Origin of the sequence: Aliiroseovarius sp. M344 (genome assembly GCF_025140835.1) — a bacterium.
GTDB lineage: Bacteria > Pseudomonadota > Alphaproteobacteria > Rhodobacterales > Rhodobacteraceae > Aliiroseovarius.
On sequence record NZ_CP081153.1, the window covers coordinates 2,791,527 to 2,846,635 of the forward strand.

At 57.4% G+C, this 55,109-nt stretch carries 62 protein-coding genes and 1 tRNA gene (1 of these 63 only partly in view); 26 read left to right on the plus strand and 37 right to left on the minus strand.

Translation table 11 applies throughout. The features are described from left to right. Positions 1-82 precede the first annotated feature (82 nt). From K3556_RS13710 to K3556_RS13720, 3 genes are all read right to left on the minus strand, one after another. On the minus strand, positions 83-274 hold the full coding sequence (locus tag K3556_RS13710) for a DUF2892 domain-containing protein (protein WP_260517331.1): 192 nt from the start codon (positions 272-274) through the stop codon (positions 83-85). Between the two features lie 236 nt (positions 275-510). Continuing rightward, positions 511-1,827: an ammonium transporter gene (gene amt, locus K3556_RS13715; protein WP_409557756.1), complete on the minus strand. Its 1,317-nt coding sequence runs from the start codon at positions 1,825-1,827 to the stop codon at positions 511-513. A 17-nt stretch (positions 1,828-1,844) separates the two neighbouring features. Continuing rightward, on the minus strand, positions 1,845-2,183 hold the full coding sequence (locus tag K3556_RS13720) for a P-II family nitrogen regulator (protein WP_260517333.1): 339 nt from the start codon (positions 2,181-2,183) through the stop codon (positions 1,845-1,847). A 269-nt stretch (positions 2,184-2,452) separates the two neighbouring features. Here K3556_RS13720 and K3556_RS13725 point away from each other — a divergent pair, with 269 nt between their 5' ends. Further along, positions 2,453-4,651 carry a transglycosylase domain-containing protein gene (locus K3556_RS13725; protein WP_260517334.1) on the plus strand — a complete coding sequence of 733 codons (2,199 nt, stop codon included), beginning with the start codon at positions 2,453-2,455 and terminating at the stop codon, positions 4,649-4,651. 22 nt (positions 4,652-4,673) lie between these two features. Here the strand turns inward: K3556_RS13725 and K3556_RS13730 are convergent, their stop codons facing one another. The 3 genes from K3556_RS13730 to K3556_RS13740 all read right to left on the minus strand — a co-directional run bounded on the left by K3556_RS13730 (position 4,674) and on the right by K3556_RS13740 (position 6,633). Then, positions 4,674-5,111, minus strand: coding sequence for a MarR family winged helix-turn-helix transcriptional regulator (locus K3556_RS13730; protein WP_260519265.1), 438 nt, complete (start codon positions 5,109-5,111; stop codon positions 4,674-4,676). Between the two features lie 180 nt (positions 5,112-5,291). Then, positions 5,292-5,909, minus strand: a complete 618-nt coding sequence (locus K3556_RS13735; RefSeq protein ID WP_260517335.1) for a phospholipid-binding protein MlaC — start codon at positions 5,907-5,909, stop codon at positions 5,292-5,294. Further along, on the minus strand, positions 5,890-6,633 hold the full coding sequence (locus tag K3556_RS13740) for a VacJ family lipoprotein (protein ID WP_260517336.1): 744 nt from the start codon (positions 6,631-6,633) through the stop codon (positions 5,890-5,892). Before K3556_RS13740 ends, K3556_RS13735 begins: the two co-directional genes overlap by 20 nt. Positions 6,634-7,144: 511 nt before the next feature. Between K3556_RS13740 and K3556_RS13745 the strand changes: the two genes are divergently transcribed. The 3 genes from K3556_RS13745 to K3556_RS13755 are packed head-to-tail and all read left to right on the plus strand — an operon-like array spanning position 7,145 to position 9,589. Further along, positions 7,145-7,606, plus strand: a complete 462-nt coding sequence (locus tag K3556_RS13745) for a RidA family protein (RefSeq protein ID WP_260517337.1) — start codon at positions 7,145-7,147, stop codon at positions 7,604-7,606. After that, the gene (locus tag K3556_RS13750; RefSeq protein ID WP_260517338.1) at positions 7,603-8,370 is read left to right on the plus strand and encodes a glycerophosphodiester phosphodiesterase family protein; all 768 of its coding nucleotides are present in this window, start codon (positions 7,603-7,605) and stop codon (positions 8,368-8,370) included. Before K3556_RS13745 ends, K3556_RS13750 begins: the two co-directional genes overlap by 4 nt. Before the next feature lie 31 nt (positions 8,371-8,401). Further along, positions 8,402-9,589 carry a GNAT family N-acetyltransferase gene (locus tag K3556_RS13755; protein ID WP_260517339.1) on the plus strand — a complete coding sequence of 396 codons (1,188 nt, stop codon included), beginning with the start codon at positions 8,402-8,404 and terminating at the stop codon, positions 9,587-9,589. Between the two features lie 109 nt (positions 9,590-9,698). Here K3556_RS13755 and K3556_RS13760 read toward each other — a convergent pair whose 3' ends face one another. Further along, the gene (locus tag K3556_RS13760; protein ID WP_260517340.1) at positions 9,699-10,193 is read right to left on the minus strand and encodes a peroxiredoxin; all 495 of its coding nucleotides are present in this window, start codon (positions 10,191-10,193) and stop codon (positions 9,699-9,701) included. Positions 10,194-10,274: 81 nt separating this feature from the next. Between K3556_RS13760 and K3556_RS13765 the strand changes: the two genes are divergently transcribed. Together K3556_RS13765 and rsmD are read left to right on the plus strand one after the other, a co-directional pair. Then, a complete protein-coding gene (locus tag K3556_RS13765; protein WP_260517341.1) occupies positions 10,275-11,483 on the plus strand; it encodes an NAD(P)/FAD-dependent oxidoreductase in 1,209 nt (402 codons plus the stop codon). Next, positions 11,480-12,034, plus strand: a complete 555-nt coding sequence (gene rsmD, locus K3556_RS13770) for a 16S rRNA (guanine(966)-N(2))-methyltransferase RsmD (RefSeq protein ID WP_260517342.1) — start codon at positions 11,480-11,482, stop codon at positions 12,032-12,034. Before K3556_RS13765 ends, rsmD begins: the two co-directional genes overlap by 4 nt. Before the next feature lie 57 nt (positions 12,035-12,091). On the opposite strand, the gene K3556_RS13775 is transcribed toward rsmD, so the two are convergent. The 3 genes from K3556_RS13775 to sfsA form a co-directional block, all read right to left on the minus strand. Beyond that, positions 12,092-13,150 carry a TRAP transporter substrate-binding protein gene (locus tag K3556_RS13775; protein WP_260517343.1) on the minus strand — a complete coding sequence of 353 codons (1,059 nt, stop codon included), beginning with the start codon at positions 13,148-13,150 and terminating at the stop codon, positions 12,092-12,094. Positions 13,151-13,383: 233 nt separating this feature from the next. Continuing rightward, entirely contained in the window at positions 13,384-14,232 is an 849-nt protein-coding gene (map, locus tag K3556_RS13780) for a type I methionyl aminopeptidase (protein WP_260517344.1), read from the minus strand. Between the two features lie 35 nt (positions 14,233-14,267). After that, the gene (gene sfsA, locus K3556_RS13785) at positions 14,268-14,966 is read right to left on the minus strand and encodes a DNA/RNA nuclease SfsA (RefSeq protein ID WP_260517345.1); all 699 of its coding nucleotides are present in this window, start codon (positions 14,964-14,966) and stop codon (positions 14,268-14,270) included. A gap of 38 nt (positions 14,967-15,004) precedes the next feature. Between sfsA and K3556_RS13790 the strand changes: the two genes are divergently transcribed. From K3556_RS13790 to K3556_RS13805, 4 genes are read left to right on the plus strand one after another with little or no spacing between them, the layout of a single operon-like run. Continuing rightward, positions 15,005-15,733 (plus strand): competence/damage-inducible protein A, encoded by a 729-nt coding sequence (locus tag K3556_RS13790; protein ID WP_260517346.1) that lies wholly within the window; start codon positions 15,005-15,007, stop codon positions 15,731-15,733. Further along, on the plus strand, positions 15,730-16,461 hold the full coding sequence (locus K3556_RS13795) for a GNAT family N-acetyltransferase (RefSeq protein WP_260517347.1): 732 nt from the start codon (positions 15,730-15,732) through the stop codon (positions 16,459-16,461). The genes K3556_RS13790 and K3556_RS13795 overlap by 4 nt, the downstream gene beginning before the upstream one ends. A 57-nt stretch (positions 16,462-16,518) precedes the next feature. Further along, positions 16,519-17,052, plus strand: a complete 534-nt coding sequence (locus tag K3556_RS13800; protein ID WP_260519266.1) for a peroxidase-related enzyme — start codon at positions 16,519-16,521, stop codon at positions 17,050-17,052. 5 nt (positions 17,053-17,057) lie between these two features. Continuing rightward, positions 17,058-17,990 (plus strand): OmpA family protein, encoded by a 933-nt coding sequence (locus K3556_RS13805; RefSeq protein ID WP_260517348.1) that lies wholly within the window; start codon positions 17,058-17,060, stop codon positions 17,988-17,990. Between the two features lie 12 nt (positions 17,991-18,002). Here K3556_RS13805 and K3556_RS13810 read toward each other — a convergent pair whose 3' ends face one another. The 7 genes from K3556_RS13810 to K3556_RS13840 all read right to left on the minus strand — a co-directional run bounded on the left by K3556_RS13810 (position 18,003) and on the right by K3556_RS13840 (position 24,605). Further along, the gene (locus tag K3556_RS13810; RefSeq protein WP_260517349.1) at positions 18,003-18,908 is read right to left on the minus strand and encodes a LysR family transcriptional regulator; all 906 of its coding nucleotides are present in this window, start codon (positions 18,906-18,908) and stop codon (positions 18,003-18,005) included. 132 nt (positions 18,909-19,040) lie between these two features. Further along, the gene (locus K3556_RS13815) at positions 19,041-19,961 is read right to left on the minus strand and encodes an AEC family transporter (RefSeq protein WP_260517350.1); all 921 of its coding nucleotides are present in this window, start codon (positions 19,959-19,961) and stop codon (positions 19,041-19,043) included. A gap of 32 nt (positions 19,962-19,993) precedes the next feature. Continuing rightward, positions 19,994-22,021: an NADPH-dependent 2,4-dienoyl-CoA reductase gene (locus K3556_RS13820; protein ID WP_260517351.1), complete on the minus strand. Its 2,028-nt coding sequence runs from the start codon at positions 22,019-22,021 to the stop codon at positions 19,994-19,996. An 82-nt stretch (positions 22,022-22,103) separates the two neighbouring features. Further along, a complete protein-coding gene (locus K3556_RS13825; protein ID WP_260517352.1) occupies positions 22,104-22,589 on the minus strand; it encodes a DUF523 domain-containing protein in 486 nt (161 codons plus the stop codon). Positions 22,590-22,592: 3 nt separating this feature from the next. Next, positions 22,593-22,973: a hypothetical protein gene (locus K3556_RS13830; RefSeq protein ID WP_260517353.1), complete on the minus strand. Its 381-nt coding sequence runs from the start codon at positions 22,971-22,973 to the stop codon at positions 22,593-22,595. A gap of 29 nt (positions 22,974-23,002) precedes the next feature. Further along, positions 23,003-23,776, minus strand: coding sequence for a DUF6478 family protein (locus K3556_RS13835; protein WP_260517354.1), 774 nt, complete (start codon positions 23,774-23,776; stop codon positions 23,003-23,005). 64 nt (positions 23,777-23,840) lie between these two features. Further along, entirely contained in the window at positions 23,841-24,605 is a 765-nt protein-coding gene (locus K3556_RS13840; protein ID WP_260517355.1) for a hypothetical protein, read from the minus strand. Between the two features lie 131 nt (positions 24,606-24,736). Between K3556_RS13840 and K3556_RS13845 the strand changes: the two genes are divergently transcribed. Genes K3556_RS13845 through K3556_RS13855 form a run of 3 tightly spaced genes read left to right on the plus strand, consistent with a single transcriptional unit; the run spans position 24,737 to position 27,963 of the window. Continuing rightward, the gene (locus tag K3556_RS13845) at positions 24,737-25,690 is read left to right on the plus strand and encodes a CPBP family intramembrane glutamic endopeptidase (RefSeq protein ID WP_260517356.1); all 954 of its coding nucleotides are present in this window, start codon (positions 24,737-24,739) and stop codon (positions 25,688-25,690) included. A gap of 30 nt (positions 25,691-25,720) precedes the next feature. Beyond that, a complete protein-coding gene (accD, locus tag K3556_RS13850; protein ID WP_260517357.1) occupies positions 25,721-26,692 on the plus strand; it encodes an acetyl-CoA carboxylase, carboxyltransferase subunit beta in 972 nt (323 codons plus the stop codon). Continuing rightward, positions 26,689-27,963: a bifunctional folylpolyglutamate synthase/dihydrofolate synthase gene (locus K3556_RS13855; RefSeq protein ID WP_260517358.1), complete on the plus strand. Its 1,275-nt coding sequence runs from the start codon at positions 26,689-26,691 to the stop codon at positions 27,961-27,963. Before accD ends, K3556_RS13855 begins: the two co-directional genes overlap by 4 nt. A gap of 500 nt (positions 27,964-28,463) precedes the next feature. On the opposite strand, the gene zapE is transcribed toward K3556_RS13855, so the two are convergent. Beyond that, entirely contained in the window at positions 28,464-29,546 is a 1,083-nt protein-coding gene (gene zapE / locus K3556_RS13860) for a cell division protein ZapE (RefSeq protein WP_260517359.1), read from the minus strand. A 98-nt stretch (positions 29,547-29,644) separates the two neighbouring features. On the opposite strand from zapE, the gene K3556_RS13865 reads away from it, so the two are divergent. Further along, positions 29,645-30,886: an MFS transporter gene (locus K3556_RS13865; RefSeq protein WP_260517360.1), complete on the plus strand. Its 1,242-nt coding sequence runs from the start codon at positions 29,645-29,647 to the stop codon at positions 30,884-30,886. On the opposite strand, the gene K3556_RS13870 is transcribed toward K3556_RS13865, so the two are convergent. Then, on the minus strand, positions 30,883-31,341 hold the full coding sequence (locus tag K3556_RS13870) for an Lrp/AsnC family transcriptional regulator (RefSeq protein ID WP_260517361.1): 459 nt from the start codon (positions 31,339-31,341) through the stop codon (positions 30,883-30,885). The two genes, K3556_RS13865 and K3556_RS13870, sit on opposite strands and share 4 nt — an antisense overlap. A gap of 159 nt (positions 31,342-31,500) precedes the next feature. Between K3556_RS13870 and ald the strand changes: the two genes are divergently transcribed. Together ald and K3556_RS13880 are read left to right on the plus strand one after the other, a co-directional pair. Next, on the plus strand, positions 31,501-32,619 hold the full coding sequence (ald, locus tag K3556_RS13875; RefSeq protein ID WP_260517362.1) for an alanine dehydrogenase: 1,119 nt from the start codon (positions 31,501-31,503) through the stop codon (positions 32,617-32,619). An 85-nt stretch (positions 32,620-32,704) separates the two neighbouring features. Beyond that, the gene (locus tag K3556_RS13880) at positions 32,705-33,127 is read left to right on the plus strand and encodes a DUF1801 domain-containing protein (protein ID WP_260517363.1); all 423 of its coding nucleotides are present in this window, start codon (positions 32,705-32,707) and stop codon (positions 33,125-33,127) included. 55 nt (positions 33,128-33,182) lie between these two features. Here the strand turns inward: K3556_RS13880 and K3556_RS13885 are convergent. The 9 genes from K3556_RS13885 to K3556_RS13925 form a co-directional block, all read right to left on the minus strand. Beyond that, a tRNA-Met gene (locus tag K3556_RS13885) sits at positions 33,183-33,259 on the minus strand. A gap of 141 nt (positions 33,260-33,400) precedes the next feature. Then, positions 33,401-33,829 carry a large conductance mechanosensitive channel protein MscL gene (mscL, locus tag K3556_RS13890; RefSeq protein ID WP_260517364.1) on the minus strand — a complete coding sequence of 143 codons (429 nt, stop codon included), beginning with the start codon at positions 33,827-33,829 and terminating at the stop codon, positions 33,401-33,403. 130 nt (positions 33,830-33,959) lie between these two features. Next, a complete protein-coding gene (locus tag K3556_RS13895) occupies positions 33,960-34,409 on the minus strand; it encodes a YtoQ family protein (protein WP_260517365.1) in 450 nt (149 codons plus the stop codon). A 47-nt stretch (positions 34,410-34,456) separates the two neighbouring features. Further along, positions 34,457-36,853: a phenylalanine--tRNA ligase subunit beta gene (gene pheT / locus K3556_RS13900; protein ID WP_260517366.1), complete on the minus strand. Its 2,397-nt coding sequence runs from the start codon at positions 36,851-36,853 to the stop codon at positions 34,457-34,459. Beyond that, positions 36,850-37,296, minus strand: coding sequence for an ASCH domain-containing protein (locus tag K3556_RS13905; RefSeq protein WP_260517367.1), 447 nt, complete (start codon positions 37,294-37,296; stop codon positions 36,850-36,852). Before K3556_RS13905 ends, pheT begins: the two co-directional genes overlap by 4 nt. Positions 37,297-37,387: 91 nt before the next feature. Further along, the gene (locus tag K3556_RS13910; protein WP_260517368.1) at positions 37,388-37,828 is read right to left on the minus strand and encodes a hypothetical protein; all 441 of its coding nucleotides are present in this window, start codon (positions 37,826-37,828) and stop codon (positions 37,388-37,390) included. Next, positions 37,825-38,898, minus strand: a complete 1,074-nt coding sequence (pheS, locus tag K3556_RS13915) for a phenylalanine--tRNA ligase subunit alpha (RefSeq protein ID WP_260517369.1) — start codon at positions 38,896-38,898, stop codon at positions 37,825-37,827. Before pheS ends, K3556_RS13910 begins: the two co-directional genes overlap by 4 nt. A gap of 80 nt (positions 38,899-38,978) precedes the next feature. After that, positions 38,979-40,226: an RNA polymerase sigma factor gene (locus tag K3556_RS13920; protein WP_260517370.1), complete on the minus strand. Its 1,248-nt coding sequence runs from the start codon at positions 40,224-40,226 to the stop codon at positions 38,979-38,981. Positions 40,227-40,232: 6 nt separating this feature from the next. Next, complete coding sequence (locus K3556_RS13925) at positions 40,233-40,598, minus strand: YciI family protein (protein ID WP_260517371.1); 366 nt, start codon at positions 40,596-40,598, stop codon at positions 40,233-40,235. 444 nt (positions 40,599-41,042) lie between these two features. On the opposite strand from K3556_RS13925, the gene K3556_RS13930 reads away from it, so the two are divergent. Beyond that, the gene (locus K3556_RS13930; RefSeq protein ID WP_260517372.1) at positions 41,043-42,014 is read left to right on the plus strand and encodes an NAD(P)-dependent alcohol dehydrogenase; all 972 of its coding nucleotides are present in this window, start codon (positions 41,043-41,045) and stop codon (positions 42,012-42,014) included. Positions 42,015-42,036: 22 nt separating this feature from the next. Here the strand turns inward: K3556_RS13930 and K3556_RS13935 are convergent, their stop codons facing one another. The 5 genes from K3556_RS13935 to pyk form a co-directional block, all read right to left on the minus strand. Further along, the gene (locus tag K3556_RS13935; RefSeq protein WP_260517373.1) at positions 42,037-42,990 is read right to left on the minus strand and encodes an NAD(P)-dependent alcohol dehydrogenase; all 954 of its coding nucleotides are present in this window, start codon (positions 42,988-42,990) and stop codon (positions 42,037-42,039) included. A gap of 316 nt (positions 42,991-43,306) precedes the next feature. Then, positions 43,307-43,672 carry a 50S ribosomal protein L20 gene (rplT, locus tag K3556_RS13940; protein ID WP_260517374.1) on the minus strand — a complete coding sequence of 122 codons (366 nt, stop codon included), beginning with the start codon at positions 43,670-43,672 and terminating at the stop codon, positions 43,307-43,309. A 14-nt stretch (positions 43,673-43,686) separates the two neighbouring features. After that, positions 43,687-43,887: a 50S ribosomal protein L35 gene (rpmI, locus tag K3556_RS13945; RefSeq protein WP_260517375.1), complete on the minus strand. Its 201-nt coding sequence runs from the start codon at positions 43,885-43,887 to the stop codon at positions 43,687-43,689. A gap of 135 nt (positions 43,888-44,022) precedes the next feature. Then, entirely contained in the window at positions 44,023-44,259 is a 237-nt protein-coding gene (locus K3556_RS13950; protein WP_260517376.1) for a hypothetical protein, read from the minus strand. A 43-nt stretch (positions 44,260-44,302) separates the two neighbouring features. Continuing rightward, positions 44,303-45,751, minus strand: coding sequence for a pyruvate kinase (pyk, locus tag K3556_RS13955; RefSeq protein WP_260517377.1), 1,449 nt, complete (start codon positions 45,749-45,751; stop codon positions 44,303-44,305). Between the two features lie 130 nt (positions 45,752-45,881). Here pyk and K3556_RS13960 point away from each other — a divergent pair, with 130 nt between their 5' ends. The 4 genes from K3556_RS13960 to K3556_RS13975 all read left to right on the plus strand — a co-directional run bounded on the left by K3556_RS13960 (position 45,882) and on the right by K3556_RS13975 (position 48,057). Next, positions 45,882-46,622: an N-formylglutamate amidohydrolase gene (locus tag K3556_RS13960; RefSeq protein WP_260517378.1), complete on the plus strand. Its 741-nt coding sequence runs from the start codon at positions 45,882-45,884 to the stop codon at positions 46,620-46,622. A gap of 94 nt (positions 46,623-46,716) precedes the next feature. Continuing rightward, positions 46,717-47,034, plus strand: a complete 318-nt coding sequence (locus tag K3556_RS13965) for a DUF1244 domain-containing protein (RefSeq protein ID WP_260517379.1) — start codon at positions 46,717-46,719, stop codon at positions 47,032-47,034. Between the two features lie 41 nt (positions 47,035-47,075). Next, on the plus strand, positions 47,076-47,672 hold the full coding sequence (locus K3556_RS13970; protein ID WP_260517380.1) for a DUF5671 domain-containing protein: 597 nt from the start codon (positions 47,076-47,078) through the stop codon (positions 47,670-47,672). Next, positions 47,662-48,057, plus strand: a complete 396-nt coding sequence (locus K3556_RS13975) for a hypothetical protein (protein ID WP_260517381.1) — start codon at positions 47,662-47,664, stop codon at positions 48,055-48,057. The genes K3556_RS13970 and K3556_RS13975 overlap by 11 nt, the downstream gene beginning before the upstream one ends. Before the next feature lie 47 nt (positions 48,058-48,104). On the opposite strand, the gene K3556_RS13980 is transcribed toward K3556_RS13975, so the two are convergent. Then, entirely contained in the window at positions 48,105-48,959 is an 855-nt protein-coding gene (locus tag K3556_RS13980; protein ID WP_260517382.1) for a D-amino-acid transaminase, read from the minus strand. A gap of 106 nt (positions 48,960-49,065) precedes the next feature. On the opposite strand from K3556_RS13980, the gene K3556_RS13985 reads away from it, so the two are divergent. After that, positions 49,066-49,515, plus strand: a complete 450-nt coding sequence (locus K3556_RS13985; protein WP_260517383.1) for a DMT family transporter — start codon at positions 49,066-49,068, stop codon at positions 49,513-49,515. A 4-nt stretch (positions 49,516-49,519) separates the two neighbouring features. On the opposite strand, the gene dgcA is transcribed toward K3556_RS13985, so the two are convergent. Continuing rightward, complete coding sequence (gene dgcA, locus K3556_RS13990; RefSeq protein ID WP_260517384.1) at positions 49,520-50,485, minus strand: N-acetyl-D-Glu racemase DgcA; 966 nt, start codon at positions 50,483-50,485, stop codon at positions 49,520-49,522. Positions 50,486-50,527: 42 nt separating this feature from the next. After that, positions 50,528-51,529, minus strand: coding sequence for an N-acetyltransferase DgcN (gene dgcN, locus K3556_RS13995; RefSeq protein WP_260517385.1), 1,002 nt, complete (start codon positions 51,527-51,529; stop codon positions 50,528-50,530). Positions 51,530-51,810: 281 nt separating this feature from the next. Between dgcN and K3556_RS14000 the strand changes: the two genes are divergently transcribed. The 4 genes from K3556_RS14000 (at position 51,811) to K3556_RS14015 (ending at position 54,979) form a co-directional block, all read left to right on the plus strand. Further along, entirely contained in the window at positions 51,811-52,770 is a 960-nt protein-coding gene (locus K3556_RS14000) for an L-malyl-CoA/beta-methylmalyl-CoA lyase (protein ID WP_260517386.1), read from the plus strand. A gap of 168 nt (positions 52,771-52,938) precedes the next feature. Beyond that, the gene (locus K3556_RS14005) at positions 52,939-53,361 is read left to right on the plus strand and encodes a hypothetical protein (RefSeq protein WP_260517387.1); all 423 of its coding nucleotides are present in this window, start codon (positions 52,939-52,941) and stop codon (positions 53,359-53,361) included. 212 nt (positions 53,362-53,573) lie between these two features. Continuing rightward, complete coding sequence (locus K3556_RS14010; protein WP_260517388.1) at positions 53,574-54,539, plus strand: acetyl-CoA carboxylase carboxyltransferase subunit alpha; 966 nt, start codon at positions 53,574-53,576, stop codon at positions 54,537-54,539. A gap of 101 nt (positions 54,540-54,640) precedes the next feature. Continuing rightward, on the plus strand, positions 54,641-54,979 hold the full coding sequence (locus tag K3556_RS14015; RefSeq protein ID WP_260517389.1) for a carboxymuconolactone decarboxylase family protein: 339 nt from the start codon (positions 54,641-54,643) through the stop codon (positions 54,977-54,979). Between the two features lie 21 nt (positions 54,980-55,000). On the opposite strand, the gene K3556_RS14020 is transcribed toward K3556_RS14015, so the two are convergent. Then, positions 55,001-55,109 carry the 3' end of a pyridoxamine 5'-phosphate oxidase family protein gene (locus tag K3556_RS14020; RefSeq protein ID WP_260517390.1) on the minus strand. It continues 497 nt past the right edge of the window, so only the last 109 of its 606 coding nucleotides appear in the window; its start codon lies beyond the right edge, outside the window; the stop codon is at positions 55,001-55,003.

The window sequence follows — 55,109 nt, forward strand, 5'->3', positions numbered from 1 at the left end:
AAAAGGGGCCACTCAGGCCCCTCTAAATTCAACATCCAGTAGACTCTGCCGTTAGGACGACCGAAAACCCGTGCCCCGCGTATTACGTGGCAGGTCTCAACCCAAGCTTCACGAGAATCTTTGTCAGAGGACAAAAGCCTGTCAGTCCGGCTTGAAACAGATTCAGGCCAACGAAAGCCGTGAACCAAAGCCAGCTCACCGAGGTGATATCGATCTGCCCATTGGCTTGGGCCAGTCCAAGGCTGATCAGAACGAACAGTCCTGCGATGGACATTGTTGCGCGTTGTGCATTCATTTTCGCTATCCAGTATCTTTGTGACCGAGGAGTACCCTCTATCACATATAATTTTCTGAATGTGAAGACTTACCATTGTCGCAGCGTGGGCAGTGGAACGGCAAGGGATAACGCAAAAAGAAAAGGGGACCTTCCAGTCCCCTTTTCCACCCTGTTGGCCTTGGCATTTGCGCGGCCAGCGTGTGCCGGGGGTTAATCCCCCGGCGTTTATTGTCTTACCCGTTGGTGAACTCCGGGTAGGCTTCCATGCCCAGTTCGGACATGTCCAGCCCGTTCACTTCTTCCTCTTCGCTGACCCGCAGACCCATGGTGGCCTTGATGATCGAGAAGAAGATGAAGCTGACGACGAAGACGAAGATGCCGATTGCCAGAAAGCCCATGATCTGGGTGCCAAAGCTGGCGTCCGTGTTGGTCCAAGCCACGATGAAGGTGCCCCAGAAGCCCGCCACAAGGTGAACCGGGATGGCGCCAACCACGTCGTCAATCTTCAGCTTGTCCAGAAGCGGCACCACGAAGATCACGATCGCACCACCGATGCCACCGATGATCAGCGACTGGAACAGCGAGGGGGCCAGAGGCTCGGCGGTGATCGACACCAGACCAGCCAGCGCGCCGTTCAGGGTCATCGTCAGGTCGACCTTCTTGAACATCACTTGCGTCATGATCATCGCGACAATCGCACCGGCAGCTGCGGCCATGTTGGTGTTGGCGAAGATACGTGCCACGTCCGAGACATCCGAAATCGTGCCCATCGCCAGCTGAGAGCCACCATTAAAGCCGAACCAACCCAGCCACAGGATGAACGTCCCCAGCGTTGCCAGCGGCAGGTTCGAACCCGGCATCGGGATCGTGCGGCCGTCTTTATACTTGCCGATACGCGGTCCCAAGATCAGGGCCCCAGCCAGTGCCGCAAAGCCGCCTGCCGCATGCACCAGAGTTGAACCAGCAAAGTCCGAGAAGCCAGCTTCCGACAACCAGCCGCCGCCCCACTGCCAGCTTGCTTCGATCGGATAGATAAAGCCTGTCAGCACGACCACGAAGGCAAGGAAGGGCCACAGCTTGACGCGTTCTGCCAGTGTGCCTGAAACGATCGAGGCCGTGGTGGCACAGAACATCAGCTGGAAGAAGAAGTCCGATGCGCCCGAGGCATAGCCGACGTCTACAGCCTCCGCGGCAACGCCAACTGGATCAAGCGAGGTCACGGCGAAGAACGGGCCCAGCCAGCCTTCGATCAGCCAATCGCCGGGATACATGATGCCGTAGCCCGCCAGCCAGTACATGATCGCCGCGATGGAAAAGAGCGCGATGTTCTTGGTCAGCTGCATGGTGACGTTTTTGGAGCGGACCAACCCAGCTTCGAGCATGGCGAACCCGGCCGCCATCCAGAAGACCAGCACACCGCCCAAAAGGAACAGCACAGAAGTCAGGATGAATTGCGTGTGGGCTGCGGCCTCGCCGTTGGCCTCTTGCGCGATGGCAAGTCCGGGCAGAACCGCCAGAACAGCCGTTGAAATCAATAAATTGCGTGTCATTTTCATTCCTTTCACGCTTACACGGCGTCCATGCCGGTTTCGCCGGTGCGCACACGCATGGCGTCTGCAACATCAAGGGTGAATATCTTGCCATCCCCGATCTTGCCGGTATGGGCTGCCTTCGCGATGGTCTCGACGACGTCTGGCGCCAGATCATCGGCGACGACGACCTCGATTTTGACCTTTGGAAGGAAGTTCACGGCGTATTCCGCGCCGCGGTAAATTTCAGTGTGGCCTGACTGTGTGCCGAAGCCTTTGATTTCGGAAACCATCATACCGGTCACCCCGACCGAGGTGAGCGCTTCGCGCACCTCTTCCAGCTTGAACGGTTTGATCGCTGCAATGATCAGTTTCACGATCTTGTCCTTTCTGTCCCACGTCCCCGACACGCACGGAATGGCGTGCCCTATGGGTGTATTGAGGGCGAAAGAGAGCGGTGAATGACAGGGTTGGCAGAGCTTCGCCGATGCCGAAAACGGGCATTGCGCAAAAAATGCTGCGGCTGCACAATGGTCTGCCTAATTTATAGACAGTGCGAAAAGTCGCAGGACCCGCGCGAACGGGCTACACTCTTGGAAAACGATTCGCTAATTTGGATCGATCGAGCAGACGCGGAACCAGTATTATGAGCCCAACCGGCCCAAAGCGCCCCAAGTTGGTGGCAGACAAACGCTATTCAAGTAAAAAGCCCGCGGCCAAACAGCCCGCGCGGCGCAAGACACGTAAACCTTCGGCCAAACGCACGCGTCGGACTCAACGGCCAAAGGGTATCCTTGGCTGGCCGATTTTCTTGGTCACATGGGTTCTGCGGCTGATCTGGCGACTGACTTGGAAAAGCGCGGCGGTTGTTGCGTTGATCATCGGTCTTGCGGTGTTTTATTTCGCATCGACCCTTCCTGATTTGAATGCGCTGCTGGATGGGCGCGCCAAAGGGTCGGTGACCATTTTGGATCGCTATGGCGCGGTCTATGCATGGCGCGGCGACCAGCGCGGCAGCACGATCACAACACAGACGGTCAGCCCCTATCTGCGCGACGCCATCGTCGCCAGCGAGGATAAACGCTTTTATGGCCATCTGGGACTGAGCCCGCGCGGCATTGCCAGTGCCGTACGCATCAACCTCAGCGAGGGGCGCGGACCGTTGTCCGGACATGGCGGCTCGACCCTAACCCAGCAGGTCGCAAAACTGCTGTGCCTTGGTGTGCCATTTGACCCCGATCAGTGGAAAACCGAGGCTGCCTATGAGGCAGACTGCCGTCAGGGTTCGCTTCGGCGCAAGATCAAAGAAGCGATCTATGCTATGGCGCTGGAAGCCAAGTTCTCAAAAGATGAGATCCTGACAATCTATTTGAACCGTGCTTATCTTGGCGCAGGATCACACGGGTTTGACGCAGCCGCCCAGCGCTATTTCGCGATTCCAGCGTCTGACCTGAACCCGGCTCAAGCCGCAATGCTGGCAGGGATGTTGCCCAAGCCATCTGTCTACGCGCCAACCTCCAACCTGAAGCGGTCACAAGACCGCGCGGCGACGGTGCTGCGCCTGATGAACGAACAGGGGTATCTGAGCAACGAGCAGACTGCCAAATTCCAAAACAACCCGGCAACGCTGTCCACAGCTGCCAAAGCGCAGGCTGGCGGGTATTTTGCCGACTGGATTATGGGCGACCTGCCCGCCTTTCTGACGCGCAAGACGACGGAAGACGTGATCATCAAGACAACACTTGATCCGCGCATTCAGACCGCCGCGGAACAGGCGATGGCCGAAATTTTTGCAACCAAGGTTTCGTCTGACTCCAAAGCAGAAGCGGCGATTGTGGTAATGAGCTCGGACGGCGCCGTGCGCGGCATGGTCGGTGGGCGTGAAACCAAAGTGACAGGGGCTTTTAACCGAGCCACACAAGCCAAACGCCAGACCGGGTCTGCCTTTAAACCATTCGTTTACGCGGCCGCGTTGGACATGGGCTATCGTTGGGATGATTTCATCCTGGATGAGCCCTATTGTTTGAACGTCCCCGGTTCGGGCCAGTGGTGCCCAAAAAACTATACCCGCCAACACTACGGGAATGTCAGCCTGACCGAGGCATTGGCCCGCTCGCTGAATGTTCCTGCTGTAAAGGTGGCGGAAGATGTTGGGCTGGAAGCGGTGCGCAGTGTCGCCTCTATGTTTGGCATCGAAAGCGATCTGGCTGCCGGACCAGCCTTGGCGTTGGGTGCTTCTGAAAGCACATTGCTTGAAACAACCGGTGCCTTTGCGGGTATCCTGAACGGCGGATCCGCGGTGATCCCCTATGGCCTGACAGAGCTTAGCCTTGTAGCTGACAAAGAACCGTTGATGACGCAAACTGGCGGGATCGGCGAAAGGGTTATTTCACAACAAGCCGCCCAGCAACTGGTCTATATGATGAGCCGCGTGGTCGAGGCGGGCACGGGTAGCCGTGCCAAGATCGACGGGCTTGAAATCGCCGGCAAGACTGGCACCACAAACTCGGCCCGCGATGCATGGTTCATCGGGTTTACTGCCGAATACGTGATGGGCGTTTGGATGGGCTATGATGACAACACACCACTGAAAGGTGTGACCGGCGGTGGGCTTCCCGCCGAGATGTGGCACGAGGCGATGGTGCGCATTCAGTCGGAGCTCGTCCCTACCCCACTTCCGATGATCCGCCCGAACAATGCCCCGCGCTTTGACGGGCAGGTGAATGGTTCTGAAGGCCTGTTTGGGGACAGCCAGAACAGCCGCCCGCAGGGGGGTCAGAATGTCGGAAAAGCGGTCGAAGATGCACTGATCGGCGTGTTGCGTTCAATCTTCGGTAAGAACTAAGCGCGCGAGAAACATCGGTTTATTACGCCTCTGTCGACAGCAGGACTTTCTGCAGCATCGCGACGAGTGCTGTGCGCTCATCTTTGCTGAGCGCACCAAGAAATGCGTCATTCAACGTGTTGATCAACGGCGGCAGTTTCTGGGCTAGCGCATGCCCTTTCTTGGTCAGAAACACCTGCGTTGTCCGTCGACTGGTTGGGCTGGTCCGTCGTTCGATCAGACCGTCCTTGGCCATTGCATCAAGGTTCCGACTGACCTGATATTCAGGCAGGTTAAGCTTACCGCAAAGCTCGCGTTGATTTTGACCATCCTGGACAAGAAGCTGCATCAAGGTCATGAAAAAGCGGAAATCGAGATTGAGTGTCGCCAGCCTCGTTTTCATTTCGTTTTCCACCCGGCGGGCCAATACCTGCGACAAGAAGCCAAAGCTTTCCTCGCGAGTTCCTTTGGGCCAATGCACGTCTGCCAACCTGCTGCTCCTTCGTCGCTGCTCCTTTTTAAATACTTGCGTATGCAACCTTTTGCAAGCTGGGCCCAGGCATGGCTGCCATATCCCGAACAGCATTCAGAAAGCAGAACAGAAAACGCCCCGGCGCTTTCTGTGCCGAGGCGTTCATAGTTGTTAACCAAGTCCGATGGGTCAGCCTGCTTGCAGATCCGCGATCAACTGGTTCAGATCACCCTTGCGACGGTCAAGCATCGCGCCGATTTCCTTGCGCTCTGACTTAACGATCGAAATCCCTTCGACCTGCATATCGATGAATTTTCCATTCTTGGATGACACCACGAAAACAACGTCAAAAGGCGATTTGCCTTTCAATTGCGTTTTGGTCAGCACTTCATAACGGCTTTTGACCTCTTTCGAGCTAACAACATTGATGGTGCCACCCTGGAATTCGCGGAAACGGCTGCCGTAACGACGCGCGATGTAGCTGCGGAATGCTTTGATAAAGGCACTTTTCTGCGACGAGCTCGCCGAACGGGCGTCAGGGCCAAGGGCAGACAAGGCAATGAAATCCACATCTGCATATTTGGCAAACACGCCTTCAAATTTCTTGATCATCGCCGCTTCGGACGCGCCGGAATTGATAATTCCATTAATATCGCTGACGACTTTACCGATCAGGCTTTCCGCCTTTTCCGCGGAAATGGCTGCCAAGGCGCGGCCCGGCAAAAGTGCAAGAACACCCAGTCCAGCTATTCCACCCAGAACAGCACGGCGAGTTAGAGAGGTTTCGTTACCCATCATACGCATCATAAATATCCTCAAGTTCATTGTCGTCGACTTCGATGCCAAGTTCATAACGGCGCGAGTCGAGATAGTAGAGCTGCATCAGATCATACCCGTCTTCACTATTGTAGAATTCGTCGATCGTGTCGCCAAACGTGTAGCGGTCGCCAAACTTTGCCAAAACCCAAGTGGCTTTGGGAAGATGTTTTACTTCGGTCGGCAGAACCAAGCTCAGTGGGTTCAAAACGAAGTCGACAAGAATGCCGAAACCATCGCGTTCGGTAGACGGGCCGAAGAACGGTAAGACCACATAATCTCCTTCAGGCGCGCCCCAGACGTGCAATGTCTCGCCAAAATCGCTGTCACGCTCTTCAAGACCAATATCGGTTGCCACATCGAATAGACCAAGCAGCCCGAAGGTCGAGTTGAACAGGAAACGCACCGAGTTGTGGACGGCGTTTTCGACGTTACCTTGGAGAATGTTGTTCGCCACAACGCCCGGCAAGCCGGCATTGTCCGAAAACACAGAAATTGTATCGCGAACACCGCGTGGTAGCACTTCACCATAAACGTTCGACGCCGGCGAAACGAGCGCACGATCAAGCTTGATATTGGCTTCATGCGTGCGACGGTTTTTCACTTCATGCGGATCGTCATAGCCAGAAGGGACCGGTGCTTTCGCACAGGCTCCGAGTGCCACGAGCACCAGTCCAGCCATCGCCGGGGAAAACTTGCTAATCAGATTGGTCAATTTGAATTCTTTGTTTGGCAGCGGTTTAGTTGTTCACGATACACATAGTGCGCGGCAGAATAAAGCAAAGGCGTTAAAGGTTCTGCGGCTCTGTATGTGTTTATTTGGCGACAGTTTACAAGTTGTATCCCGCCCAACTTCGCGTGATTTGAGTAATCTCCTACTGCGGCACCATTCGCCCGGTTAGGCCAGCTACGAAACTAAGAAATTGAAATTGAACAGGAAAGCCCGCGCAAGAGATACTGCGGGACGCGCAGACCCTTGACTGGCGCAGTGGTGGGGTCATTTTCAATCCATTTGCCGCTGACCACATCATTTCATGTCGCAGATTTCAATTTGTGTTTGGACCTTCCGCCCACATTCTTTCGACACGGTCCCGCGCTAGTATTAAGCCGCAAAAGGCGAATGTTTGCCCTTGTTAAAGCGCTTTCACCCTTTTCAGCCAACTGATGGCAAGTTAGCGTCCGAAAAGACCCGCGAGGCGGGCAGGATCAGCTGAGAAGGACGCGAGATGAGCAAATATGAGACCCGGCTGGCGGAGCTCGGTGTAACTTTACCCGACGCCCCCGCCCCCGCTGCCAACTATGTTCCTTATGTGCAGGTCGGCAACCTTGTGCATGTTTCAGGCCAGATCTCGACGAAGGACGGAAAGTTTCTAATTGGTAAGTTGGGTGAAAACATGACCGCCGAAGACGGCGCCCAGGCGGCGCGTAATTGTGCGATCAGCCTGCTTGCGCAGGTCAAGGCAGCGTGTGGTGGTGATCTGGATCGACTTCAGCGGGTGGTAAAACTGGTTGGCTTTGTCAACTCGACCAGTGACTTTGGGGATCAACCTAAAGTGATCAACGGGGCCTCGGACTTCATGGTTGAAGCGCTTGGTGACGCAGGGCGACATGCACGCTCTGCCGTGTCAGCCGCCAGCTTGCCCTTTGGCGTCGCGGTCGAGATTGAAGGCATTTTTGAGATTAAATGACCATCCTGCCAATCTCACTGCCCGAAAGTTTTTTGAAGCGCCCGATTGCCCATCGTGCGCTTCACGATGTGACAGCAGGCCGCCCGGAAAACTCGCGCGCTGCCATCCACGCGGCAATCTCTGCCGGATACGGGATCGAGATTGACTTGCAGCTGTCCAAGGATGCCGAAGCTATGGTCTTTCACGACTATGACCTTCGGCGTCTGATTGGCGAAACTGGACCAATCCAACAACGTTCATCAGTCGAATTGGGGAACATGACGCTGAAACATGGCGACGAGGGCGTTCCCACCTTTGCCGAGGTTTTAAAAATCGTCGCTGGACGTGTTCCGGTGCTGGTCGAAATGAAAGACCAAGACGGCGCGATGGGTCCCCGCACTGGCGCACTTGAGAAGGCGACAGCCGAAGCGCTCGCCGGGTATGACGGTGACGTGGCGGTGATGTCTTTCAACCCACACTCGGTGGCAGCCTTTGCGGCCCACGACAGCGGGCGTGCACTGGGTTTGACGACAGAGGCGTTCTTGCAAGAAGACAACCCCCTCATCCCGGCAGCGACGCGTAGATACCTCAGAAATATCCCTGATTTCGAGCGCGTCGGCGCTAGTTTTATCAGCCACGACGCCAGCGACCTTCACAACCCGGCTGTAGCGCGCCTGAAGGCACAGGGTGTTCCAATTCTGTGTTGGACCGTCAAATCAAAAGAAGATGAAATCGAAGCGCGCAAGATTGCCGACAATATCACCTTCGAAGGGTATCCGGCTTGACCGTGCCGCTCGTGTTAGGTCCAATGCTCCGGTGACGGACACTCAGATCGCTATCCATACGCACCACACCCTTGCCAACATAGCGCCCGGGGATTGGGACGCGTGCGCCTGCCCCGAGGCATCCGACGGTGGCCGACCCATCGACCCGTTCACGACGCATCGGTTTTTGCTGGCGCTGGAAAATTCGGCCAGCGTTGGCGAACGCACCGGGTGGCAGCCACATTACCTGACCTTGCAAGCCGACGGGCAGATAGTTGCCGTCGCACCGGTATATGGAAAATCTCACAGTCAGGGCGAATATGTTTTCGATCACAGTTGGGCGGACGCCTATGAACGAGCGGGCGGGCGGTACTATCCCAAATTGCAGCTTGCTGTCCCGTTTACGCCGGTCACCGGTCGGCGCCTTCTAACGAAGCCGGGTTATGAGACCATCGGTCGCGCCGGACTTGTGCAAGGGATGGTACAAATCGCAGCCGAGAACGGCCTCAGCTCGGCACATGTCACGTTCTGCACCGAAGAAGAAGCACATGCAGGCGTGCAGATGGGTCTGCTTCACCGGATCGGCCAACAGTTTCACTGGGCGAACCAAGGCTACGACAATTTCGACAGTTTTCTTGATCACTTGAGTTCGCGAAAGCGCAAGCAGATACGACGGGAACGCAAGCAAGCACAGGGGTTTGGTGGTGAAATCCTGACCCTGACTGGTGACGACATCCGACCGGGCCACTGGGACATGTTCTGGGAGTTTTATCAGGACACCGGGGCACGCAAATGGGGGCGCCCCTATCTGAGCCGCGCGTTCTTTGACGAAATCCATGACACGATGCGTGATGATTTGTTGCTTGTCCTTGCCGTGCGTGACGATCATCCGGTCGCCGGCGCACTAAATGTCATCGGGCGCGAGACTTTGTTCGGACGCTATTGGGGGGCGCTAGAGCACCACCCCTGCCTGCATTTCGAGCTTTGTTATTATCAGGCAATCGACTTCGCGATTGCAAACGGTCTGCAAGGGGTCGAAGCGGGCGCGCAGGGCGAACACAAACTTGCCCGTGGATATCTGCCCGTCACTACGCATTCACTGCACTGGATTGCGGAACCGGGATTTCGCGATGCGGTCGAACAATTCCTGACCGCCGAAAAAGAGGCCGTCGAGGGGGATATCAATATCCTCACCTCCTACGGCCCCTTTCGTAAAACGATCATCGAAGAAGGCGATTAAAGCGTTTCGAATTAAACCTGCGACAGGGATCATTCGAAACGCCGTTCAACATTTCAGCGTTTCGCGCGCTTCGCCAAAAACCGGTGTCGCAGGTTTTTCTCGAAACGCTTTAGGCAGACATATCTGCCAGCAACGCCTCGCCACCCGATGTTTCACACACGCCCGGGCTTTCCTCTGCGTTAAGAACTTTAACCACGCCATCTTCGGCATAGAGCGCATAACGGCGCGAACGGTTGATCAATCCAGCAGGGGGGGCGTTAAACGCCATACCAACGGCATTGGTAAACGCGCCTTCGGCGTCTCCCAGCATCGTAATACCGGCCGCTGCGGCACCTGTGCTTTCGCCCCATGCCTGCATAACAAAGGGGTCATTGACTGACAAGCAAATGATTTCATCCACGCCCTTTTTGTCAAACTCAGGTTTGGTGCGCATGAAGCTTGGTACATGGGCGGTTGTGCAAGTGCCGGTATAGGCACCGGGCAGTGCGAAAATCACGACTTTGCGCCCATCGGTCAGTGTCGAAAGCTCGACAGTTTCTGGCCCATTGGCACCCATCCTTAACACCGTCGCGCCCGGCAGTTTATCTCCAACTGAAATACTCATTTTAGACATCCTGATTGTGTTTCTCCTAGCACTAGTCATAGTCTGCAAACCGCGTCAGGTCAGTAGGAATGGAAACCCAACATGTCTCACATTGTTGTCATCGGTGCCGGACAAGCCGGTTCATCTTTGGTCGCCAAACTTCGCAACTCGGGTTTCGAGGGCGAGATCACGCTGATTGGCGCCGAAATCGCTCCGCCATATCAACGCCCCCCGCTGTCAAAAGCTTATCTGCTGGGCGATATGGCGCTGGAGCGTCTGTATCTGCGCCCGGAAAGCTTCTACGCGGAAAATGACATCACCTTGCGCCTTGGCACCCATGTGGACGCGATCGATCCCGCAAACCGTCAGGTGGAGATCGGCGACGAACGCATTTCTTACGATCAACTGGCGCTGACCACCGGGTCCGTACCCCGCCGCCTGCCCGCTGCAATCGGAGGCACACTGAACGGCGTGCATGTTGTTCGCACGCTTGAAGATATCGACCAAATGGCGACCGAGTTTTCACAAGGTCGCCGTGTGTTGATCATCGGCGGCGGCTATATCGGGCTGGAGGCCGCTGCCGTCGCTGCAAAGAAGGGTCTGCACGTCACTTTGGTCGAGATGGCCGACCGCATTCTACAGCGTGTGGCGGCACCCGAAACCTCGGACTATTTCCGCGCTCTGCACGCGGCCCATGGCGTCGAAATTCGTGAAGGCGTTGGGCTGGATCGTCTGACCGGCGACGGGCACGTGACTGGGGCCATCCTGTCTGACGGCACCACGCTTGAAGTGGATTTCGCCATTGTCGGCGTTGGCATCGCGCCGGGCACCGCTTTGGCAGAAGCCGCCGGGCTTGAGTTCGACAACGGGATCAAAACCGACGCACACGGCCGCACGTCCGATCCCGCGATCTGGGCGGCAGGGGATTGCGCATCCTTCCCCTATCGCGGCACCCGCATTCGTCTTGAAAGCGTCCCAAATGCCATTGATCAGGCCGAAGTGGTGGCCCGCAACATGATGGGCGAAAACATCAATTACGTCGCCACGCCGTGGTTCTGGTCAGACCAGTATGACGTAAAACTGCAAATCGCTGGGCTGAACACAGGTTATGATAATGTGGTAACGCGTCGTGGTGATAAAGAAGGCAGCAGGAGTTTTTGGTACTATCAGGGCGACACTTTGCTGGCGGTCGACGCGATGAACGATCCGCGCGCCTACATGATCGGCAAACGCCTGATCGAAGGCGGCAAATCACCTGACAAGGCGATTATCGCGGACGCTGACGCCGATCTTAAGCCGCTGCTGAAATGAGGATCATCGCCGGACGATTTCGTGGACTGGCGCTGGCCAGTGTCGGCAAAGGTGACGCTGGTGCGCATCTTCGACCCACAACGGATCGCGTGCGCGAAAGTCTGTTTTCTATGCTGTCCGGTGGACGGTTTGGCGACCCGATTGAGGGCGCGCGCGTTCTGGACCTGTTTGCCGGAACTGGCGCGCTGGGGTTGGAGGCCCTGTCGCGCGGCGCCGATCACGTCACGTTTGTCGATGATGGGCGCAAGGCCATGTCATTAATCCGCGCGAATGTCGCGAAATGCCGGTGCGTTGATGAGGTGACCGTGGTGAAGCGTGATGCGACCCGACTTCCCGAAGGCCAACCCCATAACCTGGTGTTTCTGGACCCTCCTTACGGCAAGGGCTTGGGAGAGAAGGCGCTGGACGCCGCCATCAAAGGCGGCTGGATCGCCCCGGATGCGCTGGTCGTCTGGGAGGACAGTGCACCGATCACTCTGCCAGATGGGTTCGAGCTGCTCGATACGCGGCGATATGGGGATACGGTCATATCAATCCTGAAACACGGGTGACCCGCAAATCAAAAAGGGCCACCCCTAGGGGCGGCCCTTCGTGTGATCTTTACGAGCTTACTGTGCCCGTGTAACTGCAACCGCCGCGCGTGCATCTTCGACCATTGCAGCGCCATTCAGACCTTTGCCGTTCATATCCTCGACCCACTCGGCGATAACTTCGTCACCCAGAACGCGGATCTTGGCGGTCTCATCTTCCGACAGCTCAGCGATGACATTGCCATCTGCCGCCATCTTCTCGCGGCCCACCACGTCACCGGTGTCGTGCGCGCGGCCAGCCAGGGCCGAGGCATAGAACCCCGAGTTCGCGTCAATCACAGCCTTCAGGTCGTCCGGCAGCCCCTCGTACACATCCTTGTTCATCGCCCAGATGAAATAGAGGTTATAAAGTGACTTATCGCCCGCGACATCAGTGTGGCTGTCCGTTAGTTCGTTCAGTTTTAAGGAAGGCGACATTTCCCAAGTGATCACCCCTCCGTCGACCACACCCTTTGCCAGAGCCTCGGGAAAGGCGGGCACGGGCATGCCAACTGGCGAGGCGCCAAGCTTATCCAGAAGAAGGGTCGACGTGCGCGATGGGCCACGCAATTTCAGGCCATCAAAGTCCTCGACCGTCGCGATCGGACCGCCTTTCTTGTGAACGATCCCGCGCCCGTGCATATGGGCGGCGATCACCTTCACGTCCGCAAAGTCATCCATCAGGTATTTCTGAGTATAAACCCACGCGGCTTTCGACGCTTCTTCACCCGACTTGGTGACCATGAAGGGAAGCTCCATCGCTTCAGCTTCGGGGAAACGACCGGGTTGATAGCCGGGGATGACCCAGCCGCCGTCAATCGCTCCATCGCGGATCAGGTCATATTGGCTGGTGGCTTTACCACCCAACTGCATGGCCGGATATAGTTCGACCTTGATGCGACCTCCTGAATCCTTCTCGATCTTATCGGCCCACGGGGCCATGAAGTAGGTTGGGTTCGCAGACAAAGGCGAAACAAAATGCTGGAAGCGAAGGGTCACTTCTTCAGCGGCCGCCGTGCTGGCAGAAATCGCAAGGGCCGCGGCTGCGGTCAGCGATGTGATGATAGATTTCGGGGTGAAAGTGCGGAAGTGGGTCATTGGACACCCTCCGTTGTTCCTTGCAGTCCGCCGCGCATGAGTGTCGCGGAAGCCGACCCACCTCTTGTGGGGCAGCAAGGAGAACCTATGCACGGCTTTCTGCAAGTGCAACATCCAAAGGCTGCAATTACTGAGCTAGGGAAATCGGTGGCGAAAAAGCCCTGAATTCAAAAGGATATTTCCCGGACAAGGGGGAGAAACGTCAAAAGTTTCCCCTAAGTCAACCAGCGCGATCAAACCCAGGTTGGGTGGAACTTTCCAGCTGGCGAAAGGGTGAAAATATCGCAGCCGTCTGACGTGACACCAACCGAATGTTCAAATTGCGCCGACAACGACTTGTCACGGGTGATCGCGGTCCAGTCATCCGCCAGTATCTTGGTTTCAGGGCGGCCCAGATTGACCATTGGCTCGATCGTGAAGAACATCCCTTCTTCCAACACCGGACCTGATCCGGGACGACCATAATGCAGGACATTGGGCGGGGCGTGGAACACCTGACCCAGACCGTGCCCACAGAAATCGCGCACAACAGACATGCGTTGGCTTTCCACATGGGCCTGAATTGCGTGGCCGATATCCCCGAAAGTATTGCCGGGGCGGACGGCCTCGATCCCTTTCATCAGGGCGTCATGGGTCACTTGAATCAAGCGCTCAGCAAAAGGTTTAAGCGTGCCGACCTTATACATCCGGCTTGTATCACCATACCAACCATCGACAATCACCGTCACATCAACATTCAGAATGTCACCGTCGATCAGCTCGTCATGTTGGCGTAAAGACTTCTCGTTCTTGCCCTTCGGTGTTTTTGAACCGGGAATGCCGTGACACACAACATGGTTCAGCGAAATACAGGACGCATGTTTGTAACCTTTGTAGCCGATGGTCGCGGATACTGCGCCCGCTTCATCCACCATCGCCTCGATGGCCGCGTCAAGTTGCGCGGTTGTGGCCCCCGGTTGCACCATCGGTGCGATCCGGTCCAAAATGTCAGCCGCCAATCGGCCAGCCGCATGCATCCCTGCAAAGTCGGAAGTATCGTATAGGCGGATGCCTTCTTTGGTCACGCGCATGGTGTCGTCCATGGTTTGGTCCTCTTCTTCGCCCCTAGATAGGGTGTTCAGACCAAAGACTCCAGAGGGGCCGCGACTTCGATGCCGTCTGGGCTGATCCGGGTGCCCAATACGATGGCTTCAACCCCGGCTTCGCGCGCGGCGCTGAAAGCGGCGGCGTATGTCGGGTCGATATCTCGTGCGAGGTCGAACCGGTCACAATCCGTGCGCTGCACAAGGTATAACATCACCGCGCGATGCCCTTGCCCGACCATGTCGGCAAGCTCGCCCAGATGCTTGGTGCCACGGGCCGTTATACTGTCTGGAAACTCGGCCAAGCCAGTTTGACGGCAAAGGGTTACTGACTTCACCTCGACATAGGTCAGCCCGGAACCTTCAAGCAGGAAGTCGATACGGCTGTTCTCGCCGTATCGAACCTCGGGCTGGACGGTGTGATAGTCCCCCAAACCGCCGATCAGACGACCTTCGAGGGCTGCGCGCAACGCGCGGTTCGGAACCGAGGTATCGACCCCGGTGAAATGCCCATTTTCATGGTCAACCAATCGCCACCCGAATTTCAGCTTCTTTTTGGGATCGTCATTGGGCTCTAACCAGATCTTTGTGCCCGGCTGCGCCAACCCCATCATGGAACCGGGATTGGCACAATGCGCTGTCACTTCGCGACCGTCATCCAACAGGCAATCCGCCAGAAAACGTTTATAGCGGCGAATGAGCGTTGCGGGCACAAGAGGGCTGGGAAATTCCATAATGCGGGCCTATACCGGAAGAAGGAAAGGAGCAAGTTATGCCCAACCCGACAGCAGCCATGTTGGTCATCGGAGACGAGATTTTGTCTGGCCGGACAAGGGATGCGAACATGCATCACCTCGCGGGCAAGCTTACCGAATGCGGGATCGATCTGAAGGAAGTGCGCGTCGTATCGGACGATGCCCCGGCGATTGAAACTGCTGTCAAAGACCTTTCCTCGGCCTATGATCATGTTTTCACCTCGGGCGGTATCGGCCCAACCCACGATGACATCACCGCCGATTGCATCGCACGCGCCTTCGATGACCACATCGATATTCGCGACGATGCGCGTGACCTGCTGGCCACCCATTACGCGAAACAAGGTCATGATTTTAACGAAGCGCGCCAACGGATGGCCCGTATCCCGGACCGCGCAACGCTGATTGACAACCCTGTGTCGATCGCGCCGGGCTTTACGTTGGAAAACGTCCACGTGATGGCGGGCGTTCCGTCTGTTTTCAAGGCAATGGTCGACAGTGTTCTGGCTGGTCTGACCGGAGGCGCTCCGTTGCAATCTGTTTCTGTGCGCATCGAGCGTGGCGAAGGCGATATTGCTGGCCCGCTTGGCAAGCTGGCAAACGCCCATGCCGACCTCAGTTTCGGGTCTTACCCGTTTATCCAAAACGGCGTGTTTGGCGCCAACATCGTCATTCGAGGGACGAACGCCGACCAGCTTGATGCTGCGGCCCAAACCCTTGCCCAGCTTTTTCCGGAGGACACATGAAAAAAGACCTTCCCAGTGGAGACCAGATCATCGAGGCCTGTGAAGCGACTTGGCCGCCAGCCGAAACAAAGCGCATCGGCGCATGGGTCATCCGCGATGGCGCGGGTGGTGGCAACCGCGTCTCGGCCGCAACCGAGAACTGGCCAACCACCGAAGCCGATTTGCCGGTCGCCGAAAAAGCGATGCGCGAACTGGGCATGGACCCGCTGTTTCAAATCCGGCATGGCGACGAACATTTGGACGATATGCTGGAAAAGCACGGCTATCACATCATCGACCCGGTGAACTTCTGGGTCATCGGCGTTGACGAACTGACCAAAAACGCCCCGCCACCCGTTTCGGCATTCTCGATCTGGCCGACATTGTCGATCATGCACGAATTGTGGGATGCAGGCGGTATCGGTGATGCGCGCCGCGCCGTGATGGAGCGTGCGAATTGCCCGAAAACCGGGCTTCTGGCCCGCACCGATGATACCCCGGCGGGCGTAGGCTTTGTGGGCCTGCATGACGAGATTGCCATGGTTCACGCCTTGCATGTCGACAAGGAACTGCGTCGCCAAGGCACCGGTGTGAACCTTCTAAAACAAGCCGCTGTGTGGGCAAAAGCGCAGGGCGCGAAATATGTGGCCCTGATCGTGACCCAGGGCAACCACGCTGCCAATCCGCTTTATGCCAATATTGGGATGCACCTTGTCGGGCACTACCATTATCGCACCAAGCCGCAGTAAGGGGGGAAACCGAAATTGAAGCACGAAGATAAAAGCGTGACCGCGCTTGACCTGCCGATGGTCGACCCGCTGCCCGAAGACATTCAGACCTATTTTGATATCTGCGACGAGAAGTTGGGAATGGTGCCCAACGTGTTGAAGGCCTACGCGTTCGACATGGAAAAACTGCGCGCTTTTTCAGCCATGTATAATGATCTTATGCTTGGCGACAGCGGCTTGTCGAAGCTGGAGCGCGAGATGATCGCGGTTGTGGTCAGTTCGATCAATCGGTGTTGGTATTGTCAGGTGGCGCATGGCGCAGCTGTGCGCGCTTTGTCCGGCAACCCGATGCTGGGCGAGGCGATGGTGATGAATTGGCGCATGGCAGATCTGGATGCCCGCCAGCACGCCATGTTGACCTTTGCCGAGAAGGTCACAAAAGCGTCCGCTGAAACAGCGGAAGTCGATCGAGACGCGCTGCGGCAGGCAGGTTTCTCAGACAAGGATATCTGGGACATCGCCGCCACGGTCGGCTTCTTCTCGATGTCCAATCGCATGGCCTCGGCTGTCGGCATGAAACCCAATGACGCGTATCACGCTCAACATCGGTGATCCGAATGGTTCGTATTTTCCGACCGGCGATCCTGGCAGCATCCTTTGCAAGCGCTCCGCTGATTGCTGGCGCGCTTGATCTGCCAGCTGGCGCAAAACTGCGTGCCGATGATACGCAATCAACAGGTCGCGCAACCCTCGCTATCGCGCGTTTCGATGGCGACAGCGTGCCCACCATTGCCGCCGAAGGGCAGGTCCTTCGGCAAGCCTGGAAAGTGGACGGCACCAGTCAAACCAGTTTTCAGGTTCTTGTTAGCTTGCGCGATCAGATGATTACGGACGGTTTTGACATTTTGTTGCAGTGCCAATCCGTGTCCTGCGGGGGTTACGATTTCCGCTTCGAGGTTGGGTATTTTAACGCGCCGGATATGTATGTGGATCTAGGCGACTACCACTACCTAAGCGCGCGCAAAGGCGACGAGTTCGCAAGCTTCTTGGTTAGTCGATCGAAAGAGGCTGCATTCATTGAGTTACTGCAGGTCAGCCCGGCGGGCAGTTCTGCGACGAATGCTGCAGTCCCGCGGGCGCGACCCACCGTGACAGAACGCGCTGTGCCATCTGGTCCTTTGGGCACGCAATTGGAGACCAACGGGCGCACGGTCCTCAGCGGGTTACGTTTCGCAACCGGATCGTCGCAACTGACCGAAGAAGATGTCCCCATTCTGGCTGAGTTGGCAAAGTATCTGGCACAGAACCCGGATCGGCAGATTATTTTGGTGGGCCACACGGATGCCGAGGGCAGCCTTGACGGAAACGTAGCACTGTCACGCAAACGGGCGGCGTCTGTGAAGGACAGCCTGATCAAGCTTTACGGCGTAAACCCTGCACAGCTTGCCGCGCAGGGCGTGGGCTATTTGATGCCACTTGCCGCGAACCTAACCCCAGAGGGTCGCGAGTTAAACCGACGAGTCGAAGCCGTCTTAACCAGCACCAATTAGGCGCAGGTTAAGTTACCAGTTATCTGGCCCTTTATCCGCAAAGGCATGGACCAAAAAGTCAATGAACGCCCGCACTTTAGGCTGAGTGAACCGACCTGGCGGATAGACGGCATAAATGCCTTCAACATCCTGTGGCAGGTCAGGGATCGCGTCGATCACCAAGCCTTGCTCCAACGCATCAGCGTAAAGGAAGCTTGGCAGATAGGCGATCCCAAGGCCGGAAATGGCGGCATTCAACAAGGATTGCCCATCATTCACGCTTAGCCACCCGGCCGAGCGGACCTGACGCACCTCGCCCGACGGGGCGGGTACTTTCCAGACATTGCCCGAGCTTTGGTTCGAGTAATGTAAAAGCTTGTGTTCGTTCAGATCGTCAATGCGGGTGGGGCGTCCATACTGCTCGAAATATTCGGGGCTGCCGACCATTCTGCGCGTGGTCGTCGAAATCTTGCGTGCGCGCAGCGAGCTGTCTTCAAGCTCACCTACACGGATCGCCATGTCGAATCCTTCTGAGATCAACTCTACATAACGGTTGGCCAGATCCATGTTCACATGCACGTCGGGGAAATCATGCAGAAACTCACCCAAAACCGGACTCAGGTGGTTCACGCCAAAATCAGTCGCGACCGAAATTCGCAGAATTCCAGACGGTGCAGATTGCATCGATGTGACTAGGGCATCTGCCTCGCCCGCGTCGTTCAAGACACGGCGTGCGCGGTCGTAATAGGCAAGGCCGATTTCGGTCGGGCTGACCCGCCGCGTTGTACGGTTCAGAAGTCGCGCACCAAGCCGTGCCTCTAGGCTGGACACATGTTTGGACACCGCGGATTTCGAGATTCCCATTTTCTTGGCAGCATCTGTGAAACCTCCTTGATCCACAACGGTGGCGAAGGCTTCCATTTCGGTCAGTCGATCCATGTCACTCTTTCCAACAAGTTCACCCCAGTGCCTTCCTATATCCGTGTGAATTGGGGCAAGACTGTGATCAACAGCCGACAATACGGGGGTAATTGTGGGGATCGTTTAGCGTCTGGAAACGGCGACCGCCTGCTATCGTGTTGAAAAGATTAACTCTGCGATACTAATCCAAATTGGCAATGTGACAGCGGCCAACAAAGTTGTCTGCGCGATCAGTGTTGCGACCAGATTTCGGTTCGCCCCGAATGCGGATGCCAACACATGTGCCGCAGACGCCGTCGGAAGTGCCGCAAACACAACCAGCACGGATGCAATGGCTGGATCAAGCGACAGCGCCAAGCTGACGCCCAGAGCAAACACAGGCAGCGCCACCAATTTTATCGCACAGATGGCCCCATTGAAGCGGTCCAGCCGCGCCAATGCGCCCCAGTTCATCGTCGCACCGATTGACAGAAGCGCGATGGGGATGGCGGCTCGCGCGAGCATTTCGATCGGGGCCATGATTGGGGTGGGCAAGCGCCAGCCCATCACGCCAAACACAACGCCGCCGAGGCTGGCCAGTAAAAACGGGTTCAAGGCAACCTTCGCAACCGTCGCCCCGAACCCAAGCGCACCGCCGCGGGATAAGGCAGACACTGCAAAGAGATTTGCAACCGGCACGCCCATGCCGACTGCCACAGCCATTTCACCAGCGCCACCACGGGTCAACAGTTCAACCGCGACCAGGCCAAGGGCTGTGTTAAACCGCCATCCAACCTGCCACGCCCCCGCAAAATCGAGGAATTTTTCGGGTCCTGCCGGGCGCGCCAGCCAACTGAGCGCCAAGCCAACCGCCAGTATCGACCAGACCACGGGCGCCATGACCGCCAACTTTCCGATGTCGATGGGCCGGCTTGCCGCAGCGACGAACAGAAGGGCCGGAAACAGGATCTCGAAGTTCAGACGATCCAGACCCTGCCATGCGTTTTCAGACAGACGCTTGCGAAGAAGCCCTCCCAGCCCCACAAGAAGGAAGCTGGGCAGAAGACCTGCAAAGACAGCAATGAAAACCATGTGACCTCCGAGGCGATTGCCCCGGGATCAAATCAGAGAGAGGCCGCCAAGCGCGATCCTTGGTCGATAGCCCGTTTGGCGTCAAGCTCTGCCGCTACATCTGCGCCGCCAATCACATGCGGAGACTTCCCGCGTGCTTCAAGCGCATCTGCAAGGGTTCGATTGCTGATTTGACCGGCACACATGATAATGTTGTCGACTTCGACCAGACGCGGGTTCTCGCGCGCCTCGCCGGTCGAGACCATCAGACCGTCGTCGGTGATGCGTTCGTAGTTCACGCCGCCCACCATCTCGACGCCCTTCATCTTCAGGGTTGCCCGGTGGATCCACCCGGTGGTCTTGCCGAGCCCCTTGCCCAGCGCCTTGGCTTTGCGCTGCATCAGGGTGACGTGGCGGGCGGGGGCTTCGGGCTTCGGGCCATTCGGCGACAGACCGCCGCGTGCGTCAGCAGGATCGGCAACACCCCATTCGGCCAGCCACTGCTCAAGATGTTCGGTCGGGCTGTCACCAGCTTGCGTCAGGAATTCTGCCACGTCGAAGCCAATACCGCCTGCACCGATGATCGCGACACGATTGCCCACAGGCGCATCGTGGCGGAGCACGTCAATATAGGACAACACCTTGGCTGATCCCTGCCCTTCGATACCGGGATCGCGAGGTGTCACGCCGGTGGCGATGATCACCTCGTCAAACCCGTCCAGATCATCCGCCGTAACTTCTTTCCCCAATTGCAGATCAATATCTGATGCCGCGACCTGCCGGTCATACCAATCGACCAGCCCGATGAATTCTTCTTTGCCGGGGACTTTCTTCGCCATATTCAGCTGTCCGCCGACCTGATCGGCGCGGTCAAACAGCGTGACCTTGTGGCCGCGCTCATCCGCCACCAGCGCGGTGGACAGACCCGCCGGGCCTGCGCCCACGATCGCGATAGATTTCGGAGTGTCCGTCATCTCATAGCGTAATTCGGTCTCGTAACAGGCGCGCGGGTTTACGAGGCAGGTAGAGATTTTGCCGCCGAAGGTGTGATCGAGACAGGCTTGGTTGCAGGCGATACACGGGGCGATGTCGCCCGCGCGACCTTCGGCCGCTTTCGCCACGAATTCCGGGTCGGCCAAGAAGGGCCGCGCCATCGACACCATATCTGCCGCGCCACCTGCCAGAACGTCTTCGGCCACATCGGGATGGTTGATCCGGTTCGAGGTGATGATCGGCAGCGAGACCTGCCCCATCAGCTTCTTCGTGACCCACGTAAACGCAGCGCGCGGCACAGAGGTTGCAATGGTCGGTATCCGGGCTTCATGCCATCCAATGCCTGTGTTGATGATGGTGGCACCGGCCTTCTCGACCTCTTTCGCCAGTTGCACAACCTCGTCAAATGTCGAGCCGTTGGGAATAAGGTCTATCATCGACAGACGATAGATAATGATGAACTCTGGCCCGACAGCGGCGCGCACGGCTTTCACCACTTCGATAGGCAGGCGCATCCGGTTTTCATAGGAGCCGCCCCAGCGGTCTTCGCGCTTGTTGGTGTGGGTAACAAGGAACTGGTTCAGGAAATAGCCTTCCGACCCCATGACTTCGACCCCGTCATACCCAGCCTCTTTGGCGCGGGCAGCCGCGGTGGCGAAATCACCGATCTGTTTCTGAATGCCATCCTCGTCCAGCTCTTTCGGTGGGAACGGCGAAATCGGCGATTTGACCGCACTGGCCGAGACACAATCCGGCCCATAGGCATAGCGCCCTGCATGCAGGATTTGCATTGCGATCTTGCCGCCTTCGGCATGGACGCGGTCCGTGACAATGCGGTGGTTGGTAATGTCTTGATCCGAGAACAGCCCAGCCGCGCCGGGATACACCCCGCCTTCAGGGTTCGGAGACATGCCGCCGGTAACGATCAGAGCAGCCCCGCCTCGGGCGCGCTCGGCATAGAACTCGGCCACACGTGGCCAGTCACCGCGTTCCTCCAGCCCGGTATGCATGGACCCCATCAGAACGCGGTTTTTCAGCGTAGTGAAGCCCAGATCGAGTGGGGAAAGAAGGGTTGGATAGCTGGTCATGCTGGGGGTCTCCTGTTATGTGCAGCAAATCTGGACGAGGTCACAGACGCTGTCATTCAAAACGCTGCGTAACCGACACAGTTTACCACGCGCAATGCGCAGCCAGCGATTCAATCTGGGAGGGCGCAAAGACGTCAATCCCCGCAGAACGCAACGCAGCAGTGGTGACACCGAACCCATCCCGCCGCGTGCCGTCATGATGGCCACTGTAAAGCTGTGACGATCCGCAAGACGGGCTTGCTTCTGTCAGCAGGGCGTGGGTGCAATCACGATCTCGCGCCAGATCAATGGCCAGCCGTGCGCCGAACACGAAGGCCTCAGTGACATCGGCACCTTCACTGTCGACGACCTTGGCGCGCCCTGCCAGAACATCATTGCCATCATAACCCGGTTCAATCTCGGCGGACTGCCGTGGCACGGAAAGCCCACCGGCCAATTCGGGGCAGAACGGAACCACACGACCATCGGCGCTCCATCTTGCGAGGCTTTTGTGTATCAGTATCTTGGCCCTGCCGTCATAGCGCACCATTTGTCCCATCAGACAGGCACTGACCAAAAGCCGAGACATGACCTAGCTCGTTTCCATGCAATGGCGACGAAACGCGTGTTTGAGCATATCAAGCTCCTCGCGCAGCAGGTCGACTTCGGCTCGTATATCAGTCTCGAGCGGCTGCCCCGTTACAATCGAGAACGTGTCAAGCATTGTGCCGCTGTCTTTCTCAGAAATCACAAATGTCTGGACACCGTCTGTCAGGGCGTCCACCGGGATCGGCACTTTGACGAAGAACGCGCCAGCCTGATCCGGGTTCGGTTTGACCGTCACCCCGTCGATGGGCTGGGAAAGATGCGTAACCTCAAGTGCTGGAAGCGTGTCTTTCGCGTCAGAACTTGTCAGGACGCCTTCCCAAATGCCCGCCTGTATGCGCGCCTTAACAAGTTGAAGTTTCGTCACGTAACGCTCCTTTTCAGGTCAACTCGGGATCAAACTTCGGCCCGCGGGCGTCGGCTGAAGTTGACATCGCGAAGGATCACCTGGCTCATTTCAGGGTTCTCAAGAACCAAATCAACCCACATCCGGTCAACCCGTTTTTCGTTCAGATTGGTGTAAGCAAGGTCGAACTCAACAAAAGTCTCGGCCTCTGACGTCGGCAACGTGCGGACGATCTGTTCGGTGTTCGGGCCGTGCTGGATGTTAAGTCGGGCAAACACTTCTAACGGCTTTTCCATTTCGACCAACGCCGTCAGCCGCACCAAGTGGTTGCGCTTCAAGCCGTCGACCGCTGATTGCGGCAGCTCGATCACCAGTGACAAGAACGAACCATCAAATCCAAAAACATCCATGCGAAGGCCGAACGGTGCCAAATCGCTTTCGCGTGTGTTGCGTATCTGGCGGACGGTAAGTTCTGAAACCCGACAGTCGTGAAACACAGTCACCTCGCTGCCAAATGTTGTCTTACTTTCCACTGCAGATTTCCCCGGAGGCGACAGCGGGCCGCGCCACAATTCGGGGCGATACGCCCAGTCGCTATGCAGCGGCTTTTGAATGGCGTCTGAACCGATCAAAGGCAATGTAAGGCGGCCATCCGCAACATGAAGCACACGGTCCAGTGTCTGGCGCATTTGGCGGGCGCTACTGCGCACTGCGCGCAGCGATGCCAGATCAAGGGTTTCGGCGTGGTGCAAGGCCGACTGCCAGCGCTGCAACGCGCGGCGTTGTCGCCATTGATCAAGGATACCGTTCACACGTCGCACCATGCTGTGTATTTGCCCTGCTGAGATTCGCCTGCCTGTCGGTTTTCATTCTTAAAACAGAATAGGTTCAATTGCGCAAACCGCCTAGCAGGGCTTTGAGTCCGCCGCCGCTTTTCGCGCCGGGGTTTGCTTTGCGGATTGCCGCGACAAATTCGGTCAAAAGCTGATACCCTTTGCCCTGACCGAAGGGTTGATCGGCGAATGCGGTGGCACTTGCTGTCACAAGCTGGCCATTCACCTCGAAAAATGCCCGCCAGGTCGTGTTTGACAGTGCCGAAGGCAGCCCATCCGCAGTGTCTTTCACCTGCACATAAAGCACATTTGCAGCAGATTTTGTGTCCAGCAGGGTGACGGTGGTCGCGTCGCCAACCCGGCTAAGCGTTGCGCGCCCCTTTTCGCTTTGGATGAATGCGCGGGCTTCGCGCATGCGGGCATCCGGGTCGTTGGGCAATACCGTGGCCTGTACGGGCATAGGAAGAACTGTCGCGGTCAAAAATGCTGGCTTTTTGGGTTTGGGGTCGCCTGGGTCTTTCGTTAAAGCAGCGCAGGCTCCGATCGGAACGAAGGCACCGGAAGGGGTGTCTTGGTACGAAGTTGTGTCGATACAGAACCCTTTCGGTGTGGCGATTGTCACCGAGCCACCCATGACAGATTTCTGACGTACCAAATCTGCGCGCGGCGTCGCACGCTCTGCCGAAAAAATCGGGCTGTCTGACATATTGGGGCCGGTTTCCCGATTGCCGCCCAGACAGCCGGTTAAACCAAGCAAAATTCCCAATGTCACTCCCACACGCCAAACACCAATTTGGCGGCTAATACGCAGTCGACTCATTATACCCCCCAAACCCGGCGCAGCAGCTTCCGGGCACATACAAAGCAAATCCTAGGATGCAATTAAGTATTCCCGGTTGTCCATCCGTCAGATCACGCCCATCATAAAGGCGAAGTGTTTAAGAGTCAGGTATGTCATTGTCACAATCCCCCAATCCCGACAGCAACATCGCAACAGCAAGTTTCTGGACGCCCGCCTACCCGCGCATTCAGCTCTGGCGCACTGTTGTTGGCTTTATCGTTATCCACGCCGTGTTCTTTGCTGCTACATTCGTCATTTTCATTATCGGCGCCAAACTTCTGCATACTGACCCGGCCGCTATTCTGGACGCCTCAACGCCCGCGAAAGCAGCGATATTTTTTCTGACCTTCCTAGGCTATCATCTTGGCCTCTGGATCACTGTCAAAACGCTTCACAAACGAGGGTTTCGCAGCCTTTTTGGTCCGGCCCTTCGGGTCAATTGGCGTCATTTCCGGCGTGGGTTGCTGGTCGCTATAGGCATCAGCATCGCGGCCATCATATTGCAATTCGTGCAACCGCTTTTCCTGCCCGCTGGCGACGACATTCCAGCCCAGCAATCCATGAGCCTTGCCAGCTGGGCCCTTCTGATCGTGCCAGCGTTGGCGCTGGTCTTGTTGCAAATCTTCGCAGAGGAGCTGGTGTTTCGCGGCTATGTCTTGCAGCAACTGCGGGCGCGGTTTCGATCAATCTGGATATGGGCAATCCTGCCATCACTGGCCTTTGGGGTTTTGCATTTCGATCCCGCGACCTATGGCCTCAATGCCGTTTTCTATGTGACCCACACGACGGTGATCGGGATCCTGCTTGCCATTGTCACCGTCCGCACAGGCAACATCGGCGCGGCCGCCGGTTTACACTTCGGCAACAATGCCATGTTGGTCTTTTCCGGCACCAAAGGATCGCTGGACGGCTTTTCTTTGTTCCTGACTGAGATGGACCTGACAGGCGCGCATATGACATGGTCGATCTTGTCGCAAACCGGGACCGTGCTGGCCGCATTTGTCCTGTGGTGGATGCTTACGCAACGCAACCAGCCAATTGCAAATGCTGCACAGGCGGACTAGTTAAGGCGAAACGACCAAGGAAGACTGGCGATGAACTGGATTTCGAACTACGTGCGCCCACGCATCAACTCGCTTTTCTCGCGCCGCGAGGTGCCCGAGAACTTGTGGACCAAGTGCGCGGAATGCGGAACGATGCTGTTTCACCGCGAATTTGCCGAGAACCTGAACGTCTGCACAAACTGCGACCACCATATGAACATCACACCGCGCGAGCGGTTTCAGGCGCTGTTCGATGGCGGCGTGTTCACCGAAGTCGACGTACCGGCCCCAGTCGACGACCCGTTGCATTTTAAAGACCAGAAAAAATACCCGGAACGCATGAAGGCTGCGCGCAAGGAAACCGGCGAACGCGAAGCAATGCTTGTGGCCGAAGGTAAAATCGGGCGCACCCCTATCGTTGCCGCGGCGCAGGATTTCAGTTTCATGGCCGGGTCCATGGGCATGTACGTGGGCAACGCGATCATTGCGGCAGCCGAACGCGCTGTCGTCGCCAAGCGGCCTCTGGTCCTGTTCTCAGCCGCCGGTGGCGCACGGATGCAGGAAGGCATTTTAAGCCTGATGCAAATGCCGCGCACGACTGTTGCCGTGCAGATGCTGAAAGAAGCCGGGCTGCCTTACATTGTTGTTCTGACCCATCCGACCACGGGCGGTGTCACCGCGTCCTACGCCATGCTGGGCGATGTACATATCGCCGAACCCAACGCACTGATCTGTTTTGCGGGACCGCGTGTGATCGAACAGACGATCCGCGAGAAACTGCCAGACGGGTTCCAGCGCGCCGAATACCTGCTGGATCATGGGATGCTGGATCGCGTGACCCACCGCAAGGACATGAAAGACGAGCTGGTCACCATTCTGCGGATGCTGCTGGGCAAAGGCCCCGCGATAAGGGGCGAGCTTCCGAAGCCTGAGGCTGTCGTAGAAGCGCCCAAAGAAGATGACACCGCCAACGCGGCCCCTGCCAAGCCCAAGACTGCTGCGGTCGAGGCCAAGAAAGCGTGAGCAAAACCGGCTCGGACGTCATCCTTGAACGGATGATGTCCCTTCACCCAAAGATTATTGATCTGACACTGGACCGGGTCTGGCGGCTGTTACATGCCGTCGGCGATCCGCAGGACAAGCTTCCGCCGGTGGTCCACCTGGCTGGCACCAATGGCAAGGGCTCAACCCAAGCGATGCTGCGCGCCGGGCTGGAGGGGGCCGGGAAAAAGGTACACGCCTATACCTCGCCACATCTGGCGCGGTTTCATGAACGTATCCGGCTGGCAGGTGAGTTGATCAGCGAAGCCGCCCTGACCGAGGTGCTCGACCGCGCCTATGCCGCGAATGGTGACGAGACGATCACTTATTTTGAGATCACGACTGTTGCTGCGCTGATGGCATTTGTCGAAACGCCTGCCGATTACACGTTGCTGGAAACCGGGCTGGGTGGACGGTTGGATGCCACGAACGTGGTAGATAAACCCGCGCTGACCATCATCACGCCGATCTCGATTGATCACACACAGTATTTGGGCGACACGTTTGCCGCCATAGCTGGTGAAAAGGCGGGCATTCTGAAACGTGGTGTGCCCTGCGTTGTTGGACCGCAACCCGACGAAGCACTTGACGTGATCGAGGCGCGCGCGGCCAAACTGGGTTGCCCGCTTTTGGTTCATGGCCAGCATTGGCATATGTGGGAAGAGCGTGGGCGTTTCATTTTTCAGGACGAAACCGGTCTGCTGGACCTGCCCATGCCCGCCCTGATCGGTCCGCACCAATTGGAAAATGCAGGTGCCGCGATTGCCGCCCTGCGCCACCTTGGCTTTGACGAAGCCGCGTGCGAGGCCGCGATGCGCGATGTGACATGGCCCGCCCGAATGCAGCGCTTGCGACACGGCCCACTTGTGGATGCCGCCGAACGGGCCGAGCTTTGGCTGGATGGCGGGCATAACCCTGCGGCGGGGGAAACCTTGGCAAAGGTGTTGGCAGATATGCCACCCCGCGCGACCCATTTGATCTGCGGTATGTTGAACACCAAAGACATCGCAGGCTATCTGCGCCCGCTTGCAAAAGTGGCCGACAGCCTGACGGCGGTGTCCATTCCAGGTGAGGCCAACACGCTGCCCGCAGATGTCACCGCCCGCGCAGCCAAAGATGTAGGGATGGAGGCAACAGAAGCGTCGTCAGTTGCCGATGCGATTGCTTTGATCCAAAAAACAGATCCTGAATGCCGCATCCTTATTTGCGGTTCACTGTATTTGGCGGGATCGGTTCTGAAGGCGAATGGATAAGCTTTTCTAACCGGCGACAAAGCCAAAAAAGCTGCCGTGATCACAAATTAATTTTCGACAGATACGTGTATAGGGATTCACTTTATCCACCAACCCCCCGAAAAGAATCACTTTTTTCGGGTTTGGCGAATCGGCATATGATTCGCCACAATATGTTGACAGAATAAGTGGTTAGCTACTACTAATAGGGTATTCTTCAGGTAAAGTTCACAATAAGTGAACGGCTTGTCGAGCAGTACCTTTGACCAGGGGGTCTCATGTTTCGGTTGGCACAGGAGCAGGCAATCCAGTTTGTGATCACAAACTTGCCCGCAAATGTGTTTGAAACAGAGACCGCCCTTGCCACACCCACTTCCGGCACAGGTTCATGACATCTGGCGCGCCAGCCGCGCCCAAATGTGCTGTCCCTAAGCGCGGGTTGTTGAGTTCAGGTTTTGGTCGCAACGCGCTAAGTTAAGCGGGCAGGACAAGACCTTGGGGTCGCCGACGGCGGCCCCGTTTTATTCCACACCCCAATCCTTGTCCTGCATTTCGCGCAGGCGACTCGCCGTGCGCTCAAACTCGAACGACCCTTCACCCTCGACATACAGCATCTCTGGCTGGGCCGCTGCGGACGCGATCAACCTGACCTTCGCTTCATAAAGCGAGTCGATCAGTGTGACGAACCGCTTCGCTTCGTTGAAGTTGGACCGGCTCAGGCGCGGGATGTCTTCCAACACCAGAAGCTTCACCGCATTGGCAATTGTCAGATAGTCCCCCGGCCCCAGCATCGCACCGCAAAGGTCATGAAACCCAGCACGTGCGGCCCCATTGTGAAAAGCAGGCAACACCACTTCCCGCCCTTTTACCGTCAAGGTCAGCGGCTCTGCGCGCGCGCCCGTCAAATCACCCCAGATCGCGTCAATCGCGCGCCGGGCATCGGCACCTGCAGGAGTGAAATACACTTGTTCACCCGCCAAACGGTCTTGTCGATAGTCGTTCGGACTGATCAGTTCATGCACCACCATCTGATCTTTGATCAGCGCGATGAAGGGCAAGAACAGCTGACGGTTCAGCCCGTCTTTGTAAAGCTCGTCCGGATGACGGTTTGAGGTCGTGACGACGACAACGCCCGCGTCAAACAGCTTCTCAAAAAGACGCCCCACCAGCATCGCGTCGGTGATGTCGGTGATCTGCATTTCGTCAAAGGCAAACAAACGCACATCGGCGGCAATCTTGTCGGCAACAGGCGTAAGGGGGTCATCAACACCCGTCTTGCGGGCTGCAGCCATACCTTCATGCACCTCTTGCATGAAGGCGTGAAAATGGACGCGGCGTTTCTCGGTGATCTCCAGGCTGTCGACAAACAGATCCATCAACATGGATTTTCCCCGGCCAACACCGCCCCAAAGATACAGGCCCTGCGGCACCTCTTCTGGCTTGATGTGAAACAATCCGCCAAGGATTCCCCGCTTTCGCGCTGGCGCAGTTTCCAAATGAACGCGGATATCTTCCAGCGCGGGCAAGCATGCCTCTTGCGCCGGGTCGCGGGTAATCTCGCCCTTTTGGGTTAGGTCTTCGTAGATCTCGATCAAACTGGTCATGGCCGAGGAATAAATCGCTTCCACACATAAGGAAAGGTGAAGTCGCAGATCATAAACGAAGAATTGACCATCTGGTTGATTTCACCGAACGTGCGCGGATGACTGAGACACGCGCGCCCCTTATCACGCCCGTCCTTGTGGCCGGCTGTTTGATCATCCTTGTCAGCTTCGCGATCCGCGCAAGCTTCGGGGTGTTTCAGATCCCTATTGCGACCGAGTTTAACTGGCCCAGAGCCGAGTTTTCGTTGGCGATTGCGATCCAGAATTTGGCGTGGGGGATCGGACAACCGATCTTTGGCGCTATCGCCGAGAAGATAGGCGACAGAAAAGCGATTATCATGGGCGCACTGATCTATGCCGTGGGGCTTGTCGCGTCGTCTTATGCGGTCACACCAGAAGCGCACCAGTTGCTTGAAATTGCCGTGGGTTTCGGTATCGCCGGCACTGGATTTGGCGTGATCCTAGCCGTCGTCGGGCGCGCAGCCAGCGATGACAACCGGTCGATGGCACTGGCCATTGCAACCGCCGCAGGGTCGGCGGGTCAGGTGTTTGGCGCACCGCTGGCAGAATACCTGCTGGGTTTCATGTCGTGGCAGAATGTATTCATCATGTTTGCGGCGGCGATCCTTGCAACTCTGGCCCTGCTACCTTTGATGAAAACCGAAACGCTCGCCTCGAAGTCCGAGCTTGAGGAAAGCATGGGGCAGATACTCACCAAAGCGATGCGTGACCCTAGCTTTTCGTTGATTTTTCTGGGCTTCTTTTCCTGCGGTTATCAGCTGGCCTTTATCACAGCGCACTTCCCTGCCTTCGTGACCGAGATGTGCGGCGCGATCGATCCATCCGGCACGTTGGCCTCGATCGGCGTGTCGACCACGTCCGCGCTTGGTGCGATCTCGATTTCGCTCATCGGGCTGGCCAATATCGCTGGCACGCTGCTTGCGGGCTATTTGGGCAAGACCTATTCCAAGAAATACCTTTTGGCTGGAATCTATGCCGCGCGCACCGTGGTCGCTGCGCTGTTCATCCTAATGCCCATCACGCCCACATCGGTGATTGTCTTTTCGATCGCCATGGGTTCGCTATGGTTGGCGACTGTGCCGCTAACCTCGGGGCTAGTCGCGCATATCTATGGGTTGCGCTATATGGGCACGCTTTACGGCATCGTCTTTTTCTCGCACCAACTTGGCAGTTTCCTGGGCGTTTGGTTGGGCGGGCGGATGTATGACGCGTTTGGCGACTATACCATGGTGTGGTGGATCGGCGTCGGCGTCGGTGCGTTTTCAGCCATCGTTCACTTGCCGGTGAAAGAGCAACCGCTGGCGGCGCGCGCAACCTAGACCGGCAGCGCCGTTGTTTTGAACACGGTCCGCAGCGCAAACGAGCTTTGCATCCCCTGAACACCCGGCAGGCGTGCCAAATGCTGGCGGTGGATGCGCGCGAAATCTTCGGTGTCTTGTGCGACCACTTTCAGGATGTAATCGGCTGAACCGGCCATCAGGTGACATTCCAATACGTCAGGAATCAGTGCAACTTCGCGCTCAAATGCATCAAGGACTTCGTCTGTCTGACCGGACAGGGTAATCTCGACAAAGACGGTCGACGAACATCCCATCTTCCGAGCATCCAAAAGGGCGACGTAATCGCGGATGTAACCTTCGGCCTCTAACCGCTGCACACGGCGGTGACAGGCCGAAGGCGACAGATTTATTTTTTCAGACAGGTCCGAATTGGACATGCGGCCAGTGCGCTGAAGTGCCCTAAGGATACGGCGGTCTATGCTGTCGAGTTCCATTTTCTCACAACTTTCTTGCGTCTGTTTTGAAATACACCGTTTTTTCTTCGAAGCTTCCTATCACTTGCGCCACATCTTTTCAAAGCAATTGCATAGGCCATCTGCCAATATTGAACCTATGAAACATTTCCCACCAACAGGGATTGAGGAGGATACCCCATGCTGATCGGTTGCCCGAAAGAGATCAAACCACAAGAATTCCGCGTCGGACTGACGCCCCCTGCGGCAGGCGAGGCCATCGCACGCGGCCATTCTGTCATTGTTGAAACCAACGCCGGTGTCGGTGCTGGGTTCATGGATGACGACTATGTCGCCGTGGGCGCAACGGTTCTGAAAACCGCTGAAGAGGTCTTCGCCAAGGCCGACATGATCGTGAAGGTGAAAGAACCTCAGGCCGCTGAGCGCAAGATGCTTCGCGAAGGTCAGTTGCTGTTCACTTACCTGCACCTGGCCCCGGACCCCGCGCAAACCAAAGACCTGCTGGACAGCGGCTGTACTGCCATCGCTTATGAAACCGTAACCGACCGCAATGGTGGCTTGCCTTTGTTGGCCCCAATGTCCGAAGTGGCGGGACGTCTGGCCCCTCAGGTCGGATCTTGGACACTGCAAAAGGCCAATGGCGGCCGCGGCGTTCTGATGGGTGGCGTGCCCGGTGTTGGCCCAGCGAAGGTCGTTGTGATCGGTGGTGGCGTCGTCGGCACCCACGCTGCGAAAATCGCCGCTGGCATGGGCGCAGATGTGACCATTCTGGACCGCTCGTTGCCACGCCTTCGTTATCTGGATGATGTTTTTGGTGGCACGTTCAAGAACCAATACTCGACCGCAGCCGCAACTGCTGAGCTGATCACCACTGCCGATATGGTCATTGGCGCCGTGCTGATCCCCGGTGCTGCCGCGCCCAAGCTGGTCAGCCGCGCGCAGCTGTCGACCATGAAACCGGGCGCTGTGCTCGTGGACGTGGCCATCGACCAAGGAGGGTGTTTTGAAACATCGAAAGCCACGACCCATGCGGACCCGATCTATGAAGTCGATGGCGTGATGCATTACTGCGTGGCCAACATGCCTGGCGCAGTTGCCCGGACGTCGACCATCGCCCTAGGCAACGCGACTATGCCGTTCATGTTGGCGCTGGCCAGCAAGGGCTGGAAGCAAGCCTGTACAGATGACGAGCACCTGCTGAACGGTCTTAACGTCCATGCTGGCAAACTGACTTATGGCGCAGTTGGCGAAGCGTTGGGTCTTGACTACATCTCGGGCGCGGATGCTCTGAAAATCTAATTTCGGAAAAAAAAGTCTAAAAGCCCTGCCGTCTGGCGGGGCTTTTTTCTTTGACACCATGCGGGCACGGCAGCACCCTGCCCGCATGCCCGACCCCGCGCCCCCCTTTCAAAACGCACAGGTTGCCGCAGCTTTTGCCGGCTTCCCAACCGGCACCCGCGCAGGGCTCTTGGTGTTGCGGGACATGATCTTCGCGACTGCCGACGAGACACCCTTGGTCGGCCGTATTGAAGAGACGCTGAAATGGGGGCAGCCAGCCTATCTGACCCCCGACAGCAAGTCGGGGACGACGATCCGGCTGGGTGTGCCTAAAACAGGTGGTTTCGCGCTCTATGTTCATTGCCAGACCACGTTGGTGTCAGAGCACCGTAGCCTTTTCCCCACCGATTTCACCTACGGCGGTAATCGAGCGCTTTTGTTCGACGAAAAACAGGTGCTGCCAAAAGCCCCGCTACGTCTGTTTATCCGAAACGCTTTGACCTACCACCTCAAAGGGTCCCAGAAATGAAAGAAGCCCCGCACGTGGCGGGGCCTTTCAGCAGCCATTTCTGACTGGCCTGATGTGGTAGCGTGGGGCGGACTTGAACCGCCGACCCCAGCATTATGAGTGCTGTGCTCTAACCGGCTGAGCTACCACGCCATCTCACATCGGAGGTCGAGATATTCCGGCCCGCCCCAAGTGTCAAACGAAAAACGCTAATTATCTGCGGGCCAATCGGAAAAAGGCGAAATGAAAAGGGCGCCCAGCTCAGGGCGCCCTTGGTAGGATCGGTCGGGTCCGTTACTTCTTCAATGCGTCGCGGATTTCGGTCAGAAGATCCACTTCGGAGGGACCTGCGGGTGCTTCCTCGGCAACTTCCTCTTCAGCGGCGGCAGCGTCTTTAGCCTTGTTGACAAAGCGCACCAGCATAAACACCACATAGGCGATGATCAGGAAGTTGATGATCGCCATAATGAACGACCCATATGCGAAGACGGCAGCGCCACCTTCACGGGCAGCTTCCAACGAAGCGCCATCGGCAACATTGCCCGAAAGCACGGCATACATGTTGGTGAAATCAATCCCCCCCATGAACAGGCCAATGATCGGGTTGATCAGATCAGCCACCAACGAACTGACAATCGCGGTGAACGCAGCACCGATGATGATACCAACGGCCATGTCCATGACATTGCCCTTGGCGATAAAGTCTTTGAATTCTTGAAGCATACTGTCCTCACTACATGCTAGGCGCCGGCTTTTTCCGGCCTCAATAGATTCTAGCGTAAAACATTCTCATATGCATATGGTTTTGAGGGGGGAAAATTAATCCCGCCGTACCCATGACTTACTGAATAGCCTAACGGCTAAGGCTGCCCGTCAGGACATAGCGCAGGATCTCGACCACTTGTTGCGGCTCACGGGCGACAGCGAGGGCTGCGGCATTCACCTCTTTCAGGGGGTGATCGTGTTCCGGCTGTTGCAACACAATCAAAGACTTGCCCTTCGCAGCAGCATATCCCGCATCGAATGCCGCGTTCCACTGACGGTACTTTTCTCCGAAGCGAACGACCACAACATCAGCATCTTCAATGGCTTTGCGGGTGCGAATGGCATTGATCATCGCGCCCTTGTGGTCGTGCCAATACTTGTTGTCCTCAGTCCCCAAAATCGCCACGCCACAATCATCCGACGCATCGTGATCGGTGACTGGGGCCGAGAATGTGACATCCAATCCCTTCGCGCCATCTATGATCTGCTCACGCCAATCGGTGTGGATTTCGCCGGACAAATAGACGTTCAGGGTCATAGTTTTCCTCCAAATGAAAACGCAGCCCCGATGGGCCGCGTTGTTGGTTATCCGCGCAGGACGCCGCCAGTGGTTTTGGCGACCTTCTCAACGATCTTGGCGCTGACAGCCTCGATGTCCTTGTCGGTCAGGGTTGCGTCACGCGGTTGCAGGCGCACGGTAATGGCGAGCGACTTCTTACCTTCACCCAAGCTGCCGCCAATGAATTCATCAAAGACATTCACGTCGGCGATCAACGCCTTGTCAGCGCCAATTGCGGCGTTCACCAGATTGATGGCCTCCACATCGGCATCCACAACAAAGGCGAAGTCACGTTCAACCGGTTGCAAATCGCTCGCGCCCAGCGCGCCGCGCCCGGTGCCTTTGGCTTTCGGGAACGGCACTTTCGCCAGATGTACGGCGAACGCCACCACTGGGCCTTTTACGTCCATCTCAGAAATGGATTTCGGGTGCAACTCACCAAACGCGCCAAGAACGTTCTTCGGACCCAGGCCCAACTTGGCCGAGCGTCCCGGATGCCACCACGCATTCATATCGCGCAGATATGTCAGTTTGGCAGGCGCGCCGATAGCGTTCAGCACAGCCTCGACATCAGCCTTGGCGTCATAGGCATCGACCGGGCGGCGCGCGCCGAACCGGTCGCGCGGGCCGGTATGGCCGACAAGAATGCCGGTGACCATCTGTTCATATTCTTCCGGCTCGCCGCCGCTGAACACGGGACCAACTTCGAACAAGGCCAGATCCATGAAGCCACGCGCTTGGTTGCGGGCGGCGGCCTGCAGCAGACCAGGTAGAAGCGATGGTCGCATATGGCTCATCTCGGACGAAATCGGGTTTTCCAGCCGTGTAACGTCCGCCCCACCGCCAAAGCGTTTGGCACTGCCCTCGTCGATGAAGCTATAGGTCACACATTCGTTGTACCCCAACGCCGCCACTGTGCGCCGCGCCATGCCTTCACGCTTCTGCATCGGTGTCAGGATCGCCTTGGGCACACCCACATGAGTGCGTGTCAGCGGCTTACCAACCAGCTTGGTCAGCGACGCAACACGCGCGACCTCTTCCACCAGATCGGCCGAACCCTGCACGTCGGGACGCCAGCTTGGCACATGTGCCATGCCGTCCTTGATGGTGAAGCCCAGTGCGGTCAGCGTCTTGCACTGCTCATCCGCCGGGATGTCCATACCGACAAGGCTCTGCACCCGGTCAGTATCCAGCTTATAGGCGCGCGAAACGTCAGGCTCGGCCCCAGCGGTCACAACGTCCGATGCCTCGCCGCCGCAGAGATCAAGGATCATCTGCGTTGCGGCTTCAATCGCCTGTGCGTTATAGGCCGGGTCGATGCCGCGTTCGTTGCGATAGCGCGCGTCGGAATTGATCTTCAGCGCACGGCCCGTGCGCGCGATCTGGATCGTGTCCCAGAACGCCGCTTCAAGAAATACATTGGTGGTCGCTTCCGTGCAGCCCGTGGGCAGACCGCCCATGATGCCGCCGATGGACTCGACGCCGTCATCATCCGAAATGATGACCATACCGGGCGCGAAGGTGTATTCCTTCTCGTCCAGACCGACCAGCGTTTCGCCCCCCTTTGCGCGATGAACGCGCAGGTCACCTTTGACCTTGTCGGCATCAAACACGTGCAGCGGGCGGTTCATGTCGTAGGTGAAGAAGTTGGTAATATCCACGAGCGCCGAGATCGGACGCAGACCCACCGCTTTCAGACGCGCCTGCAGCCACGCGGGGCTAGGACCGTTCTTCACGCCCTTGATCAGACGCCCCATGAACAACGGGTTGTCGTCGCGCGTATCCTCGTCAATCGTCACGTTGATCGGGCTGGGACCGTTGCCCGCAACCTTGTGGGTTTTCATCGCCTTCAGCGTGCCCAAACCGCGCGCGGCCAAGTCACGCGCAATGCCGCGCACGCCCAGCGCATCGGGGCGGTTGGGCGTGATGGCAACATCGATCACCGGATCGACCTTGGTGGGATCATTTGCGGCAAGCCAATCGATGAAACGTTCGCCCACTTCGCCAGACGGCAGTTCGATGATACCGTCATGTTCTTCTGACAGTTCCAACTCCCGCTCGGAGGCCATCATGCCGTGGCTTTCGACGCCGCGGATCTTGCCAACGCTCAGCGTAACGTCGATGCCGGGCACATAGTCGCCGGGCTTGGCAAGGACCACTGTGATACCTTCCCGCGCATTGGGCGCACCGCAGACAATGGTCTTGTCACCTTCGTTGGTTTCCACTGTGCAGACGCGCAAACGATCGGCGTCGGGGTGTTTTTCGGCAGACTTCACCTTGGCGAGCGTGAACGCGCCCAGACGGTCCAAGGGGTTGATGATCTCTTCAACCTCTAACCCCAGATCGGTCAGAGCCTCGGCGATTTCGTCCACGGACGCCGTGGTGTCGAGGTGGTCTTTCAGCCAGGAGAGTGTGAATTTCATGTCTTGTCCTCTGTCTGCATCGCCGGTCGGCTTGCCAAATCTTCAACCACTTCGAATTTTTCGAACAGCAACATCATCTCGGGATCGAACCCGCCGTTGCGCTCAAAATAGGCCTTATGGCCCCGCTGCCAGCCTTCCAGCGTTTCGCCCTCGGCGTGGGCCAATTCCTCGGTGACATCGCAAAACCGGACCTGTTCGACCGACTTGGTGCGGATCACCAGCGCTGGCGTGCCGTCCCAGTTGGCGGCGATATCGCAGCGCCCGACCTGAGGCATCGAGTCCGGGTCGTCCGCGAAGTCACGCAGCGCACCAGAGGTCGCATGCTTTTGCCCCGCCCGCACCCGCTTGATCAGCTTGGCCGACAGCTTGGCACTGTCGCCGAACTTGAAGGTTCCGGCGCCGGGATAAGTGACCTGTAGGTCTTCGATGTCGTCGTCACTCATTGGGTAAGCTCCGGTTTGGTGCAGGCCTCGGCGATTTCATCCACGGAGGCCGTGGTGTCGAGGTGGTCTTTCAGCCAGGAGATGGTGAATTTCATTGTGGCGCTCCAAATTTGTAGACTGCCCAACTCATGGCGAGAGCAGCCAGCACCGAAAGAACAACCGTTGGCAAGTTCTCTCGAATGTTCGTTCCCCACCTGTGAAGCACGGGAGTGTCGTAGTCTTGAACGTATTCAAACCCCTTGAGTGTGAGATTTAGTGTCCAAGTGTTGGAATGATATTGACCGACGGCGAGACGAGCAGTGTCCTCACCCGCCTCGACCAGATCCTCTCTTGCGGCATATGCCATCAAGACGCGAAACTCATCTGAAGTGAAGCTCGGCGAGCTTTTCAATGTCCAACGGGCTTTGTTTGAAACGTAAGCACCGTCCATCAACGCATTGACAGCCGACGCATACTCCATCCCATCCAATCCAGCCTCACCGACCACTGATAGAGCTTGCGCTAGTCGCTCACGTGTAATCGGTAGGCTCACCTACTCAACCCCCCACGCATCGTCGGCACATCCAACGAGCTAAACCCGTAATGCCTCAGCCAGCGCAAGTCGCTATCAAAGAACGCGCGCAGGTCGGGGATGCCGTATTTCAGCATGGCGAGACGGTCGATGCCGAGGCCGAAGGCGAAGCCCTGCCACTCGTCCGGGTTCACGCCCGCCGATTGCAGCACGTGCGGGTGCACCATGCCAGAGCCGAGGATTTCCATCCAGTCGTCGCCCTCGCCCAGTTTCAGCGTTCCGCCTTCCCATGAACAACGAATGTCGACCTCGGCTGATGGTTCGGTAAAGGGGAAGTGCGAGGCGCGGAAGCGCAGTTCGATGCCGTCGATTTCAAAGAACGCGCGGCAGAATTCTTCCAGCGTCCATTTCAGGTTCGCCATCGAGATGTCTTTGTCGATCGCCAACCCCTCGACCTGATGGAACATCGGGGTGTGGGTCTGGTCGTAGTCGGCACGGTAAACGCGGCCCGGTGCGATCACGCGAATGGGCGCGCCCTGCGCCATCATCGCGCGGATTTGCACGGGGCTGGTATGGGTGCGCAACACATGCGGTGGACGCTCGTCGCCGTCGGGCATGGTCATATAGAACGTGTCCATCTCGGTCCGGGTCGGGTGCTCTGCCGGGATGTTCAGCGCGTCGAAATTGTACCAGTCGCTTTCGATCTGTGGCCCTTCGGCGACCGAAAAGCCCATGTCGCCAAAGATCGCGCTGATTTCCTCGGTGACCTGCGAAATCGGGTGGATTGTGCCTTGCCGCTGCGGACGGCCCGGCAAGGTCACGTCCAGCCATTCGGTGCGCAGACGTTCATCCAGCGCGGCATCCGCCAGCCCGGATTTCTTGGCGGCAATGGCCGAGTTGATCTCGTCCTTCAGGGCGTTCAGCTTGGGACCGGCAACTTGGCGTTCCTCGGGTGTCATCTTGCCCAATTCGCGCATTTTCAGGGCCACTTCGCCCTTCTTTCCGACCGCCTGCACGCGGATATCTTCCAGCACGGCTTCGTCAGCCGCATTGCCAATCGCGTCGAGATATTTCGTTCTAAGCTCGTCCATGTCGGTCCCTTTGCATCGCACCGCTTCCAGCTAGCGAATGCAGGGCAAAATGGCAAGCGGGCGCAAGCCGGACTTGGGCCTCAGGACAGGTTCAGGGCGTGAAGGCGGCCTTCCAGAAACGCTTTGTCTTCTGGGGCCGAGGCAAGGGTTATCGCTGTGCGGTAACTTTGGGCGGCGTCCTGTGTGCGGCCCGACCGGGCCAGAAGGTCCGCGCGACAGGCATGATAGGGTTGATACCCTTGCAGTTTGTCATCCCCGCAGAACGTGTCCAGCAGGGTCAGGCCCGCCTCTGGCCCTTTGGCATAGGACAGCGCGGCCGCCTGATTGATGCGTACGATCGGGTTGGGCTGGCGCTGTGCCAACACGTCATAGAGTGCCACGATCTGTGGCCAGTCCGTCGCGGCGAAGCTGGCGGCGTTGGCATGCAGCGCATGGATCGCCGCTTGTATCGCATAGGGTCCAGCCGGTCCCATCGACAACGCGGTTTCGACCAGTTGGTTGCCTTGGCGGATCTTGGCACGATCCCAACGCGCGCGGTTTTGTGCCTCAAGCGGCAGGAAGGCACCATCTTCCCCCTTTCGCGCCAACCGACGGCTGTTGCCAAAAAGCATAAGCGCCAGCAGCCCTTTCGCTTCGGCATTGTCAGGCAACAGACCGGTCAGGATGCGTCCCAGGCGGATCGCCTCGTTCACAAGATCAGCGCGCGACATCTGCCCGTCCGAGGACCAATGCCCCTCGGTAAAGATCAGGTATATCACCCTGAGCACCGCATCTGTCCGGTCGTGCATATCGTCCGGCTCGGGCAATTTGAAAGCGATCCCGGCGGCACGTAGCTTCTTTTTCGCACGGGTCAGACGGGCCGCCATGGCATCGGTCTTGTCCAGGAATGCCCCGGCAATCTCGGCGGTGGTCAGCCCGCCCAATGCGCGCAGCGTCAGCGCGACCCGCGACTTTTCTTCAAGCGCCGGGTGGCAGCAGGTATAGATAAGTTCAAGTCGGTGGTCCGGGATCAGCATCGGCGCATCCTTTGGATCATCGCGGTGCTGGTCCAGCCAAAGGGCCAGCTCGCCGGACTTGCGTTCAGCAGTTTCACCCCGCCGTATTCGATCAAGCGCCTTGCGGCGCGCGACCGTAATCATCCAAGCGTCCGGATTGCGGGGCGCGCCATTTTTGGGCCATGCCTCAAGTGCCGAAACAACGGCGTCCTGCAAGCTGTCTTCGGCCAAGGCGTAGTCGCCAATCGACGACACCAATGACGACAGGATGCGCGCCCAGTCTTCGCGGATCAATCGCGCGACAAGCGTCTGAACTTCGACTGGGGGCAGCATCAGGGATTAGTCGAAGACCATGACCGGGCGCACCTCGACCCGACCATACTGCGCGTCCGGGATTTTGGCCGCGTAATGCAGCGCCTCGTCCAGGTCTTTGCAGTCAAAAATGTAATAGCCCCCCAATTGCTCTTTGGTCTCAGCAAACGGACCATCAACCACCTCGGTTTTGCCGTTACGCACTGACACCGTGGTTGACATTGCAACGGGGTGCAACGCGTTGCCGCCAGCCATTTTGCCTGCGTCCTCAACCTCTTTGGTGAAATCAGTGTAGGACTGCATATAGGGGCCGAATTCATCGGTGCCCGGTTGGGGGCCATTGTCCTCGGCGTTATAGATCAAACACATGTATTGCATGGTGGTTCCTTCCATCTGTTGGGAAAGGCTTCAGGCCCTTCTGTGTACCAGACGTTCGACGATCGGCAAAATCGACATTTGATGTTGAGAAATTTCAAAAAATGATCGCTTTGAGTTCGGACAACCGACTGCTGCGAATTGATTGAATGGCAGCGTTACATACAAAAAGGTACGTATCTTCGGAAGCGCTGGCTCAGGTATGTGCACCGCAAACAACCGCCCGCAGTGCCAAAGGCTGGGGTTTACCCACGAAGGGCCGGTACAGGATGGTCCTTCCCGCTGTCGACTTGTGGGGCGCGGGCAACTTGGTGCTGCTTCTGCTTGGATTTCATAGCAAGACCTTTTTCATGTAGCCAGGCCAGCCACTTTCCTAATCCGCATGATTAAAGCGTGATTTGATGCTATGGCTTCAAACGCGAGATTACCGACAAAGCGCGCTCAATCTGGTAATGTGGTATTATGACCGACACAACGACGATGAAGGCTGTAGTCTTCGACCGATATGGCCCACCGGAGTCACTTTCTCTTCGCGAGGTTCCTATCCCGCGTCCGGCTCCGGGTGAAATCCGCGTGCGGGTTATGGCGACGACAGTTAACCGCACCGACACCGCCACGCTTCGGGCGCATCCTTTTTTTGCGCGACTGATGACGGGGCTTCTCCGCCCGAAAATGCAGACGCTCGGCATGGATTTTTCCGGGGTCGTCGATGATCTGGGCGACGGCGTAGTCGCTTTCCAGCCCGGTGACCGGGTCTTTGGCCTTTTGCCAGAGAAATTCGGTGCCCATGCCGAATATTTTTGCATGCCCGCCAACGGGGCGGTCGCCAGCATTCCCGGCGATCTCCCGTTCAACGAAGCAGTGGTCGGCGAAGGTGCATGGTATGCCAGCGCGACGGTCGGGCTACTTTCGGAGGGCCAAGCTTGTTTAATTTACGGCGCGTCCGGTGCCATCGGTACCGCCGCGGTTCAGTTGGCAAAAGCTCAGGGCGTTACGGTGACTGCGGTCGTCGGCACGCGGCACCTAGACCTTGCCAAGCGGCTCGGCGCGGACAGGATTATCAACTATGAAGAAGAAGATTTTACCGCGATAGGTGAAACTTTTGATCTGGTTTTCGACGCTGTCGGCAAGACCTCCTGGTTCGCCTGTCACAGGCTTCTGAACAAGAACGGGATGTTCGCTGCGACCGATCTTGGCCCGTTTTGGTCAAACATCCTTCTGAGCATGTGGTTCGGGATTTTCGGCAGCCGCCGCGTGCGTGTCCCATACCCCGAGGACGCGCCAGGATTCGTCCGGCACCTCGCAGACCTGATGGCAGAAGGCCGGTTCAGGGGCGTTTTTGATCGCAGTTATCCCTTGGAAGACATCGTAGAGGCATTCCGATATGTGGAGACAGGGCAGAAGACCGGAATCGTCGTGATCGACGTTCAATAGCAGGGCGCGGCGGCGGCTAAAACTACAGCCTGATTACCAATTTGCCTTTCACTTCGCCAAAGCCGGTACGCTGCAATGCCTCGGGTACTGACGACAGCGGCAACACGGCATCAAGATGCGGTGCAATTTTCCCCTCGACGGCCAATTGCGCGACCTTTTCGGTCAGTTTCCGGCCGCTGGGAACCATCAACATCCCTATAGATTTCTTCTGAAGGCGAAAGCGAAGTCCACCAATGACGAGTTTCAGCAAGACCGCGACGTCTCCGCCCAAGGCCCTATAGACGCCACCGCGCGACAGAGCCCGCGCGATCCTGCCCGGGCCACGCGTGGCAACCATGTCCAATATCCAGTCCCATTGCTGGCCTGTTCGGGTAAAATCCTGCTGGCGAAAATCAAAGATCTCATCGGCTCCCAAGGACCTCAGCCAATCGATCTTGCTGGCGTTGTCCACAGCTGTGACATGCGCTCCTGCTGACTTCGCCAATTGGAGCGCCATAGTTCCCGACCCGCCACCGGCGCCGTTTATCAAAACTTTGTCGCCCGGCTTAAATCCTTCGGCGCCCGCAACGGCAATGCCACCGGCTTGCGGCAAACATGCGGCGACCTCGTCAGAGAGCCCATCCGGAACCCGGACCATCTGGGCGACTGGCGCACAAACATATTCCGCAAACCCGCCGCGTATCATGACAAGATCGCCCATGACCCTATCGCCGAACGAGAACCCGGTGGTGTTTGGGCCAAGCTTGTCAACTATGCCGACGATGTCAGACCCTAGGACCGAGTGTTTTGGCCGCAGCAGCCCTCCCACGAGCCGCGCATAAAGCGGCGAACCGATCAGATATTCCCAGTCAGAGAGGTTCACAGCGCAGGCTAGAACCCTAACCCGGATTTGTGCCTTGCCGGGCTCTGGAACAGGTATATCTGCAAGCCGAAGGTGTTCCGGCCCACCATATCTGTCCTGAACAATGGCCTTCATCATTTCTCCTCTGCGTCCGGCACTTTCGATGCGAAATACCCGCAGGAACAGTTTGCGCTAGTTCAAGCGCGTTCTCAATCCTCCATTCTGACGGCCAGACTTCTGCGCCACAGCGAACAATCGTCGCGTGGGCAACAGAAAACTACTTTACGTCCTTAGCGGGTTCCGCCGTGGACGAGATGTTCTGTAACCGGCTGTGGGAGAGGGGCAGCGTATGCCGGCGTTGTTCCGCAAGAAGGGCATCTGACCCGTACCCCAACAAAAAAAGCCGCCGGGTTTCCCCAGCGGCTTTTCGATCTTTGATGCGGTTCAGACCTTAAGCGGCCAGAGCTGCCTGTGCTTTTTCAACGATCGCGCCGAATGCATCGGGCTCGTGAACGGCCAGATCGGCCAGAACCTTACGGTCCACTTCAACACCGGCCATGTTCAGGCCGTTGATAAAGCGCGAATAGGTCAGTGTTTCGTCATGCGAACGCACGGCTGCGTTGATCCGCTGGATCCACAGCGCACGGAAATTGCGCTTGCGGTTCTTGCGGTCACGGGTTGCGTATTGGTTCGCCTTGTCGACGGCTTGGCGCGCGACCTTGAAGGTGTTCTTGCGGCGGCCGTAATAGCCTTTTGCGGCTTTGACGACTTTCTTGTGACGGGCGTGAGTTGTGGTTCCACCTTTAACGCGGGACATATCGGTATCTCCTCTTAACGATCGTAGGGCATGAAGCCCTTGACGATCTTGGCGTCGGGGGCGGACAGAGCGGCGGTACCGCGAGCATTACGGATGAATTTCTTCGTCCGTTTAATCATTCCGTGCTGTTTGCCAGCTTGGGCGGCCATGACCTTGCCGGTCGCAGACACCTTGAAGCGCTTCTTGGCGCTCGATTTGGTCTTCATCTTGGGCATTTCCGTCTCCTTCGTAGATTCGGTTATTGCACGACTCGGCATGCCACTTGAGCCGGTCGCGCATGAAGTGCGGCGTATAGGCGGAATCACTTAGGCTGGCAAGAGGTTTCTGCCGGCTTTTGGTCAGCTATCAAGCTAGGCAGCCAACATCACCTTCAAGCGACCCAGAACAGTGCGGAACGCGGTAAAAATATCCTCGATCTGATAACCACCAGGTCGCTGCATCATAGCGAGTGCAATAAGTCCACCGCCAATCATGAACATGATCGCGGGCACCCTTGGTGCACGACCATCCCTGATCGCGGACATAAACGACGGAATTGACAGCGCAAGCACAACTATCCCGACAACTAAAAACGTATCTTCCCTCATAACCGTCTCCTAAGCACCCTACCCCAGATGCGTCGAGACTAGGTTACTCCTGATCTGTGGCAAAAATTTGCCGTTCGTCGCAAGGGGCCACACGTAGGATATTTGTTGTGCCCGGAACATTGAAGGGAACACCCGCGGTGACGACAATTTGGTCGGTTTCCGTTGCGAAACCAGCACTGCGCGCTGCCCGCGCTGCTGATACGACCGCAGCCTTGAACCGCAGCACTTCGTCGGGCGTAACGAAACAATTGGTCCCCCATGACAGGCACAGCCGCCGCGCCGTTCCGCGCAGAGGTGTCAAGGCAATGATCGGCACACGCGGCCGTTCGCGTGAGGTCAGAAGAGCGGTTGTTCCTGACTGTGTGAAGCAGCAGATTGCCTTGATATCCGTGGTCTCGGCGATCTCGCGGGCGGCGGCGACGATCCCGTCAGCAACGCCGCTGCGCGTCGCAACGCGCGAGGCATCAACCATGTCCAGATAAGTCTGATCATGCTCTACCTCGATCGCAACGGCGTTCATTGTCGCCACGGCTTCGATTGGATACTGGCCAGCCGCGCTTTCGGCCGACAGCATGACCGCATCGGTGCCATCATAAATGGCGTTGGCCACATCTGACACTTCGGCCCGCGTTGGCATCGGGCTTTCGATCATGCTTTCCAGCATCTGTGTAGCCACGATCACCGGCTTCCCGGCGCGACGGCAAAGCTGGATCAGGCGCTTCTGGATGGGGGGCACGGCGTGAACCGGAAGCTCTACGCCCAGATCACCCCGCGCGACCATGATTCCATCAGACACTTCAAGAATAGCGTCGAACGCATCCACGGCGGCGGGTTTTTCGATCTTTGACAAGATCGCAGCGCGCCCTTGCGCCAATTCGCGCGCTTCTTCGACATCGGCGGCGCGCTGAACAAAGCTGAGCGCAAGCCAGTCCACACCCAACTGGCAGGCAAATTCCAGATCGGCGCGGTCTTTGTCCGACAAGGCGGCCAGAGGCAGCACAACATCGGGAACGTTTACGCCCTTACGGTCGGAAATCGTGCCGCCGACTTCAACGATGCAGTTCGCAAAATCCGGCCCGCAATCCTTGACCTTCAAGCGCAACTTGCCGTCATTCACCAGCAGGGTAGAGCCCGATTTCAGCGCCGCAAAGATTTCCGGATGCGGAAGGCAGACACGATGCCCTTCGCCCGGTGTCTTATCCAGATCGAAACGGAAGTCCTGTCCTTCTTCGATATCGGCAGCCCCAGCAGCAAAAACCCCGCACCGCAGCTTTGGCCCCTGCAAATCGGCCAAAATCGCAATCGGGCGTTCCATGTCCTTTTCGACCTGCCGCACAAGTGCATGGCGTTCGCGCTGTTCGTCATGGGTGCCATGCGACATGTTCATCCGGAACACGTCCGCTCCGGCCTCGAACAAGGCGCGAATCATATCGTAATCGTTGGAAGCTGGACCGAGCGTGGCGACAATCTTGACGTTGCGATGGCGTCTCACGAGGCACATCTCCTTCTTATTGGTCTAAAAACCGGGTTGTTTGCTCTATGCCCGAAAATGTTAGCGCTGACAACTGGCGCTTACCGAAAGGCTCGCATAAACGTGTCTGGCAAATATGAATGACACGACCATGACATACCATCCCTATCACGTACTTGACGAAAACCGACCCTCGCGTTGGCTGATCACGTGCGATCACGCTGCAAACACCGTGCCATCCTGTGTTGGATCCGGTGATCTTGGTGTCGCACCAGAAGATATGGCACGACACATCGCTTATGATGTCGGTGCGGCCGGCGTCACCCGCCATTTGGCCGAACTGCTGGACGCCCCCGCGATCCTGTCTAACTTTTCGCGCCTTGTGATTGACCCCAACCGGGGCGAGGATGACCCAACGCTTGTGATGAAGCTGTACGACGGCACAATTGTTCCCGCAAATCGCCATGTTGATGAGACCGAGCGCAATCGCAGGCTTGAAACGTTGTATTGGCCATATCACTCGGCTGTTGCGCGCCTTGCGTCCCGGCAGGACAACACTGTGATCGTCGCTATGCACTCTTACACCGCGCAGCTGCAGGGGCGCGACATTCGGCCATGGCATATTGCCATTCTTCATGATCGGGACAGTCGGTTGGCAACGCCTTTGATCGCGCGTTTGCGCGAGGAACCTGATCTGTGTGTGGGCGAAAACGAGCCTTACGGCGGGCATCTTGATGGCGACAGCATCGACCGTCACGCGGTCGTGCCGGGCCGTGTCAACGTGTTGATCGAGATCCGAAATGATTTGATCGCGACCGAGGATCAACAACGTGCCTGGGCAGAACGTCTGGCCCCGATCCTGACCGAGACCCTTGCAAAGATCGGGTTGTGATCGCCCCTCCGACCACACCAGCCAGCGCGACGGTTGACCTTGCAGGTTTCACCCCCACTTGATGAAGTGACGCTATTGACCGAAAGGACATGCCATGGATGACCAAACCCGCATTGAAATTGAAGCCGCCGCCTTTCGTCGGTTGCAGCGGCACCTGATGCAAGACCGGCAAGACGTGCAGAACATCGATATGATGAATCTGGCCGGGTTTTGCCGCAACTGTCTATCGCGCTGGTATCAAGAAGCCGCAAATGAACGCGGTATCGAGATGACCAAGGATGAAGGCCGCGCGGCGTATTACGGCATGCCATCTGACGACTGGAAAGCGAAGTTCCAGACCGAAGCCAGCCCGGAAAAGCAGGCGGAGTTCGAAGTGGCATTTAAAGAAAACGTGTTGGACGAGAAGCGCTGACGCGTCCGTCCGACCAGCTTGCCGAGTTTACCCGCGATGCATTGGCCGCAGGCAAAAGCCGCGACGATATCCGGGCGGCCTTAACCCAATCAGGTTGGGCACCGAACGAAGTCACGGAAGCGCTGGACGCGTGGGCCGAGATTGACTTTCCAACACCTGTACCCCGCCCGCGCCCCTATGTGTCAGCGCGCGAGGCGTTCTTCTATGGCATCATGTTCGTCGCACTTGCCATGACCGCTTGGCATTTGGTGGCGCTGCTTCACAACCTGATTGACCATTGGATCGTCGACCCTCTTGACGAAAATGCTGGTCGCTATGCGCTCAGTTCGACCCGGTGGTCCATCGCGGCCCTGATCGTGTTTACCCCAACCTTCCTTGTTCTGAACCGGCGTACCGTTCGGGCCACAAAGGCGGACCCCGGAAAACGAAGGTCCGGTGTGCGAAAATGGTTTGGCTATGTTACCCTATTTCTCGCCTCACTCTCGCTTCTCGGCGACCTGATGGCGGTGATCTATGCGCTGTTGAGTGGTGATCTAACGCTGCGCTTTATTATGAAAGCACTGGTCGTTGCCGGGGTTGCAGGCGCAATCTTCGCCTATTTCCGCCAAGAAGCGGACGAGGCGCGTGATGGAGCGTGAGGCATTTGGCCCCCTATTGATCGGCGTGTTGGTTGTCGGTGCAATTGCCGCCGGCCTGTCGATAACCGGCGGCCCAATCACGGCCCGCGCCGAAAAACGTGACATGGCGCGGCTTGCCGATCTGCGAAAACTGCAGGCCGTCCTCACCTGTCTTTACAGCAATGATGATGTGCTGCCAGACACTCTGACCGCAGATGCGCGTTGTGCAGACACCCCTCCGATGACTGATCCGATCACAGATAAGCCATATGTTTACGAGAAGTTGTCGGACAAGACTTACCGCTTGTGCGCCGAATTTGAGCGGCCAGAGCTTATGAGCGACTTTGATTTAGGATCAGGGCAATTGCAACCAGAGAACAATTGCTTTGTTCTGTCCCAAAACTAGGGAAGGCCAAAACCTTGACCTTCTCCAGCAGGTTTTAGAACCGAATATCAAACCGCTGTTTTCAGGCTTTCATCCAGATAAATCTCGCGCAGGCGCAGTGCCACCCGGCCCGCCTTGCCTTCACCAAGTGTTTTGTCGTCGATCTGCACCACAGGCATCACAAACGCTGATGCCGAGGTAAAGAACGCCTCGTCGGCATTCTGGGCCTCTTCGATGGTAAAGTTGCGCTCTTCGATTTCCATCTGTGCCTCTTGGGCATAGCGCAAAACGGCGGCGCGCGTGATCCCGTGCAGGATATCGTTGGACAGCGCGCGCGTGATGATCTTGCCGTCTTTCACAATATAGACGTTGTTTGACGTGCCCTCGGTCACAAAACCGTCTTCGACCATCCAAGCATCGTCGGCACCCGCGGCCTTCGCCATCATCTTGCCCATCGAAGGATAAAGCAGCTGCACCGTCTTGATGTCACGGCGGCCCCAGCGGATATCATCGATCGAGATGACTTTCATAGGCTTCACGGTTTCAGCCAAGCCTGGCTTTGCTTGCGTGAACAAAACCACGGTCGGCTTCACCTCCTCAGGATCAGGGAAAGCGAAATCACGGTCCGACGCCGCCCCGCGTGAGATTTGCAGATAGATCAACCCCTCGTCGATGTCGTTCAGGCGCACCAGTTCGCGATGCACGTCCAACAGGTCTTCGGTTGAAATCGGGTTCTCCATGTCCAGCTCGCGCAGCGACCGCATCAGTCGCTCGGCATGGCCGTCAAAAGCGATCAGCTTACCGCCCAGAACACTTGTCACCTCGTACACCGCATCTGCAAACAGGAAGCCACGGTCAAAGATTGAAATCTTGGCCTCGGTTTCAGGCAAATACTCTCCGTTCACATAAACGGTGCGGGTCATGTCATGTCTCCTTGGTGTGCCGCGCGCCGGGCGCATTGACCCGTTCGACGTTTCCTGTTCTGGCTGTTGATACTCGGGTCATCGAAAGAGTCAAAAGGGAATTCCAATGCCGACTGCGACACAATCCGCCGCCATCATGCTGACCGCAGGGATTGGCATTCCAATATTGGCCGCCTTGAACGCAGCGCTGGGGCAGCGGATGGGGTCGCCAATCGCGGCCGGTGTAATCCTGTTTCTGGTGGCGCTTCTCACCACAGGGATTGTGTTTCTGTTCTCGGGCGGGTCATTGAAAGGGGCCGTCGGATCGCCACCGCATTTGTTCTTTGCGGGCTGTCTTGTCGCCTTCTATGTGCTGACAATCACTTGGGTGGCCCCCAGCTTCGGCGTTGGCAACGCAGTGTTTTTCGTGCTGCTGGGCCAGCTAATCTCGGCCGCGGCCATCGACCATTTCGGGCTGTTTGGCGCGCAGCCCAGCGCGCTGACCTTCTGGCGCATATCGGGCATCGCCGTGATGGGGCTGGGCGTGTTCCTGACCCAGATCGCAGGGCGAACCTAACGCGTCAACCCCACAAAGAGGCATCGGGGGGATGGATGCCCTTTTCATCATAGAACATGGGCGTGTCCCGATCCTCGGCCAACAACAGCGGTCCGTCCAGATCGGTGACCATTGCCCCTTGTGCGACCAGCGTCGCCGGTGCCATGGCGAGCGATGAACCCACCATGCAGCCCACCATAACTTTATAGCCTTCGGCCAAGGCAGTCTCGCGCAGCGCCAGAGCTTCGGTCAGGCCGCCGGTCTTGTCGAGCTTGATGTTCACCACATCATATTTTCCTTTGAGCTTGGACAGGCTGGCGCGATCATGGCAGCTTTCGTCTGCGCAGACAGGTACAGGACGATCCATCCCGATCAGCGCGTCATCTTCGCCAGCGGGCAAGGGCTGTTCGACCAGATCAACGCCAAGCCGCACCAGATGTGGCGCAAGGTCGGCGTAAACCTCGGCGGACCAGCCTTCGTTCGCGTCGACAATGATGCGGGCGTTGGGCGCACCGGCACGCACAGCTTCGAGCCGCGCCATATCATCCGCCGTGCCAAGTTTGATTTTCAGAAGCAGCCGATGGGCATGTTTCGCAGCTTGCGCCCGCATCTGGGCAGGTTCCGCCAGCGACAGCGTATAGGCGGTGATCTCGGGGCCGGGCGCGGTCAGGCCCGCCAGCTCCCACACTCGTTTGCCAGCACGTTTGGCCTCCAGATCCCACAAGGCGCAATCAACTGCATTGCGCGCAGCGCCTGCAGGCAACAGATCGTAAAGCGTCTGCCGGGTCACGTCAGCAGGTAGCGCCATGATTTCATCCGTCACGCTGTCCAGCGTTTCACCATAGCGCGCATAAGGGACGCATTCCCCCCATCCGTAGTGATCGCCATCCTGCACACGCACGGTCAGCACCTTTGCTTCGGTTCGCGACCCTCGGGAGATGGTGAACACTTCCGCCAATTTGAAAACATCTGCTGTAACTGAAATTCTCATACCTGCCTCGTTTTCCATCCCGGCCAATGCCGCCCATTCAGGTTAAACCGCCGCCAATGCATCCACCAGCTTCTCTGCGCCGAACCGGAATGGGTCGGTGGCGGGCAAACCCATCTCGGCCTCAAGCTTCGCCAGATAGGATGCGGCGTCGTCTTCGGACATGTGCTGTGTGTTCACCGAAATGCCGATAACCTGACAGGCGGGATTCACCACCTTCGCCAGTGTCAGGGCGATATCGCGCAGCTCTTCCAATGTTGGCAGCTGATAATCGGGCAGGCCGCGCATGTGTTCACGTGTCGGCTCGTGACACAGGATCAGCGCATCGGGTTGCCCACCATGGATCAACGCCATGGTCACACCGGAATAGGAGGCGTGAAACAGCGACCCCTGCCCCTCGATCAAGTCCCAATGATCATCGTCGTTGTCGGGCGAGATGTATTCGACTGAACCGGCCATGAAATCTGCAACCACCGCATCCAAAGGCGCGCCGTCGCCGGTGATCAGAATGCCGGTTTGCCCCGTGGCCCGGAACGTGCAGCTCATTTCACGCGCGCGCATCTCCTTGTCCATCGCCAGGGCGGTATACATTTTACCAACAGAACAGTCAGTGCCAACCGCCAGGCACCGCTTTCCGGTGCGTTTCTTGCCATTTGCGATGGGGTATTTCACCTCAGGCAAGCGCACGTCATGCAATGCGCGCCCGGTGGCCTCGGCTACAGCTGCCAAATCGGGTTCGTCGCGCAACAGGTTGTGTAGCCCTGAAGCCAGATCGAACCCCTCCTCAAGCGCCATCACCAGCACTTTTTTCCAGGCTTGCGAGATCATGCCGCCGCGGTTCGCGACACCAATGACCAAGGTCTTCGCCCCGGCAGCTTTGGCTTCGCGCAAGGTCATGTCTGTCAGACCCAGATCGGCCTTGCAGCCCTCCATACGGTATTGCCCAACCGCATTTTCCGGCCGCCAATCTTTGATGCCTTGCGCAACCTTTGCAGCCAGTTGATCAGGCGCATCGCCCAGAAACAGAAGGTATGGTATCTTGATCATGTTCGCGCCCTCTCAACAAGTTACGGCGGGATATTTCACGAAGAAGCCCCGAAATATCTTGCAAAAGCCGTGCGTTGTCAAAGTAAATCAGAAGATTATTGCGCCACACACCTAAATGCCGGGACTTTCTGCCTCCTGAATGAAATTGGTGCAAGAATCTCCGATTTGCTGCAATGCCGCACGCCACCATGCTGCATCAGCAAAATCGACTTGCGAATTGCCGGGCAATTTAATAACGATTGCAGCCAAGAAATCGCAACTTCATTACCGAAAGGCGACCCATGTCCTTCCGCATCCAACCTGCCGCCCCTGCCCGCCCTAACCGCTGCCAATTGTTTGGCCCGGCATCAAATACCAAACTGTTCGCGAAAATGGCGACCTCGGCCGCAGATGTGATCAACATTGACCTCGAAGACAGCGTCGCCCCCTCCGACAAGGACATGGCCCGCGCCAATGCGATCGAAGCGATCAACACGGTCGACTGGGGCACAAAGCATGTTTCGGTTCGGATCAACGGGCTGGACACCCCCTATTGGTATCGCGATGTCGTCGACCTGATGGAACAAGCGGGCGAGCGACTGGATCAGATTATGATTCCGAAAGTCGGCTGTGCCGAAGACGTCTATGCTGTTGACGCACTTGTCACCGCGATTGAACGTGCCAAAGGTCGCACCAAACCCGTGGCCTTTGAAGTGATCATCGAAAGCGCAGCGGGCATCGCCCATGTCGAAGCCATCGCTGCATCCTCACCGCGCCTGCAAGCCATGTCACTGGGCGCTGCCGATTTCGCAGCGTCGATGGGTATGCAAACCACAGGCATCGGCGGCACGCAGGAGAACTATTACATGCTGCGCGACGGCAAGAAACATTGGTCAGACCCGTGGCACTGGGCACAGGCCGCCATCGTCGCAGCCTGCCGCACCCATGGCGTTTTGCCGGTTGACGGGCCGTTCGGCGACTTCTCGGACGACGAGGGATATATCGCGCAGGCAAAACGATCTGCCACGCTGGGTATGGTTGGCAAATGGGCCATCCACCCCAAACAAATCGCACTGGCCAACGATGTTTTCACGCCGTCAGAAGAAGCTGTCACCGAAGCCCGCGAAATCCTCACCGCGATGGAGGAAGCCAAAGCCAATGGCGAGGGTGCGACCGTCTATAAGGGGCGTCTGGTCGACATCGCCTCGATCAAACAAGCCGAAGTGATCGTGGCGCAGGCAGAGTTGATCGCGAACAGCTGATCTTTGACCCATTCCGGGAAAGGCCCTGCCCAGCGCGGGGCCTTTTGCGTTGGTACACCCTGTCGCAGGGCATCCGGTCGCATTGGACAGGCCTGAATGTTGGCTAGATTGGTCGCGGGTCATGACGAGGCCCGTTTGGGGACGCATCCCAACTTGAAAGGTTCAACCATGAAACCGCTTCTTTTCGCCACCGCCCTTAGCCTCAGCCTGACCGGCGCTGCTATGGCGCAAATGCAACCTTCGAACCCCGCCCAGACGGGTCTGTCGCGCCCGGTCATACAACTGACCGGCATATTGGCTAAAAATATGGATGCATTGGAGTTGGACGCAGCGCAGCGCACCGCCGTTCAGGACTGGGTTTCAACCATGCCAGCCCAACGCAAGGCGCTGGAGTCCGAAACTGTGCAACTGCGTGCCGACTTGCGCGCTGCGATCGTGGAAGGTGCACCAATCGAGGCGCGTCAGGCAATTGCCGACAAGATCGGCGCCAACGAGATCAAGCTGGTCATGATGCGGTCCAACTGCACCGACCATTGGCGTCAGGTTCTTAGCGACGCACAGTTCGCCAAGTTGATCGAAATGGCGTCATGATCTGACGTGGCGGGTCAAAAGGCCCGCCACACTCACCTTCTTTCGTTTTTCAGCGTTAATTGCAGTTGACCCTCGGTTTGAGCGGACGATCCTACATCTGTTGCGCACTGCATTATTCTCGCGGATTTCACCGACTGATAAAGCGAGCAGCAGTTGTATTGCCGCGCAGCAAGCGGCATATAGGCAAGAACATTGTGCAACTGGGCAGAGCCATGACCAACTATCTTGAGTTTGAAAAACCGTTGGCTGAAATCGAAGGTAAGGCGGAAGAGCTTCGCGCCCTTGCCCGATCAAACGAAGAAATGGACGTCGAAGGCGAGGCCACTGGGCTGGACGCCAAGGCGAGCGCCCTGCTGAAAGAGCTCTATAAAGACCTGTCCCCCTGGCGAAAATGTCAGGTGGCCCGCCATCCCGATCGGCCGCATTGTAAAGATTACATCGAAGCGTTGTTCACGGAATACACACCGCTGGCAGGAGACCGGAATTTTGCCGATGACCACGCCGTGATGGGTGGGCTTGCACGCATTGGTGACATTCCTGTCGTCGTTATGGGCCAGGAAAAAGGCAACGATACGAAGTCGCGGATTGAACGCAATTTTGGCATGGCGCGCCCAGAAGGCTATCGCAAAGTGATCCGCTTGATGGATCTGGCAGACCGCTTTGGATTGCCGATCGTCATGTTGGTTGACACCCCCGGCGCCTATCCCGGCAAAGGTGCAGAAGAACGCGGTCAGTCTGAGGCTATCGCGAGGTCTACCGAACGCAGCCTGAATGTTAAATCTCCAGTGATCTCAGTCATCATCGGTGAAGGCGGATCGGGTGGTGCTGTCGCGCTGGCCACAGCCAACACAGTGATGATGCTGGAACACTCGATCTACTCGGTGATCAGCCCCGAGGGCTGCGCATCCATCCTGTGGAAGGATGCCGAAAAAATGCGCGAAGCCGCCGAAGCCCTGCGTCTGACCGCACAAGACCTGAAACAACTCGGCGTGATCGACCAGATCATTCCAGAGCCGCTGGGCGGTGCGCAGCGTGGCCGACAGGAAACCATTGCTGCCGTTGGGAAGGCCATCCAAGCAGAGCTGAAAGCCCTTAAGAAGCGCCAGAAAGATGACGTCTTGATGAAAGAGCGTCGCGAAAAGTTCCTGAAGATGGGGTCGAAGGGCCTCGCAGCCTGACGCATTACTATTGCAGGTTCGCCAATCACGTCTTCGTTGACGGGGTTGGCTTGCCGCATTTTCCGAAAGAAAGTCACGGCTGACCCCAAAGGAGGACTCCCGTGGACTGGAACGCATTTCTTTCTGAAACCGAAGGCAACATCAACCGGCTCGCCAAAGACACGCCTGCAACGATGAAGGGTTTCGCCCAGATGGGAGCCGCCGCCAAGACCAACGGCGCCCTGAGCGAGAAGACCAAAGAATTCATCGCCCTTGGCATCGCCATTTCAACACGGTGCGACGGCTGCATCGGCTTCCATGTCCGCTCTCTGGTACGCCTTGGCGCGACTCTGGACGAGCTGAACGAAGCGCTGGCCATGGCGGCCTATATGGGTGGCGGTCCTTCCATTGCCTACAGCGCCAAGGCCCGCGAGGCGTTTGAGCAGTTTAGCGCAAGGTAGGTATTCAGAACGCGCCGGCCTTCACCAAAGGGTCGACTGAGCACGCCCAAGCCATTCCTTGTCGTAACTCTCGCCGTCGAAAGCCCCGGACGTCAGGTCCTTCATCATTTCGCCGATCGTTGGCAGGCCA

Excerpts from the sequence above, each read along its gene's own strand:
- K3556_RS13710 (WP_260517331.1), bottom strand. The coding sequence starts at position 274 with ATGTCCATCGCAGGACTGTTCGTTCTGATCAGCCTTGGACTGGCCCAA.
- amt (WP_409557756.1), bottom strand. The coding sequence starts at position 1,827 with ATGACACGCAATTTATTGATTTCAACGGCTGTTCTGGCGGTTCTGCCC.
- K3556_RS13725 (WP_260517334.1), top strand. The coding sequence starts at position 2,453 with ATGAGCCCAACCGGCCCAAAGCGCCCCAAGTTGGTGGCAGACAAACGC.
- K3556_RS13735 (WP_260517335.1), bottom strand. The coding sequence starts at position 5,909 with ATGATGCGTATGATGGGTAACGAAACCTCTCTAACTCGCCGTGCTGTT.
- K3556_RS13745 (WP_260517337.1), top strand. The coding sequence starts at position 7,145 with ATGAGCAAATATGAGACCCGGCTGGCGGAGCTCGGTGTAACTTTACCC.
- K3556_RS13750 (WP_260517338.1), top strand. The coding sequence starts at position 7,603 with ATGACCATCCTGCCAATCTCACTGCCCGAAAGTTTTTTGAAGCGCCCG.
- K3556_RS13760 (WP_260517340.1), bottom strand. The coding sequence starts at position 10,193 with ATGAGTATTTCAGTTGGAGATAAACTGCCGGGCGCGACGGTGTTAAGG.
- K3556_RS13765 (WP_260517341.1), top strand. The coding sequence starts at position 10,275 with ATGTCTCACATTGTTGTCATCGGTGCCGGACAAGCCGGTTCATCTTTG.
- rsmD (WP_260517342.1), top strand. The coding sequence starts at position 11,480 with ATGAGGATCATCGCCGGACGATTTCGTGGACTGGCGCTGGCCAGTGTC.
- K3556_RS13775 (WP_260517343.1), bottom strand. The coding sequence starts at position 13,150 with ATGACCCACTTCCGCACTTTCACCCCGAAATCTATCATCACATCGCTG.
- map (WP_260517344.1), bottom strand. The coding sequence starts at position 14,232 with ATGGACGACACCATGCGCGTGACCAAAGAAGGCATCCGCCTATACGAT.
- sfsA (WP_260517345.1), bottom strand. The coding sequence starts at position 14,966 with ATGGAATTTCCCAGCCCTCTTGTGCCCGCAACGCTCATTCGCCGCTAT.
- K3556_RS13790 (WP_260517346.1), top strand. The coding sequence starts at position 15,005 with ATGCCCAACCCGACAGCAGCCATGTTGGTCATCGGAGACGAGATTTTG.
- K3556_RS13795 (WP_260517347.1), top strand. The coding sequence starts at position 15,730 with ATGAAAAAAGACCTTCCCAGTGGAGACCAGATCATCGAGGCCTGTGAA.
- K3556_RS13800 (WP_260519266.1), top strand. The coding sequence starts at position 16,519 with ATGGTCGACCCGCTGCCCGAAGACATTCAGACCTATTTTGATATCTGC.
- K3556_RS13805 (WP_260517348.1), top strand. The coding sequence starts at position 17,058 with ATGGTTCGTATTTTCCGACCGGCGATCCTGGCAGCATCCTTTGCAAGC.
- K3556_RS13810 (WP_260517349.1), bottom strand. The coding sequence starts at position 18,908 with ATGGATCGACTGACCGAAATGGAAGCCTTCGCCACCGTTGTGGATCAA.
- K3556_RS13815 (WP_260517350.1), bottom strand. The coding sequence starts at position 19,961 with ATGGTTTTCATTGCTGTCTTTGCAGGTCTTCTGCCCAGCTTCCTTCTT.
- K3556_RS13820 (WP_260517351.1), bottom strand. The coding sequence starts at position 22,021 with ATGACCAGCTATCCAACCCTTCTTTCCCCACTCGATCTGGGCTTCACT.
- K3556_RS13825 (WP_260517352.1), bottom strand. The coding sequence starts at position 22,589 with ATGTCTCGGCTTTTGGTCAGTGCCTGTCTGATGGGACAAATGGTGCGC.
- K3556_RS13835 (WP_260517354.1), bottom strand. The coding sequence starts at position 23,776 with ATGGTGCGACGTGTGAACGGTATCCTTGATCAATGGCGACAACGCCGC.
- K3556_RS13840 (WP_260517355.1), bottom strand. The coding sequence starts at position 24,605 with ATGAGTCGACTGCGTATTAGCCGCCAAATTGGTGTTTGGCGTGTGGGA.
- K3556_RS13845 (WP_260517356.1), top strand. The coding sequence starts at position 24,737 with ATGTCATTGTCACAATCCCCCAATCCCGACAGCAACATCGCAACAGCA.
- accD (WP_260517357.1), top strand. The coding sequence starts at position 25,721 with ATGAACTGGATTTCGAACTACGTGCGCCCACGCATCAACTCGCTTTTC.
- zapE (WP_260517359.1), bottom strand. The coding sequence starts at position 29,546 with ATGACCAGTTTGATCGAGATCTACGAAGACCTAACCCAAAAGGGCGAG.
- K3556_RS13865 (WP_260517360.1), top strand. The coding sequence starts at position 29,645 with ATGACTGAGACACGCGCGCCCCTTATCACGCCCGTCCTTGTGGCCGGC.
- K3556_RS13870 (WP_260517361.1), bottom strand. The coding sequence starts at position 31,341 with ATGGAACTCGACAGCATAGACCGCCGTATCCTTAGGGCACTTCAGCGC.
- ald (WP_260517362.1), top strand. The coding sequence starts at position 31,501 with ATGCTGATCGGTTGCCCGAAAGAGATCAAACCACAAGAATTCCGCGTC.
- K3556_RS13880 (WP_260517363.1), top strand. The coding sequence starts at position 32,705 with ATGCCCGACCCCGCGCCCCCCTTTCAAAACGCACAGGTTGCCGCAGCT.
- mscL (WP_260517364.1), bottom strand. The coding sequence starts at position 33,829 with ATGCTTCAAGAATTCAAAGACTTTATCGCCAAGGGCAATGTCATGGAC.
- K3556_RS13895 (WP_260517365.1), bottom strand. The coding sequence starts at position 34,409 with ATGACCCTGAACGTCTATTTGTCCGGCGAAATCCACACCGATTGGCGT.
- pheT (WP_260517366.1), bottom strand. The coding sequence starts at position 36,853 with ATGAAATTCACACTCTCCTGGCTGAAAGACCACCTCGACACCACGGCG.
- K3556_RS13905 (WP_260517367.1), bottom strand. The coding sequence starts at position 37,296 with ATGAGTGACGACGACATCGAAGACCTACAGGTCACTTATCCCGGCGCC.
- pheS (WP_260517369.1), bottom strand. The coding sequence starts at position 38,898 with ATGGACGAGCTTAGAACGAAATATCTCGACGCGATTGGCAATGCGGCT.
- K3556_RS13920 (WP_260517370.1), bottom strand. The coding sequence starts at position 40,226 with ATGCTGCCCCCAGTCGAAGTTCAGACGCTTGTCGCGCGATTGATCCGC.
- K3556_RS13925 (WP_260517371.1), bottom strand. The coding sequence starts at position 40,598 with ATGGAAGGAACCACCATGCAATACATGTGTTTGATCTATAACGCCGAG.
- K3556_RS13930 (WP_260517372.1), top strand. The coding sequence starts at position 41,043 with ATGACCGACACAACGACGATGAAGGCTGTAGTCTTCGACCGATATGGC.
- K3556_RS13935 (WP_260517373.1), bottom strand. The coding sequence starts at position 42,990 with ATGAAGGCCATTGTTCAGGACAGATATGGTGGGCCGGAACACCTTCGG.
- rplT (WP_260517374.1), bottom strand. The coding sequence starts at position 43,672 with ATGTCCCGCGTTAAAGGTGGAACCACAACTCACGCCCGTCACAAGAAA.
- rpmI (WP_260517375.1), bottom strand. The coding sequence starts at position 43,887 with ATGCCCAAGATGAAGACCAAATCGAGCGCCAAGAAGCGCTTCAAGGTG.
- K3556_RS13950 (WP_260517376.1), bottom strand. The coding sequence starts at position 44,259 with ATGAGGGAAGATACGTTTTTAGTTGTCGGGATAGTTGTGCTTGCGCTG.
- K3556_RS13960 (WP_260517378.1), top strand. The coding sequence starts at position 45,882 with ATGACATACCATCCCTATCACGTACTTGACGAAAACCGACCCTCGCGT.
- K3556_RS13965 (WP_260517379.1), top strand. The coding sequence starts at position 46,717 with ATGGATGACCAAACCCGCATTGAAATTGAAGCCGCCGCCTTTCGTCGG.
- K3556_RS13975 (WP_260517381.1), top strand. The coding sequence starts at position 47,662 with ATGGAGCGTGAGGCATTTGGCCCCCTATTGATCGGCGTGTTGGTTGTC.
- K3556_RS13980 (WP_260517382.1), bottom strand. The coding sequence starts at position 48,959 with ATGACCCGCACCGTTTATGTGAACGGAGAGTATTTGCCTGAAACCGAG.
- K3556_RS13985 (WP_260517383.1), top strand. The coding sequence starts at position 49,066 with ATGCCGACTGCGACACAATCCGCCGCCATCATGCTGACCGCAGGGATT.
- dgcA (WP_260517384.1), bottom strand. The coding sequence starts at position 50,485 with ATGAGAATTTCAGTTACAGCAGATGTTTTCAAATTGGCGGAAGTGTTC.
- dgcN (WP_260517385.1), bottom strand. The coding sequence starts at position 51,529 with ATGATCAAGATACCATACCTTCTGTTTCTGGGCGATGCGCCTGATCAA.
- K3556_RS14000 (WP_260517386.1), top strand. The coding sequence starts at position 51,811 with ATGTCCTTCCGCATCCAACCTGCCGCCCCTGCCCGCCCTAACCGCTGC.
- K3556_RS14005 (WP_260517387.1), top strand. The coding sequence starts at position 52,939 with ATGAAACCGCTTCTTTTCGCCACCGCCCTTAGCCTCAGCCTGACCGGC.
- K3556_RS14010 (WP_260517388.1), top strand. The coding sequence starts at position 53,574 with ATGACCAACTATCTTGAGTTTGAAAAACCGTTGGCTGAAATCGAAGGT.